General features: G+C 41.4%; 58 protein-coding genes (1 of these 58 running past the window's edge). 37 read left to right on the forward strand and 21 right to left on the reverse strand.

The features are described from left to right. The first annotated feature begins 226 nt into the window (after nucleotides 1-226). The 9 genes from H9626_RS08920 to H9626_RS08960 all read left to right on the forward strand — a co-directional run bounded on the left by H9626_RS08920 (nucleotide 227) and on the right by H9626_RS08960 (nucleotide 11,965). Nucleotides 227-472 carry a hypothetical protein gene (locus H9626_RS08920; protein ID WP_191710258.1) on the forward strand — a complete coding sequence of 82 codons (246 nt, stop codon included), beginning with the start codon at nucleotides 227-229 and terminating at the stop codon, nucleotides 470-472. A gap of 109 nt (nucleotides 473-581) precedes the next feature. Next, nucleotides 582-2,780, forward strand: coding sequence for a peptidase domain-containing ABC transporter (locus H9626_RS08925; protein WP_191710259.1), 2,199 nt, complete (start codon nucleotides 582-584; stop codon nucleotides 2,778-2,780). Nucleotides 2,781-2,786: 6 nt separating this feature from the next. Further along, nucleotides 2,787-3,929, forward strand: coding sequence for an HlyD family secretion protein (locus H9626_RS08930; RefSeq protein WP_191710260.1), 1,143 nt, complete (start codon nucleotides 2,787-2,789; stop codon nucleotides 3,927-3,929). Between the two features lie 7 nt (nucleotides 3,930-3,936). Beyond that, nucleotides 3,937-4,158, forward strand: a complete 222-nt coding sequence (locus tag H9626_RS08935; RefSeq protein WP_191710261.1) for a hypothetical protein — start codon at nucleotides 3,937-3,939, stop codon at nucleotides 4,156-4,158. Further along, nucleotides 4,145-5,635: a radical SAM protein gene (locus H9626_RS08940; protein ID WP_191710262.1), complete on the forward strand. Its 1,491-nt coding sequence runs from the start codon at nucleotides 4,145-4,147 to the stop codon at nucleotides 5,633-5,635. The genes H9626_RS08935 and H9626_RS08940 overlap by 14 nt, the downstream gene beginning before the upstream one ends. Before the next feature lie 96 nt (nucleotides 5,636-5,731). After that, the gene (locus H9626_RS08945; protein WP_191710263.1) at nucleotides 5,732-5,899 is read left to right on the forward strand and encodes a hypothetical protein; all 168 of its coding nucleotides are present in this window, start codon (nucleotides 5,732-5,734) and stop codon (nucleotides 5,897-5,899) included. Nucleotides 5,900-6,074: 175 nt separating this feature from the next. Beyond that, a complete protein-coding gene (locus H9626_RS08950) occupies nucleotides 6,075-7,298 on the forward strand; it encodes a radical SAM/SPASM domain-containing protein (protein WP_225230942.1) in 1,224 nt (407 codons plus the stop codon). 10 nt (nucleotides 7,299-7,308) lie between these two features. Beyond that, entirely contained in the window at nucleotides 7,309-9,618 is a 2,310-nt protein-coding gene (locus tag H9626_RS08955) for an outer membrane beta-barrel protein (protein ID WP_191710265.1), read from the forward strand. Nucleotides 9,619-9,637: 19 nt separating this feature from the next. Further along, nucleotides 9,638-11,965 (forward strand): carboxypeptidase regulatory-like domain-containing protein, encoded by a 2,328-nt coding sequence (locus H9626_RS08960; RefSeq protein WP_191710266.1) that lies wholly within the window; start codon nucleotides 9,638-9,640, stop codon nucleotides 11,963-11,965. A gap of 253 nt (nucleotides 11,966-12,218) precedes the next feature. On the opposite strand, the gene H9626_RS08965 is transcribed toward H9626_RS08960, so the two are convergent. The 5 genes from H9626_RS08965 to H9626_RS08985 all read right to left on the reverse strand — a co-directional run bounded on the left by H9626_RS08965 (nucleotide 12,219) and on the right by H9626_RS08985 (nucleotide 16,893). Further along, nucleotides 12,219-13,520 (reverse strand): radical SAM protein, encoded by a 1,302-nt coding sequence (locus H9626_RS08965; protein ID WP_225230943.1) that lies wholly within the window; start codon nucleotides 13,518-13,520, stop codon nucleotides 12,219-12,221. A 69-nt stretch (nucleotides 13,521-13,589) separates the two neighbouring features. Next, nucleotides 13,590-13,766 (reverse strand): hypothetical protein, encoded by a 177-nt coding sequence (locus H9626_RS08970; protein WP_191710268.1) that lies wholly within the window; start codon nucleotides 13,764-13,766, stop codon nucleotides 13,590-13,592. A gap of 414 nt (nucleotides 13,767-14,180) precedes the next feature. Further along, the gene (locus H9626_RS08975; RefSeq protein ID WP_191710269.1) at nucleotides 14,181-15,155 is read right to left on the reverse strand and encodes a hypothetical protein; all 975 of its coding nucleotides are present in this window, start codon (nucleotides 15,153-15,155) and stop codon (nucleotides 14,181-14,183) included. Between the two features lie 32 nt (nucleotides 15,156-15,187). Further along, complete coding sequence (locus H9626_RS08980; RefSeq protein ID WP_191710270.1) at nucleotides 15,188-16,588, reverse strand: relaxase/mobilization nuclease domain-containing protein; 1,401 nt, start codon at nucleotides 16,586-16,588, stop codon at nucleotides 15,188-15,190. Then, the gene (locus H9626_RS08985; protein ID WP_191710271.1) at nucleotides 16,585-16,893 is read right to left on the reverse strand and encodes a plasmid mobilization protein; all 309 of its coding nucleotides are present in this window, start codon (nucleotides 16,891-16,893) and stop codon (nucleotides 16,585-16,587) included. Before H9626_RS08985 ends, H9626_RS08980 begins: the two co-directional genes overlap by 4 nt. 516 nt (nucleotides 16,894-17,409) lie before the next feature. On the opposite strand from H9626_RS08985, the gene H9626_RS08990 reads away from it, so the two are divergent. The 25 genes from H9626_RS08990 to H9626_RS09110 all read left to right on the forward strand — a co-directional run bounded on the left by H9626_RS08990 (nucleotide 17,410) and on the right by H9626_RS09110 (nucleotide 40,127). Continuing rightward, a complete protein-coding gene (locus H9626_RS08990; protein WP_191710272.1) occupies nucleotides 17,410-18,105 on the forward strand; it encodes a ParA family protein in 696 nt (231 codons plus the stop codon). A gap of 5 nt (nucleotides 18,106-18,110) precedes the next feature. Next, a complete protein-coding gene (locus H9626_RS08995; protein ID WP_191710273.1) occupies nucleotides 18,111-18,548 on the forward strand; it encodes a DUF3408 domain-containing protein in 438 nt (145 codons plus the stop codon). A gap of 672 nt (nucleotides 18,549-19,220) precedes the next feature. Further along, entirely contained in the window at nucleotides 19,221-20,345 is a 1,125-nt protein-coding gene (locus H9626_RS09000) for a hypothetical protein (RefSeq protein WP_191710274.1), read from the forward strand. Nucleotides 20,346-20,573: 228 nt separating this feature from the next. Next, nucleotides 20,574-21,173, forward strand: coding sequence for a Crp/Fnr family transcriptional regulator (locus H9626_RS09005; RefSeq protein WP_191710275.1), 600 nt, complete (start codon nucleotides 20,574-20,576; stop codon nucleotides 21,171-21,173). A 314-nt stretch (nucleotides 21,174-21,487) separates the two neighbouring features. Further along, nucleotides 21,488-22,048, forward strand: coding sequence for a conjugal transfer protein TraO (locus H9626_RS09010; RefSeq protein WP_191710276.1), 561 nt, complete (start codon nucleotides 21,488-21,490; stop codon nucleotides 22,046-22,048). A gap of 15 nt (nucleotides 22,049-22,063) precedes the next feature. Further along, nucleotides 22,064-22,276, forward strand: coding sequence for a hypothetical protein (locus H9626_RS09015; RefSeq protein WP_191710277.1), 213 nt, complete (start codon nucleotides 22,064-22,066; stop codon nucleotides 22,274-22,276). Beyond that, nucleotides 22,261-22,617 carry a hypothetical protein gene (locus H9626_RS09020; RefSeq protein WP_225230944.1) on the forward strand — a complete coding sequence of 119 codons (357 nt, stop codon included), beginning with the start codon at nucleotides 22,261-22,263 and terminating at the stop codon, nucleotides 22,615-22,617. The genes H9626_RS09015 and H9626_RS09020 overlap by 16 nt, the downstream gene beginning before the upstream one ends. A gap of 20 nt (nucleotides 22,618-22,637) precedes the next feature. Further along, nucleotides 22,638-22,982 (forward strand): hypothetical protein, encoded by a 345-nt coding sequence (locus tag H9626_RS09025; protein WP_191710278.1) that lies wholly within the window; start codon nucleotides 22,638-22,640, stop codon nucleotides 22,980-22,982. A 3-nt stretch (nucleotides 22,983-22,985) separates the two neighbouring features. Next, nucleotides 22,986-23,300: a hypothetical protein gene (locus H9626_RS09030; protein ID WP_191710279.1), complete on the forward strand. Its 315-nt coding sequence runs from the start codon at nucleotides 22,986-22,988 to the stop codon at nucleotides 23,298-23,300. After that, nucleotides 23,297-25,903: a TraG family conjugative transposon ATPase gene (locus tag H9626_RS09035; RefSeq protein WP_191710280.1), complete on the forward strand. Its 2,607-nt coding sequence runs from the start codon at nucleotides 23,297-23,299 to the stop codon at nucleotides 25,901-25,903. Before H9626_RS09030 ends, H9626_RS09035 begins: the two co-directional genes overlap by 4 nt. Next, on the forward strand, nucleotides 25,896-26,114 hold the full coding sequence (locus H9626_RS09040) for a hypothetical protein (protein ID WP_191710281.1): 219 nt from the start codon (nucleotides 25,896-25,898) through the stop codon (nucleotides 26,112-26,114). Before H9626_RS09035 ends, H9626_RS09040 begins: the two co-directional genes overlap by 8 nt. A 10-nt stretch (nucleotides 26,115-26,124) precedes the next feature. Then, entirely contained in the window at nucleotides 26,125-26,721 is a 597-nt protein-coding gene (locus tag H9626_RS09045) for a hypothetical protein (protein ID WP_191710282.1), read from the forward strand. Nucleotides 26,722-26,726: 5 nt separating this feature from the next. Beyond that, on the forward strand, nucleotides 26,727-27,776 hold the full coding sequence (locus H9626_RS09050; protein WP_191710283.1) for a TraJ family protein: 1,050 nt from the start codon (nucleotides 26,727-26,729) through the stop codon (nucleotides 27,774-27,776). A gap of 7 nt (nucleotides 27,777-27,783) precedes the next feature. Further along, on the forward strand, nucleotides 27,784-28,467 hold the full coding sequence (locus H9626_RS09055) for a hypothetical protein (protein ID WP_191710284.1): 684 nt from the start codon (nucleotides 27,784-27,786) through the stop codon (nucleotides 28,465-28,467). Between the two features lie 3 nt (nucleotides 28,468-28,470). Continuing rightward, nucleotides 28,471-29,748 carry a conjugative transposon protein TraM gene (gene traM, locus H9626_RS09060; protein WP_191710285.1) on the forward strand — a complete coding sequence of 426 codons (1,278 nt, stop codon included), beginning with the start codon at nucleotides 28,471-28,473 and terminating at the stop codon, nucleotides 29,746-29,748. A 185-nt stretch (nucleotides 29,749-29,933) separates the two neighbouring features. After that, the gene (locus H9626_RS09065; RefSeq protein WP_191710286.1) at nucleotides 29,934-31,049 is read left to right on the forward strand and encodes a DUF4138 domain-containing protein; all 1,116 of its coding nucleotides are present in this window, start codon (nucleotides 29,934-29,936) and stop codon (nucleotides 31,047-31,049) included. Then, nucleotides 31,046-32,509: a DUF3945 domain-containing protein gene (locus H9626_RS09070; protein ID WP_191710287.1), complete on the forward strand. Its 1,464-nt coding sequence runs from the start codon at nucleotides 31,046-31,048 to the stop codon at nucleotides 32,507-32,509. The genes H9626_RS09065 and H9626_RS09070 overlap by 4 nt, the downstream gene beginning before the upstream one ends. A gap of 12 nt (nucleotides 32,510-32,521) precedes the next feature. Next, the gene (locus tag H9626_RS09075) at nucleotides 32,522-32,722 is read left to right on the forward strand and encodes a hypothetical protein (protein ID WP_191710288.1); all 201 of its coding nucleotides are present in this window, start codon (nucleotides 32,522-32,524) and stop codon (nucleotides 32,720-32,722) included. Beyond that, on the forward strand, nucleotides 32,682-33,899 hold the full coding sequence (locus tag H9626_RS09080; protein WP_225230945.1) for an ArdC family protein: 1,218 nt from the start codon (nucleotides 32,682-32,684) through the stop codon (nucleotides 33,897-33,899). The genes H9626_RS09075 and H9626_RS09080 overlap by 41 nt, the downstream gene beginning before the upstream one ends. Nucleotides 33,900-33,927: 28 nt before the next feature. After that, nucleotides 33,928-34,257, forward strand: coding sequence for a single-stranded DNA-binding protein (locus tag H9626_RS09085; RefSeq protein WP_191710289.1), 330 nt, complete (start codon nucleotides 33,928-33,930; stop codon nucleotides 34,255-34,257). 10 nt (nucleotides 34,258-34,267) lie between these two features. Beyond that, nucleotides 34,268-36,193 carry a type IV secretory system conjugative DNA transfer family protein gene (locus tag H9626_RS09090; RefSeq protein ID WP_191710290.1) on the forward strand — a complete coding sequence of 642 codons (1,926 nt, stop codon included), beginning with the start codon at nucleotides 34,268-34,270 and terminating at the stop codon, nucleotides 36,191-36,193. 35 nt (nucleotides 36,194-36,228) lie between these two features. Next, nucleotides 36,229-36,660 (forward strand): beta-barrel fold lipoprotein, encoded by a 432-nt coding sequence (locus tag H9626_RS09095; protein WP_191710291.1) that lies wholly within the window; start codon nucleotides 36,229-36,231, stop codon nucleotides 36,658-36,660. A gap of 181 nt (nucleotides 36,661-36,841) precedes the next feature. Beyond that, nucleotides 36,842-38,230 (forward strand): ATP-binding protein, encoded by a 1,389-nt coding sequence (locus H9626_RS09100; RefSeq protein ID WP_191710292.1) that lies wholly within the window; start codon nucleotides 36,842-36,844, stop codon nucleotides 38,228-38,230. A gap of 18 nt (nucleotides 38,231-38,248) precedes the next feature. Further along, a complete protein-coding gene (locus tag H9626_RS09105; RefSeq protein ID WP_191710293.1) occupies nucleotides 38,249-39,265 on the forward strand; it encodes a toprim domain-containing protein in 1,017 nt (338 codons plus the stop codon). A gap of 31 nt (nucleotides 39,266-39,296) precedes the next feature. Continuing rightward, entirely contained in the window at nucleotides 39,297-40,127 is an 831-nt protein-coding gene (locus tag H9626_RS09110; protein ID WP_191710294.1) for a hypothetical protein, read from the forward strand. Between the two features lie 231 nt (nucleotides 40,128-40,358). Here H9626_RS09110 and H9626_RS09115 read toward each other — a convergent pair whose 3' ends face one another. Together H9626_RS09115 and H9626_RS09120 are read right to left on the reverse strand one after the other, a co-directional pair. Continuing rightward, nucleotides 40,359-41,468, reverse strand: a complete 1,110-nt coding sequence (locus H9626_RS09115; RefSeq protein ID WP_191710295.1) for a M12 family metallopeptidase — start codon at nucleotides 41,466-41,468, stop codon at nucleotides 40,359-40,361. Between the two features lie 24 nt (nucleotides 41,469-41,492). Next, on the reverse strand, nucleotides 41,493-41,858 hold the full coding sequence (locus H9626_RS09120; RefSeq protein WP_191710296.1) for a DUF4377 domain-containing protein: 366 nt from the start codon (nucleotides 41,856-41,858) through the stop codon (nucleotides 41,493-41,495). A gap of 129 nt (nucleotides 41,859-41,987) precedes the next feature. Here H9626_RS09120 and H9626_RS09125 point away from each other — a divergent pair, with 129 nt between their 5' ends. After that, nucleotides 41,988-43,229: an aminotransferase class I/II-fold pyridoxal phosphate-dependent enzyme gene (locus H9626_RS09125; RefSeq protein WP_191710297.1), complete on the forward strand. Its 1,242-nt coding sequence runs from the start codon at nucleotides 41,988-41,990 to the stop codon at nucleotides 43,227-43,229. Nucleotides 43,230-43,737: 508 nt separating this feature from the next. On the opposite strand, the gene H9626_RS09130 is transcribed toward H9626_RS09125, so the two are convergent. The 4 genes from H9626_RS09130 to H9626_RS09145 form a co-directional block, all read right to left on the reverse strand. Then, nucleotides 43,738-44,190 (reverse strand): 4-hydroxy-3-methylbut-2-enyl diphosphate reductase, encoded by a 453-nt coding sequence (locus H9626_RS09130; RefSeq protein WP_191710298.1) that lies wholly within the window; start codon nucleotides 44,188-44,190, stop codon nucleotides 43,738-43,740. A gap of 68 nt (nucleotides 44,191-44,258) precedes the next feature. Continuing rightward, nucleotides 44,259-45,008, reverse strand: coding sequence for a hypothetical protein (locus tag H9626_RS09135; protein WP_191710299.1), 750 nt, complete (start codon nucleotides 45,006-45,008; stop codon nucleotides 44,259-44,261). A gap of 215 nt (nucleotides 45,009-45,223) precedes the next feature. Further along, nucleotides 45,224-46,660: a DUF3943 domain-containing protein gene (locus H9626_RS09140; RefSeq protein ID WP_191710300.1), complete on the reverse strand. Its 1,437-nt coding sequence runs from the start codon at nucleotides 46,658-46,660 to the stop codon at nucleotides 45,224-45,226. A gap of 316 nt (nucleotides 46,661-46,976) precedes the next feature. Further along, nucleotides 46,977-47,765 carry a hypothetical protein gene (locus H9626_RS09145; protein WP_191710301.1) on the reverse strand — a complete coding sequence of 263 codons (789 nt, stop codon included), beginning with the start codon at nucleotides 47,763-47,765 and terminating at the stop codon, nucleotides 46,977-46,979. Nucleotides 47,766-48,577: 812 nt separating this feature from the next. On the opposite strand from H9626_RS09145, the gene H9626_RS09150 reads away from it, so the two are divergent. Further along, nucleotides 48,578-49,297, forward strand: coding sequence for a TetR/AcrR family transcriptional regulator (locus H9626_RS09150; RefSeq protein WP_191710302.1), 720 nt, complete (start codon nucleotides 48,578-48,580; stop codon nucleotides 49,295-49,297). 81 nt (nucleotides 49,298-49,378) lie between these two features. Here H9626_RS09150 and H9626_RS09155 read toward each other — a convergent pair whose 3' ends face one another. The 8 genes from H9626_RS09155 to H9626_RS09190 all read right to left on the reverse strand — a co-directional run bounded on the left by H9626_RS09155 (nucleotide 49,379) and on the right by H9626_RS09190 (nucleotide 54,731). Then, nucleotides 49,379-49,687 (reverse strand): hypothetical protein, encoded by a 309-nt coding sequence (locus H9626_RS09155; RefSeq protein WP_191710303.1) that lies wholly within the window; start codon nucleotides 49,685-49,687, stop codon nucleotides 49,379-49,381. Between the two features lie 27 nt (nucleotides 49,688-49,714). Continuing rightward, complete coding sequence (locus H9626_RS09160; protein WP_191710304.1) at nucleotides 49,715-49,948, reverse strand: hypothetical protein; 234 nt, start codon at nucleotides 49,946-49,948, stop codon at nucleotides 49,715-49,717. Nucleotides 49,949-50,000: 52 nt separating this feature from the next. Continuing rightward, nucleotides 50,001-50,552 (reverse strand): hypothetical protein, encoded by a 552-nt coding sequence (locus tag H9626_RS09165; RefSeq protein WP_191710305.1) that lies wholly within the window; start codon nucleotides 50,550-50,552, stop codon nucleotides 50,001-50,003. A 4-nt stretch (nucleotides 50,553-50,556) separates the two neighbouring features. Then, the gene (locus H9626_RS09170; protein WP_191710306.1) at nucleotides 50,557-50,913 is read right to left on the reverse strand and encodes a DUF2958 domain-containing protein; all 357 of its coding nucleotides are present in this window, start codon (nucleotides 50,911-50,913) and stop codon (nucleotides 50,557-50,559) included. 768 nt (nucleotides 50,914-51,681) lie between these two features. After that, nucleotides 51,682-52,059, reverse strand: a complete 378-nt coding sequence (locus H9626_RS09175) for a single-stranded DNA-binding protein (protein ID WP_191710307.1) — start codon at nucleotides 52,057-52,059, stop codon at nucleotides 51,682-51,684. A gap of 846 nt (nucleotides 52,060-52,905) precedes the next feature. After that, a complete protein-coding gene (locus H9626_RS09180) occupies nucleotides 52,906-53,544 on the reverse strand; it encodes an SLOG family protein (RefSeq protein ID WP_191710308.1) in 639 nt (212 codons plus the stop codon). Then, nucleotides 53,525-54,136: a JAB domain-containing protein gene (locus H9626_RS09185; protein ID WP_191710309.1), complete on the reverse strand. Its 612-nt coding sequence runs from the start codon at nucleotides 54,134-54,136 to the stop codon at nucleotides 53,525-53,527. Before H9626_RS09185 ends, H9626_RS09180 begins: the two co-directional genes overlap by 20 nt. Nucleotides 54,137-54,164: 28 nt before the next feature. Beyond that, nucleotides 54,165-54,731, reverse strand: coding sequence for a phosphoribosyltransferase (locus H9626_RS09190; protein ID WP_191710310.1), 567 nt, complete (start codon nucleotides 54,729-54,731; stop codon nucleotides 54,165-54,167). A 923-nt stretch (nucleotides 54,732-55,654) separates the two neighbouring features. Between H9626_RS09190 and H9626_RS09195 the strand changes: the two genes are divergently transcribed. Then, on the forward strand, nucleotides 55,655-55,873 hold the full coding sequence (locus tag H9626_RS09195; protein WP_191710311.1) for a winged helix-turn-helix domain-containing protein: 219 nt from the start codon (nucleotides 55,655-55,657) through the stop codon (nucleotides 55,871-55,873). Nucleotides 55,874-55,973: 100 nt separating this feature from the next. Here the strand turns inward: H9626_RS09195 and H9626_RS09200 are convergent, their stop codons facing one another. Both H9626_RS09200 and H9626_RS09205 read right to left on the reverse strand, forming a co-directional pair. Beyond that, complete coding sequence (locus tag H9626_RS09200) at nucleotides 55,974-56,675, reverse strand: DUF4276 family protein (RefSeq protein WP_191710312.1); 702 nt, start codon at nucleotides 56,673-56,675, stop codon at nucleotides 55,974-55,976. Beyond that, nucleotides 56,672-57,671, reverse strand: partial view of an AAA family ATPase gene (locus H9626_RS09205; protein ID WP_191710313.1) — the 3' portion only. 122 nt of this gene lie beyond the right edge of the window; 1,000 of the gene's 1,122 nt are visible here — the last part of the coding sequence; its start codon lies beyond the right edge, outside the window; its stop codon occupies nucleotides 56,672-56,674. Before H9626_RS09205 ends, H9626_RS09200 begins: the two co-directional genes overlap by 4 nt.

Raw genomic sequence — 57,671 nt, forward strand, 5'->3', positions numbered from 1 at the left:
TCCGAATCGACTACAAATAACACCGATTCGGAACTAATTCACAAAATTTGCAACGTGGTTTACCGAATGCTTACGATGTATTGATAGCTGGTAATGTCTCAAAAGAAAATTCAGTACAAATTACACTCTCAGTTTCAGATTTGCCCGATAATGGAATTTACACTATAGTATTAACCAGTCCTAATCCTAATGATAGGGTATGGAGCCAATTTGAAAAATGAATGCCATGAGAATAATTTCTTTTGAAAAGCTCTGTGCCATTCATAACCAAATATACAGGCAAGGTACTGGCACACCAGAAAAGTTTGCTAAGAAAGTAGGATTGTCAAAATCACAGTTAGGCAAATATCTGAACTATTTCAGATATGACTTAAAAGTGGATATCTTGTACGATAAATACCGACAAACTTATTATTATGACGGAGAAGACCTGTTCTCGGTATTGGAGACTACATTATTTCATAAGAAATAGTATACAAAAATAGAAAAGCATGATAACTGGACAATTATCATGCTTTTCTATTTTAGAATATCCTGCGAGCGGATTGTAAGAATGGATATTTGCATAAAAAATAAAAAATATGAAATTTCCATTTTACAGACAGCTTGATGCTATGGACTGTGGTCCCACCTGCTTGCGCATGATAGCGAGATATTACGGGAAAAAATATTCCGTACAACAACTTCGCGAGAATTCCTATATCCAGCGCACAGGAGTGAATCTCCTGGGAATAAGTGAGGCAGCAGAAAGTATAGGGCTACGTACAACCGGAATACGTACGACTATAGACAAACTGAAGCAGCAGTCTAAGCTGCCTTGTATCCTACACTGGAATCAGATGCACTTTGTAGTATTATATAAAGTAGAAAGATCGAAAGGGAAAACATATTTCCATATAGCCGATCCGGCCTACGGTCTACTGAAGTATGAGGAAGAAGAACTGAAAAAATGCTGGATAAGTACACGCCAAGGAGGTATAGAAAAAGGCATTGCGATGCTGGTAGAAACAACACCGCAATTCTATGAAACAGAGCCGATAAGGTATGAGAAACTGTCGCTATGGTATCTGTCCCGTTATGTACGACCATACAAGAAAATGATAATGCAACTATTTCTTGGCATACTTGGAGGCAGTATCCTACAGCTTATATTCCCATTCCTAACACAGACAATAGTGGATCAGGGTATCGGACACAGGAACATGAGCTTCATAGAACTAATACTGGTAGCCCAGCTGATGCTTGTATTCAGCAGGACGCTGATAGAAGTAATCCGGCGATGCATACTGTTACATATAAGTACAAGAGTCAACGTAGCTCTCATATCGGATTTTCTAGTCAAACTAATGAAACTACCAATGCGTTTCTTTGACAGTAAACTTGCCGGTGACCTGATAAGGCGTATAGAAGATCACAGAACCATAGAAGTTTTTCTGACACAATCGGTATTGAATATTTTATTCTCTGTTCTGACCATAACCATTTTCGGTATTGTACTGGCCATATATAGTTGGAAAATATTCCTTGTGTTCCTGGCCTTCAGCATATTCTATATAGGATGGGTAAAACTGTTCATGAAGAAACGTGCAGACCTGAACAGAAAAAACTTTGAACAAATGGCACTGAATCAAGATAATCTGATGCAATTGGTGTATGGAATGCAGGATATCAAGCTACTTGGGTGTGAGAGGCAGAAACGATGGGAATGGGAAAATATACAGGCTTCGTTATTTAGAATAAACCTCCGCTCGCTGAATCTTGGGCAATGGCAACAGGTTGGTGCTGTATTGATCAACGAGGTGAAAAACATACTGATAACCGTAATGTCTGCTACGGCAGTATTGAATGGTGATATAACACTTGGTATCATGCTCTCCATACAATACATTATCGGTCAAATGCAGGGGCCTGTTGAACAGTTTGTATATTTCATGCAACAGTCACAGGATGCAACGCTGAGCTTAGAAAGGCTTGGGGAAATACATGGAAAGGAGAATGAAGAGTCTGAATCAATGCAAACGGTAAATCAAGTCTCAGGAAAAGATTCTATCTCATTAAGAGGACTACAGTTCACCTATGGTTCGGAGAAATCCAAGCGTATCATAAAAGGCATTGATCTGGATATCCCAGCAGGAAAAACAACGGCAATTGTAGGACTGAGCGGTAGCGGAAAAACGACACTGATAAAGCTGATGCTCGGATTCTATCCACCTACAGAGGGAAATATAATAGTCGGTGAGACACCCCTACAAAGAATCAGCTTCAAAGAATGGCGTAAACACTGTGGTGTGGTAATGCAGGAAGGATTCATATTCAGCGATACTATAGCTAATAACATAGCACCGGATGCAGATGTTATAGACCGGGAAAGGCTATTGTATGCGGTAAAGATGGCAAATATAAAAGACTTTATAGAATCACTCCCTTTAAGGTATAATACCAGAATTGGAAGTACCGGACAAGGCTTAAGTCAAGGGCAGAAGCAACGTATACTGATCGCCAGAGCAATATACAGAAATCCGGATTACCTGTTCTTTGATGAAGCAACTAATGCCTTGGATACGGACAATGAAAAAACAATACAGGAGAATCTAAATCAGTTCTTTGAGGACAAGACTGTTGTCGTAGTGGCGCACCGCCTTAGTACAGTGAGAAATGCAGACCAGATAGTAGTATTGAAAGACGGAGTAATCACCGAGAAAGGAAATCATGAATCATTGATTTCAAAGCAAGGAGACTACTATAGACTGGTGAAGAATCAGTTGGAACTTAATGCGTAAATCAATATGAAAGAAGAAACTGATGAAAAGAAGCAACCTGCGGGTGAGAACATAGAGCTATATTCGCGAGAGAGTTCGAGTGATATGCTTGGTGACATGCCAAACTGGCTGATTCATACAGGTAGCTATATCGTGTATGGTCTTATAATAGTGTTACTAGCAGGAAGTTATGTATTCAAGTACCCGGATGTAGTTACAACAGATATATCTATTGATGACTTTTCAAAAACAGAGTGGATAATGGCCAATGAAGATGGGATAATCGATGATTTCTTTGTAACAGATGGGGAAAAAGTAAAGAGAAATGACACCTTAGGTATAATACGTAATACGGCATCTCTCGGTGATGTAAAAAAGTTCTGCAAGGTATTGACACGTGTCGAGTGGTTCTATAGGACAGACGATCCTTCGCTTCTTGATGACTATCCGTTTGATCTGATTATGGGAGAAATGTCTTCCTCGTATGAGCAATTCACGGAAGCTGTACGTGCCAATGTCTTTGCCAGTAAATACAATGCGTATGATTATAGAAGGAATTATCTCAAACAAGAAATAAGAATACTGATGAAAGACTCAACTAATAATGAACTTGCAATCCTGAATGCAAGAAGAAACTTGTTTGAAATGGAACTGGAACATAAAATGGAAACAGCCAAAAACAAGAGATTACTTGAACTGGCATACGAAAGAATGGTAAACAGCCTGAAATCGTGGGAGAACAGATATCTAATAAAAAGTACAAACGATGGAAGAGTACTGCTGGGAAAAGGCTGGAGCATAAACAACCGTGTAGCTGTAGGTGATACAATCTGTTCGGTTATATCAGAATATAAAGGGCATCCTAAAGGTCATATTAAACTAAACCAACATCAAGTGGCTGATATAGCCCAAGGAGATAAGGTAAACATTGAATTATCAAAATACCCAACGCACACGTATGGATATCTGATAGGTGAAGTGAGTTCCGTGACCTATGTTCCTTCAAGTAAGAATTATGCTGTTGAAGTGGAACTAACTAATGGAATGTATACAACTTCAAAATATGAAATTGATTATGAAGTAGGATTAGCTGGTCAGGCAGAAATAGTCACTTCAAGCCGTAGTATATTGAGCAGAATCTTTGGTCCGATCTATCAACTTTTAAAATAATAACATTATGGAAAAGAAAAGCAAACGCATGAAAAACAAGGCTATAAACGCCTTAGAAAGAAACAATCACTCAAGTATACATGACGATGAAATGTTAGGACTGGATGAGTTATTCGGTGTTCAGGGTGGTGTTGACCGTGATAAAGAACAGGAGCATGTGGAAGAATCCTGTGGTTTAGGATGTTTTGGCAGAAATATTGTAATAAAAAAGACAAATGACAAACAATGACATATACATATTGAATCCACATTATCACCTTCGGAATGATACGAGACGTATTCTTTTGTTTTCTAAGTTCCATACTAATGGAAAAAGTTCAAACAACTGGTACGGTTTCATTCATCCATTACAAGCCATAATGCTTGGATTTTTTACCTATAAGCGAAACTTGAAAGAGAATATCACGCTTTTAAGTCAATATTTCCATCGTACAGAATCTGAAATAGAACGCTATGTTATCCCGTTTATAAATAATGATAAATTGTTGAGTACACATTGGCATAACACAGAAATAATATTCCCCAAGAATGTGTTGGTAAAAGCATCACAAAACGATACATATTTAGCACTTTCTCCTGACAGTTTTATTTGTCATGATTTAGATCTTATTAGTCGAAGATTATATAACGCACCATTGTCAATAACTTTAATGTTAACGAACAGGTGTGTAACTCACTGTAATTACTGCTATGCTGATACACATACCAGAATTATGAATAGACTATCAACAGAACGTATATGTGAATTAATAGAAGAAGCAGGAAAACTTCAGATGAAAAGCGTCAATCTTATAGGTGGTGAGATTTTTTTACATCCTGATTGGGCATTGATATTAAAGAAAACTGTTGATTATAAAGTAGAAACTGAGTATATATCCACCAAAATGCCTTTAACTTCTAATATAATAGATGCTCTATTATGGACAGGATATAAAGGTATTATACAGATATCCTTAGATTCATTAAATAGTGATGTATTAAAATCATCCTTGAATGTAGGTAATGATTATCTGAAATCTGTTATAAATGGTATAATGCTATTGGATGACAGCGGATTAAAATTTCAAGTATCAACGGTCTTGACAACGTATAATTCAGATATAAAGATAATGACTGAATTATTCAGTTTCCTTTCAAAACTTAAAAATATTACAACATGGAATATCGTTACTGTACATGATTCATTAAATTCTCAATTAAAAGATTTCCATTCATTAAAACCTTCTCATGAGCAACTGAATAAGCTATTTGAGGAACTAAAAGAAACTGTTAAATACTCGAAGATTAATGTCGCAATAGACGAAAACACATTGAACAAGGAATACTATTCTGACCAAGGAGGAAGTAAATATTTTAAAGGGAATAAATGTTCGGCTTTAAGTATGCAGTTTTTCATATTGCCTGATGGAAAGGTAACCATTTGCGAGCAACTTTACTGGCATCCATATTTTATCATAGGAGATGTATGCAATAACAGTTTGAGCAGCGTTTGGAATTCTAAACGAGCAAAATTTTTGGCATATAGAGCCTGGAATGATATCCGTCCAACAAGTAAATGTTACGAATGCACATTGAATAAAGAATGTTTTGAGCACAATAACCGTTGTTGGGTAGATATTATGAAAGCATACGGAAAAGATAATTATGATTACCCTGACCCAAGATGTGAGTTTGCGGATAAAATGAAAAATTATATTGGATATTGATTATGTTTTGGGAGAAACTCTTAGTAGCGGATTGTAAAGGTGTACATTTGTTTTGTGATAGACAAACTATTATAATAATTTTAAAACTGAGGTATTATGGAAAATTTGAATCAAAAAAAGGTTAAAGAAGAAAATGATTTAAAGAAAGAAGAAATTGTTCCTGCAGAAGATGTACTTACAAATGAGATGGAAGAAGAAGTTGAAGGTGGTAAACTTAACATTTGTATTTCTGGAAAGCTTGCTCTTGAAGATGCGAAAAGATAAGAGGAGCCTCGTTAAAAGTTATAGCTAATATGCGAAGGTGCATCAAAAGATGTACCTTCTTTCTTATTAATTATTGATTTATGGGCTTATGAAATGGTCACAATTTAATTTCCTTTTCTATTCAAAGAAAATAGGTTATTATCTTCATAATACAAGAATGTTATCCTTAATAAAATTGGATAAAGAAAGTTATGACAAACTTTTGAAAATTCGTAAAAATCCTGATCGTGCAAAGTTTCTACTGAGTGAAACAGATTATACGTATTTTGTTAATGCAAAAGTTCTTGTATCGGAGCAAGAGGATAGTAATTATATAGAAAAAATGGAATATAAAAAGCGTAAAGATTCCTTTGCATCCACTTCGTTAGGCTTGGTTTTATGTCCAACATTGGCATGTAATTTTGCGTGCCCTTATTGTTATGAAAAAAAATTACCTACTAATGTTATGTCGGAGGTTGTTCAATCTCAATTGGTTAATTTTATCAACAAATATGTAGGTAAGTGTAAGTCTATAACTTTAGATTGGCATGGTGGAGAACCTCTTCTTGCATTTGAGACTATCAAACAAATATATTCTAAATTTGAGAGCGAATCTAAACTACCAATATCATCATCTTCCATGGTTTCAAATGGATACCTTTTAAATGAGGATATTTGTAGTTATCTTGCATCTAAAAAACTAAATTATTTACAAATTACGATTGATGGTAATAAATTTACTCACAATAAAACCCGCGTCTTAAAAAATGGGGGATCTTCTTTTGAGAAGATTGTTGAAAATATTGATATGGCTTTGGAACTAATGCCTAATTGTTGCATTGGTGTTAGGACTAATATTGGATTATTAAATAAAGATGAATATGTAGACCTTTATAATGAACTGTCAGAAAGGTGGAAAGATAAAAACTGTTCTATTTATCATTCTTTTATCGTTGATAATAGCTATTATTCTAACTGCAATAAACAATGTTCACAGGAATTATCAACCAAAGAGAAAAATGATTTTATGGTAAATTTAGCCCAAAATGGTATAGTTAAGAAAAAATTTATCTATCCTCAAAGAGATTGTAGTTTATATACTTGTACAAATAACAATTCATTTGTAATAGATCCTTTGGGATATTTATATAAATGTTGGGCAGATGTTGGTATACACGAACGTTCTGTTGGAAATTTGGTAAATGGAATTACTAATTATGATATTTTTTCCAGATTTATGGTTGGTTCCGATAAGTTTGCTGACGCTAATTGCCGTAAATGTACTTATTTACCTATATGTAATGGTGGATGTAATCTTTCTAGGGTTAGATCGTTGGAACGTAAAGTGCCATATAATAATTGTTCAATAGATAGTGAAGGCTTGACAAAATATCTAGAGACTTTTTTAGAAATGCGTTAAAAATTGAAATATGAGAAAGTTAGTTACATTATTGGTATTATTATTCAATACATTTATAATTAAGGCTCAGAGTATTTCAGGTTCTTTAATTGATGAGAGTGGAAATCCTATAAGTTTTGCCAATGTTGTGTTATTGAATCGTTGTGATTCTTCTTTTGTTCAAGGAACGATAAGTGATGAAAATGGAAACTTTAGTATAGGACCATTTACTGATGAAAATATACTTAGAGTTTCATGTCTTGGTTTTTTACCAATAACAAAAGCTCATACAAATTCTCCGGTAACTATTGTGATGCAAGAAGATATTAATCTATTGAGTGAAGTTGTTGTTAATGGTAATTTACCTGTGACCCGCATGAAAGGTGATGCTATGGTGACAAATGTGGAGAACAGTGTGTTGAGCAAGGCTGGTTCTGCCAATGATGTATTGACCAAAATACCGGGTATTACCAAAAAGCAGGATGCATTTGAGGTTTTCGGGAAAGGAACACCTCTTATATATATAAACGGCAGAAAACTGCATGACTTATCTGAGCTTGAGCAACTTAACTCTGATGAAATCAAGAATGTACAGGTTATCCGTAATCCCGGTTCAAGATATGACGCAACCGTAAAAGCTGTTGTCCGTATTCAAACGGTTAAACGTCAAGGGGATGGTTTCGGATTCAATTTGCGCTCCAGCTATTATCAGTCGAAGAATACGGATTTGATAGAACAGGCAAACTTCAATTACCGGCATGATAATTTGGATATTTTCGGTTCTATATATTATAATCAGATGGAAAGCTGGCAGGATTTCAGTATGAAACTGGAAGAAAGAGGAACAAAAGTTTGGAATCATGATATGAAGAGCAATGGCGAGTTTTATTCAAAGATGCTAAACGGCAATGTCGGATTCAATTATCAGCTGAATGACAATCATGCTTTCGGTATGAAATATAAGGCAGGAAAGACCCTGAATGAAGAAAATCCGCTTTCTAAAGAAACCGATATAAATGTTGACAATGTATTCTACGACAACATAAAGGTAAACAGTTGTGATTACTATCATTACGATCCCGACCATGAACTGAATGCATACTATAACGGACAATTCGGAGATATGAATCTCGATTTCAATGCCGATTATCTTCAGAATGGCAAGCGTAGCAACTCCGTATTTCAGGAAACCAGCCAGACTTCGGAAAGCCGTGATGTTCATTCTGCCAATCGTGTAAAGAACCGGCTTGTGGCAGGAAAGCTGACTTTGTCACTCCCATTGGGTGGAGGTGCTTTTGCCGTGGGCAGTGAAGTAACCTATACCCATAGAAATGACGACTATTTGAACGAAGAAAACTACGTGCCGTCTTCATTCAGTAAGATTGAGGAACTCAATGCTGCCGGATATGCGGAGTATAACCACAGTTTTCCGTGGGGTGACTGGTCGCTTGGATTGAGGTATGAGCATGTCAAGTTTGACTATTATGAAGATGGCAAGCATGTGGACGAACAAAGCCGTACATTTGATAACTTCTTTCCGAATATTTCATTCTCAACTCAATTGGGAAAAGTGCAGACACAGTTGAGCTACACGGCAAAAACCCAACGACCGACTTACAGCGAGTTGAGTAACAATATATTTTATTCAGACCGATTTACCCTTCAAAAAGGCAATCCCACACTTCGTCCTACCATTATACACGACCTGACACTTTCCGGTGTCTGGAGATTCCTACAGATATCATTGTCCTACTCTCAGACAAAGGACTGGATTCTTAATTGGGGAGAACTGGTAAATGAAGATGCCTCACTGACCATGCTGAGTCAACGCAACTGGGATAAGTCTGTTCCTATGTTTGCCGCATTTCTGTCCGCCTCCCCTAAAATCGGGTGCTGGTCTCCTATGCTGGGTATTGGTATGCAAAAGCAGTGGCTTACCATAGATTTTTTTAAGGAATCGAAAACTTTGGATAATCCCCTATTTACCGCTTCATTCAATAATACTTGGGAATTGCCACTTGGCTTTATGTTAGGTCTTGATTCATATATACAGAGTGCAGGTGCTACACAGAATATTTATTTTGAAAAACCGAACGGCTATGTGAACGTGTCGCTCAGAAAGAGTTTCTTGAATGATGCTTTGAGTGTTGAATTAAGAGGCAATGACATTTTCAATACGAATAAGATAAGCTATAGCATGTATAGCGGTGACTATTATCTGTATCAAAAAAGCGTATGGGACAGACAGGAGTTTGCGGTGACAGTCCGTTACAAACTTAATGCAGCAAAGAGCAAGTACAAGGGAACGGGAGCCGGAAACAGCCAAAAGAGCCGTATGTAAATTGATTAAGACTGTAAAAATGAGAACTATCAGAACGTTATTAATATTGGTTTGTACACTTATTTCAGTTAGTGTATCGGCACAAACCATAAGTGGAAAACTGATTGACGAGAACAGCCAGCCGTTGCCCTACGCCAATGTGGTGCTGCTGTCATTGCCGGATTCGGTATTTGTGGATGGGGCTACTTCGGACGACAAAGGAAACTTTATCCTGAAGGATTTATCTTCCCGAAGCTACCTGTTGCAGGTTTCATACATAGGTTACCAGCCGCAGTCCATACTATTAGAAAATCTGGATCGGAAAATAAACTTAGGAGATATCCGGTTGGTGCAGGACGCCGTGGCTTTAAAAGGCGTAACGGTAACAGGCAGTAATGTGGTGGAAAAAATAGACCGGCAGATTGTCATCCCTTCTTCCAGACAGATCAAAGCGGCTACGTCCGGTTATGAGTTGCTGGGTCACATGCAGCTTCCGGGGCTGAAGGTGAACAGTATGGAAAGAAGTATTTCGACCGTAAGCGGAGGACGTGTGCAGTTGAGAATCAACGATATTGAAGCATCTACCGCACAGGTCCAAGCTCTGAGACCAGACGAGGTGCTGAGGGTAGAATACATTGACAATCCGGATATGCGGTATGCCAATACGGATGTGGAAGCCGTCATCAACTTTGTAGTGAAGCGCAGGGAGTCGGGCGTTGCGGGAGGATTCAATCTGACCAATGCCGTTACGACCGGTTTCGGCAATGACAATGTGTATATCAAGGTCAATCATAAGCTGTCGGAGTTCGGTTTCAACTACTATGTGAGCTATCGTGACTATAATGACCGTTTTGTGGATGAGGACCAGTCTTTCAGCCTTCCGGATGGAAACCGCAACCGTTATCTGAAAGGTATAACTACTCCTTTCAATTACGCCGACCATTACCTGGAGTTGAATTATAATCTGACCAAACCGGAAAGATATGTATTCAATGCCTCTTTCACGGACAATATTTTCCGTTCTCCCCATAACGATTACGGTCAGATTATCCGGGAGGAAGGCAAAAACGACATCTATAGTTTTACAAAGAAAATCAATAATTCCAATTCACCTTCCTTGGACCTGTATGGAAAAGTGTCGCTACCCAAGAAGCAGGAATTCCTACTGAATGTGGTAGGGACCTATATCAGTTCCGACTTTGAACGGAACTACAATGAAGCGCTCAGCGAAGGAGGCACTCCATATTCTGAATACATCTACAGTACGGATGGAAAAAGATATTCATTGATTGGTGAAGGTATTTACAAGAAGAACTTCAAGGACGTGGCTTTAAGCGGCGGGTTGAAATACACGCTGGCGTACACCCATAATAAGTACAAGGGTGACGTAAACCAGACGGATGGGATGCACAGTTCGGACTTGTACGGTTATGTGCAGGTGAATGGAAAATGGAAGAAACTAAGCTACCTATTGGGCGTAGGCCTTTCAAGGCAAAGCTATGATGAATCCGGAAAAGGGTATTCGTTCTATATGTTCCGCCCTTCGGTCTCATTATCCTACAAACTGTTTGAAGGAGCGACTCTTAAATATGTGTTTTCCAGCACACCGAATGTGCCGTCGCTGTCATCACTCAGTGACATCCGTCAGCAGCTTACGGATATAGAGGTCAACCGTGGTAATCCCAATCTGAAGCCATACCGTTCTTACAGCAATACGCTTCAGCTTTCATGGGGAAACAAATGGGTGGACTTGCAGCTGAAAGGAGGCTATTATTTCAGCAAGAATCCAATCATGGAAGAGGTAAGCAGGGTGTCACAGCAAGACGGCAGCTATCTGTTCGAGTATGGTGTGGATAACCAAGACCGTTTTTCAAGGTTGAACGGGCAGCTCTATGCCAATGTGGACATTGTTCCTGATATGCTTTCACTCAGTCTCTATGGTGGTGTGAACAGATACGAGTCGAAAGGAAATGCCTATCTGCATACCTTCAACGCATGGTATGGTGGCGGCAATTTGTCATTCACTTATAAAAAGTTCTCGGCTTATGCGGTTGTCTCCAGCCGTTATAACACCTTGTTCGGTGAAACGGTCAGTTACGGTGAGAAAAACTGTATGCTTCAATGTTCATACAAAATCAAGCACTTCAATGTGGGTGCCGGTATGCTTTATCCCTTTAAGCCCAAAGGATGGAGCGGTGGCACGAAATTGCTGAGCAATGAGGTGCGGAAAGAAACTTGGTCTTTCATAAAGGATAACGGAAACATGTTCCTGCTCACTCTGTCATGGGATTTCAGTGTGGGAAAGAAACACCATGCAGGAACCAAGACCACGAACAATGTAGACCGGGAAACTGGTATTGTTATGTAACACTATCTCCAAAAATATATTTTAATACAGAATCCCCTTATTCCCCTAATAGTAAATCAACAAAGGGTAATAGAGGATTCTGTATGGCTTTATACCTTAATTCGCGTTTTTAAGCAAAATCTTATTCTCTCTTAGATTATTTTATCGAAATTCAATTGCTTTTGAATTTGATGAGCCTTGATGATTTATGGTTTGTAGTAATATAGTATCTGAATGATAAACAGCTAAGTATTTAAGATTGATTGAATTTTGATTAAATATTTAAATGACTCCAATAGAGTTTCTCAATAACAATTCTTTTAGCATGTTCCATTTTCTGGGCGTTAGTACCATAAAAACAATAATCAGCATCTACTTCTTTTCTTTTTTGATAACAGCCTCTGTTACATATTGGAAAAATCGAACAAGACAAGCATCCCGTACTATTCTGAATATATTCTTTTTCCAATTCTTTTCTTAGCCATTGGATTGTTCCATTCTCCAAAAGAATTCCCTCATTAGGGGATGTTGAAAAGTTTCTTGCCGTACATTTAAACACACGAGCATCGTAGTTTACTATAAACTGATTTTTCTTATCGGCATAACAAGGATTAAAAATTGTATTTGGACATGAATCTGGAGTTACGCATATATAATTATGTTCTCTAAGTTTAGAAACAATCTCATCAACTTTGGTTAATACCTCCAGCTTGTCTGAATCTTGCCAGACTGCATGAATCGAGAATCTTAGATTTTGAATTTCATTTTTTGCCAAACCACTAAAATCAGATATAATTTCTTGATAAATAATTTCCGTCTTTTGAGATATATTATATCTAACAGAAACCTCAAATCCCTTTTTAAGGCATAACTTGATGTTCTGTAGTATTTGATCGTAAGTATTATGGTTCCCTTTAAGAAATTTCACCTTATTGTGACTCATCCTATTACCATCTAGGGTTATTTGAAATCGTTTTACATGATGCTCTTGACAAAAATCCAAGAACTTTTCTGTAATTAAATAACCGTTTGTTGTAAAGTTCGAAACTACATTTACGTTAGAATTCTTAGTTATTTCTTGCAAGTCAGAAAGGAAAGTATATATAATGTCTTTATACATAAGAGGCTCTCCTCCAAACCAGTCTATTCTAATATTTTTCAATTCACTATTTGTGTCAAATTCTATTTTTATATACTTGATAATACTTTGAATAGTAGCAGCAGATATTTTACTTTTTCTAACATGTGTTTCGTAACAGTACCAACAATTGAAGTTACAATTTAAAGTTGGATTTATGATAATATAAAGTAAAGATTTGTCACCTTTGCTTCGTTTTAATATATCATCGATAATTGAACTTTCATCAATATTTTCATCAATAATAAATTTATTGTCTGACAATAAATTATTGATCTTTTCACTGTATAACGCTGCCATACTCAGGTTTAGGAAAAACTTTTCTTTTAACAATCCATACACTTCAGGTGTCAATGTTAGACAAGTATTGTAAAGTGTATTATAACCAATTATCTTATGGTTATATTCAAAAAAAGTATTATATTTACTATCTTTCATATTCATAGAAAAAAGGGAAGGACATTCTATCCCTCCCATGATTAAATTACATAATAAATTCAGTAAAAATCAACACCCGTGGCAATTGACGATGTTTATATCTGGATTCTGGGTATTTGAAGTTAAATCTTCAGCTTTCACACCTCCTTCCAACTGTTCCTTCTCTTGCTCTGTAAGTTTTTCTTCCTTGAGTGCATCATTTTCTTCTCTCACATCTTTTTTCTGTGTAGATTCTTCTGGTTTCATTTTTTCAAATTTTAAATTAAACAATAATTTCTTTGACATAGCAAATGTACAAACAGAGAATCCGCTAGTAAGAGTTTTGAAGTTTCTTCTGATTACATTTTTATTTATATGAATATCAGGATGTTGCAAAGTTATCAAAGTTCAAAGTATCAAGATACCTTACGCAGTATATAAGTTGATAACAACAGACATATATCATGGACCTGCTTGATTTTATTGGCAGAGGAAAACTTCTTTGTCAAATTTAGAATTTACTAATCAGCAACATAAGAATACTCATTTACTCCTTTATAAAGGAGAAGAACTTGAAAAACTTTATTTTCTATTCAATTTTACATAGAATTTATACAGAACAAGAAACAGGGCTATTGGTTGTCAGTGGTTCCAAAACCTTATTCAATATAATATCTAATATCATAATAAGTAGAAATTCATTGATTTCACAATTCTTACATACAACCTTAAAAACACATCCTGACACATCTTTACATCCGGAAAATAAACAAACGATTTCCGAGCAAAAGAGAGACAAGCAAACGGTCTGATATCACAAGCATCCATATCCGGATAACGCTTCTTTATCTGTTCGGAAACCGTTTTATTCAATGCAGCCACAAGGTTAGCCAAGCGGATAGGATTCCATTGCAACATTTCTAAAATGACCATTCCATCTCTCTTTTCAACGATTACGGCATAATCATCCTGCACATTACGGACATAATAACATATAAAATCAAAGGCTTCAGATACCTCATCCCCTACATGAATGCCGATGATACGCTTTTCTTTCTCCACAGAGGAAAAGCACTTTTCTATCTGCTTCAGCACGTAACCGCATACAACGGGAGAAGAAGAAGCCAACAGGTAAGCCGGTGCATCCGGTTCTCCCCCCTTTTCAATGGAGTGGAACACACAAGGATTCCAACACAAGTGGATGACGCTGCCCTGACAATCCCCATGCAAAGAAGCGGCACAGTTCCTATTGTTAAACAACAGACGAGATTCTTTTTTCTCCAGATCGAACTGGAAAAGGTTTCTAACTTTATCCGCTTTTGCCAAATCATACAGCAGGTACCCCTGCAAACCGGAAGTATGGCGAATTTTCGCACAACCTTGACTTTCCTCCACATCAAACAAATAATCAATGATCTGTTCCTTCGTACAGCTTGCGGAAAAGGAAAACTCATCTTGTTCGTCTTTGGGCTGAAAGGTCAGCAACAAGGCCAACTGCATGGGGCTTATCTCTGAGAAGTTATACAATTCGATGCAGGAGACCACATCCTTTTTCGGAGAGAACAGCACATATCCCCTGCCGTTTATCTTATACCTTAACATAAAATCTCCCTGCTCGATGGGCAGGTAATCATTTAGAATAGTACGGTAATTCATCGTATTTTAAGTTTAATAATTATTTACATCTGTCACAAGGAAAAGCCTTGCTCATTCTTGCATTTCTTCTTTTTCTTGGACGGGATGAAATCATCCTCATCAGGCTTCTTGCTGCCGCCCGTTACTTCCACATCTGGTATATAAGGAATCGAACCATGCTGCATATACATTGATTCCCGTTCCACCCTTTCACGGAACTCCCCTACCCTATCAATATGCGGCGACATCCCTGCTGCCATACCGTCAAAATGCTTTTGTATATTCCGGTAGGTCAGCTTGCGAGAAATGTCAGAGCCCTTGAACATTTGAGGGCTGTCAATGCCGGACATGCCGAACGAGATGCCATATACACCGCTTGCATTCTCATGTTCCTGCACCTGAATGCCTTCCTGCTCCAGCTTTTCCTTAAACTGCCGGTAACTGTCCGAACCGTTCAATGCCATGAACACATGGTCATAGAGATAGTGTTTCTGCTCATCGGAACTCATGCCCTTATCGTCAAAGCGGATATGTCCGAAACGGTATTTCATGGGCAGTGAGGTATCTTTGACATAGAAGGATGTGTCTTTCATGCCATAGACATAATAAGACTTGTCTTTCTTCGTGACCAAACGCATATACAGTCCTTCATGCTCCAGATTCTTTCGGAAATCTGCCGTATTCTCAGAAAAGGCATACACGCGGTCAAGCTGATGAAGCAGTTCGTCTTTAAGCAAAGGCTTGAAGAATCCTCCTTTTTCCAGTATATGGAAAAGATCATCATATAACTCATCACCAAGCAGAACCAGCCATTCTTCATTGGATAACGTAATTTCATTAATCGGTTTTCCGGAAGACTGCAAGGCATCCGCATGACGTAGCAAGGACGAAACCTTATCCCGGTAAGCATAACTGCGCAAAGCCTTTTTCATGGCTGCATCAAAATAATAAATACGATAATGGGATTCCCCTAAAGTGGTTTTGGCAGAATGACCGTTCTCTACCGGTGTCAATCCGTATTTACGTTCCAGTTCACGGGAGATCTTTTCCGAACGGCGGAAGTTATTGCCTGAAGGAACGCTTCTTCCATCTTCGTCTACCGTAGTCAGAAGGACATGCACATGCTGATGAGCTTTATCAGTATTCAATACAACGGCGTAACAGCATTTACCGTATCCCATCCGTTGGACGTATTCATTGGTCAGCGAAAGCCATTTCTTATCTGTAAGCGTTTCTCCGGGAAATAAGCTAAGGATAAACTCGGCATAGGTCAGTTTTACCCGTTCATTCATTCTTGCTATCAACTGCATATATTCCGGTATGGTTTGCAGTCCGTCACCTGTCGAGGTGAACAATACCCGTGCGTCACCTTGCTCTATCTTCGTAAGCTGATAAGCTACTTTACGTACCATTACAGCCGAAGAAGAAAACGAAGGCTGTATCTCTGCTATCATAAAAGATTCTGTTTTATACGGTCAATATCCGAAAGGTATTCATTCATACGAGTTAAGGATTTCCGTATGTTTTCATCTACAGGAAGCATAATCACATACTTCACCAACTGGTTGATATTAGCTCCAATCTTCTTCAGTTCATACACCGTTTGAATGTCTGTTTTAGTAGTTAAATTACCTTGTAAAGACACTTCACGAATGTATGAAGAAACGGATTTACCAACTGAGTTAGCCCGTTTAACCAGTTTATCCTTTTCCTCTTCTGTCATGCGAATGACTATACTTTTCGTCTTGTTTTCTTTCATTGCATACTATCTGTTAATACTGTAACCGCATGGGTGAGCAAAGCGAACGGATTTCGACTGCTCGGCTGTCGCAAGGATTTTGTATATACAAAAACATACCTTGCATTTCACAAAGATAATGATATATTTCAATATGTAAAAACATACGATGATTTGTTGCCGATTTCTTAACCTGCATTAAGAATACACAGTCAATATACAAGCCTGCACAATACAAATGCAACAAAGTAACAATGTTACATCATATCATAGTTTCATCTTATACAAATAGCAAATATTACTTAGTTGCTTATGTAATATAGTTACTTACTTAATTAATTATATAAGTATGTAATATATTAATTAATTAATTACGAATATATATAAGAATGTAATAAATTGATTACTTAATTTTATTCTTATTTACTTTATAAATTACGTAATTAATCAAGATACTAAGAAATAGCTAAATTTCGTTGTTGATAAAGAAATAAATTACTATATTTGCAACGTGCTTAATCAATAAAGGAATTAAAGATGGGACAGACATTGCCAGGCATAACAGTTGCCTTTGAAAACCCCAAAGGCGGGGTAGGGAAGTCTACACTGACCGCCTTGTTCGCCGGTTACATCCAATCCATGAGTGAGGATGGAGAAGGACTGGCCGTTGCAGTTGTGGATATCGATGACATGCAGAATACGATCGGAAGGTTGCGTGAGAATGAGACTTCGGAAGATGGGGATAAAGAAAACGAATATCAGGTTATCAACATCTCATCCTCCGAGTTTATCAATCAACTGGACTTTTTGAAAGACAGCTTTGACATTATCTTAGTTGATTTTCCGGGAAACCTGAAACAGAACGGCGTGATAGAAGCGTTACATTTCATTGATGTCATTGTCATTCCGTTCGAGCCGAACAATACGGATTTGTCGGCCACGCTCTATTTCTATAACAACATTTATAAGGACATACTTTCAGCCCGGCGCAAATTGGGGCAAAAGACAACGGTGCGTGGAGCCATGAATCGTGTCATGCCGAATGTTCTGGAGTTCAAGGAAATCATGGCGAACAAGAGTGCGCTTCCATTCGAGCTGATGGATAACTACATCAAAGATTCGAGGGTGGACTACCAGAGGAACCTGTCGACACTCAGCAATGCGTACCATCATCCGTGTGACGCATTCTGTGAGGAAGTGTTGGAACTGATTAGCAACCACATTAAAAATTAATTCACATGAAAGGAAATACATCCCAGGCAATGAAGGATCTCTTGATGCAAAGCGCAAAGCAGAAGGAGCAGGAGGTAAAGGAAACGACAAGTGTAGCGGCAAATCCGGAAACGGAAACAACGGAAAACAAACCTTCAGAAATGATCGAAAAAACTGTAGAAGCAGAAGAAAAGCAGCCTAAAGATACGGCGGAACCGTCCTCCAACGAGCCGGCAACGAACGCCAACGTGCGGAAAAGGAAATTCTCGGACTACCTGCAAGACCGGAAGATAAAAGGGAACGAAGTCATCCGCATATCCAGCGACACGCACAGGACGCTCAAGCGCATTTCAACGGCAACGGGAGTCAGCATGTACATCCTTGCATCCAACATCCTTGACATCGTATGCGAAGAACACAATAAGGAGATACAGAGTCTCTTAAAAAAATACATGAGCATGTAACGAAGATACTTCCGGAAAAAGCTATCTGCCTTAGAAGCCATATAGGGATGAATCCACCACAGACGGGGTTCATCCTTTTTTTTGTTTAAAAATCGTTACAACCAAGGACACTTTTACACTTCAAACGCCCCATTCATCATCCCTGCAATGTTAAATAATGTAATAGCATAAAACCTTTCCCCTAAAAAATTTTTCCGAAAGTATGTTATGGTCAGTCGAAACATTTGTTTTCCCATATTTTAGGTTTTTAGGCAATTATGAATTTGTGGGACAGTTGTACACATCTAAAATGGGGAAAATTAGTGCTAGCATATTGAATATTAGTGTATTGCGGAACATCTGCTTCAAAACAGACAAGGACAGTTATACACATCTGGGAGAATAGTCTGGACAGTTATACACATCTACATCGGGGAACAAGGACAGTTATACACATCTAAATCAGGGATTAAGGACAGTTATACACATCTAAATCAGGGATCAAGGACAGTTATACACATCTAAATCGGGAAGTAAGGACACCTGTACACATCTAGAGAGGGGAAAAAGGCACAAGTATGGACAGTTATACACAACTGATCGGGAGGGCAAATGCAGGACCGGCAAGTAAAAGCTCCAAAGAAGCGACTGATTGAAAAAAAATCCCTATATTTGTGGTCGTTATAGGAGATTATGGAGATAGTGGAAAAAGAACTGAGCCGCGTGCCACGAAGCCTGAACGAATCTTCCAATACAGAAGTATTGGAAGTGTTATTCGATTCTGCGGGATCCATTATGTCAGACATCATCATCTATGCCGCATCCTCACAGATGAAAGACCTGTTCGGTGAATGTTGGTTTACGATCAATGATTTCTGCAAGGCAATGGGTTATGAACGCACGCGCCTACAACGGAAGTTGCCGCAAGATGTGTTGGAGAAGCTTTTCGGGAACCAGTCTCCCATATACATGACCGAACAGAACGGGCGGAAAATCGAGCACCCCATTGAAAACTCCTTTGAAGCGGCCATCTACCGGTTAGGAACCTCCAACCTTACCGTCGCCTATTCCAAAGACGGGAAATCCAAGTATAAGTTCATCCAGATATTCGACAGCTTTGAAATCAAGGATGACTTCTCAACCAAGAAGAAAACGAAACGGGTCTACAACATCCATCTGAGCAAAGACCTGCTGAATACACTGTTCACGGAATACAACCTGATTGAGCTGAAGGATTACCGGAAACTTCCGAACCGCAAAGGCTACCGCAAGTTCTATCTGAACCTGACCCGGATGATTTATCTTATCAAATATAAGATCGAGCAGGGAAACGAGCCTTGCTTTACGGCTACTGTAGACCAGCTTGCCGACATATTTGAAGTGAACATCACCAATAATGCAGACCGCAAAAAGAAGGTGACCAGCATCTTGAATGCAATCAACAAGAATTTAGAAGTTACGAAATTCAAGTTTCAGTATGTCAAGGGAGAAGGGGACCGATGGGCTTACACCGTGCAATTTCTGTTTGAAGAAGAAACGCTCAACTACTTTGACGAAAAACTGAAAGCCGTCCTTTTATCCAAATACTACGAAAACCTACAAAGCGAGTTCCTTAAAAAGATAGGCATACACATCAGCCAGCACTACCGTTATAAAGAGGAATTCAAAATAGGGTCAGGACAATACTATCAACCATTCATCGAATGGGCTTATTCAGAAGAAGATCGCCCGCTCAAAGAGAACGTCTATCGAGATACCTACATCAAGGTATTAGGTGTCGCCCCTAAGAACTTTGACCTGCCAACTCTAAAAATCTAAAATTAAATTCCTATATTTGCAACGGATTGTCTGAAAAGGCAGTCCGTTTTTTACATACATACGCTTGCTCAACCAAAGAGTGGCATCTAAAAGTTAAACAACAGCAAGCGCGTACCTGTACCGAAAATTCAAATCGGTGCGGGGCGTGCTTCTGTTGTGGGCAAGCCACTGCCCAGGTTGAGAGGTGCGCTTCCGCACCGATATATACCCAATTAACTAAATTAGACAATGAAGAAAGAAATAGCGATAGCCAACCTGATTGACGAAACTATTCTTAAAATGGGCATACATTCCCATGTACGGATGACCGAAGGTGAGAAGGCGTTTATTAACGAGCACTTTGAGCCTATAACCGTCAAGAAAGGAGAGCATGTAGTGAACAAGGGAGAAGAAGTTCTCTACCTGTATTATCTGGAAAAAGGAAATATAAAGTTATGGTTTCCCGACAAGGAGAACCGGGAGATAACCGCCAAATTCGTAGAAGAAAAAGAGTTTATCAACTTTTTCCTGTCACACAATACACATTATGCCTATTACAACGTAAAAGCCTTGTCTCCATGCAAAATATGGCGGATGGAGAAAAGCAAGCTGCACGATTTTTACAACCTTTCATTCAGTTTCAATAAGCTGGCCAGAATCCATCTGGAGCGTTCGATTATCCACAAAATTGAACGGGAAAACGGGTTCCACACACTGAGTGCGGAAGAACGCTATAAACGACTGCTTGAAACTGAACGGTGGCTGCTGCAATATTTTTCACTGAAAGACATCGCCAGTTACCTCGGCATCACCCCACAGGCATTAAGCAATGTCCGGAAAAGGATATAAAACAGAAATACGACATCAACACAAGCCGGTATGGACAGTTATACACAACTGATCCGTTCCGGCTAATTTATTGTAGAATAATTCCCCACTTCCAATCCAACAAAAGGCGGAAATTTTAATGCAGATTAAAGATATGAGGAAGTCATTAAAAATGACTTTCACAAAGTTTGTTTCGTTATATATAATCTATATGTTTGTAAGCGGAAACAAGTAAAACCGAGCACTTGATTCAATTAAATTAGATATTACTTACAAATTGAATATACAGATGAACAATTATATATATCAACTTAACAAACTTATATTGATTACATATGGAATGGATAAGAATTGCTGCGGTAACAGTAGCGGTATTATTGCTGGGAATTAAGGACACTTACGCACAACAGCATTACAAGGGGGTTTCTGCCCTTGAACTGAATTACGGAACCAACATTTTTGGTAACGCTGACAATTTTGTCAATCTTTCCTATTCCCGATACATCAACCGGAAAAGTTATTGGAAAATAGGAGCTAATTACTTTGAAAAGACATACGAGTATTCCATCACGCTTCCAGAAAGTGAAACCACACTCACGCGGGAAACGAAAGCTAAAGACATATATATAGACGGGAACTATCATTACACCCTCGCCAGTAATCTAAAATCCGTATATTGGGGATTAAACATCGGCGCATTTACTGGAGTCGAACACAAAAAACATTCAGATAAAGAATACCAGTTCATTATCGGTCCTAAAGTCGGCACGGAAATGGAGGTATTCATCCTTCCGCGAATGGCCTTGTTAGCCAGCGTACAACAATATTGGAATCCCTTCTCATTCCATGAATGGAATACGGTCTGGAACATAGGAATCAAGGCATTGTTATATTAGTATAATCACTGTATCATGTTGACAAGCATATTGTTATCCGCCACAGATGTGAGCGGACTGATCGCACTGTACCGTGAAATAGGGGCATATTTAGTCGGAGTCGGTTTTGTCTGTGCCGGATTAGCCGTATTGAAGAAGCTGATAACCAATCATGAACGGACAAAAGAAGCTGTCATCACCTATGTCATTGCTCTTGTTGTCTGGCTAACCGTATGGCAGCTGTTATGAGTACGGCAGACCTGATCATCATGGCCGCGATATGCCTCCTATTCCTATTTTACTTTCGGAAAAAACGCCGGAAGAATGAAGAGCCTGAAAAGAAGTCTGAACACAACACGGATGGGAAGGGGAATCAAGGAGACCAGACAGGTGCAATCCCGGTCATCCACGTCATCTTTCAGAAAGAGGTCGAGGAAGAAGAGCTTGCCGCAGAGATAGCAGACATGTACCTGCACGGACGGGCTTTCTATTACACCGGAAAACACGCTACAGATACACGGAAGGAAGATACCGTATATGTACGGCATAAGGACGTACAATGGAACAAACTGAAAAACATTCATGTATAATCATTTAATATTTAAAAGGTATGAACATCATTAAAGCATCGACTGAGAAAGCAAAAAAAGTCATCAACCGTTACGGGAAAGGACTTCTTACCCTGTTTGTATTCTGTACCCTGCTAGGGACAGCCGAAATTTCTTTGGCACAGAGCGGACTGAAAATCAACAGCTTGTCTGAAGTGACTGACACTGCCAAAGAAGGAGCAGACACCATTCTTGATGTAGCCAAATACATCCTTGCAGCCGTGCTTGGTATCGCTTTGGTATTTGTCATCTATTCATTAGCCACCAACAACCCTCACGCAAAGGAGTATCTTTTGGGGTGGATTATCGCAGTAGTAGTCATCATGGTAGCCTTCCTGATTATCTGACCTATGAGAACCATGCGAAAAATCAACAAACCAATCCGCTTTTTCGGGCTTTCTTCGGGTCAGTTCGCCATTTTCATGCTGTTTGTGGCCATCACCATAATCGTGAGCATCTTCAAGCAGTTTCATCCGATACTTATCATCGGCATCATATCTGCAATACTGTTCTTCTCAGCCATGCTGTTTAAAACCCTGAAAAAAGAGCACAAAGCAGGCAATCCAGACTACCTGAGCGGACTGAGCATCCGAAGTGCGACACCCAGACGGATAACGGACAAGAAAAGAATATTCAAATTCATTTTAAACCCCGAAAGCCCATGATTGGAATCATCTTACTATTGACAGCCGTTATCTGCCTGTTGAGCCTGCTGATAGCTTTGATTTATGTCAGGCAGACAGAAATCCGCCTGACGGACAAATCCGTGGATTTGGGAGATGTGCTGCCCATACAGACCATCACAGAGGATGCGATCATCAACGGGAATGGTGACATCACGGTCGGTTACCGCCTGTTCCTTCCCGAAGTGTTCACTCTGTCAGAAAATGACGCGCAATATATCCATGAACGGTTGGAAGCCTTATTTAAGATGCTTCCGGCAGGGACGGTCGTGCACCAGCAGGCATTTTATTATAAAGGGGAATATCACAACACAGAATATTCCACCAATGCCTTGGTTTCGGAAAACAACCGTCACTTTGAGGGGAAAGAAATCCTGAATAGCTATACCAACCTGTACGTTACATTTACAAACGGCAAACGGAACGGCAAGATACGCAAAAACGCATCCGGCACATCGCTCATGCGGAAGCTGCACTACCCGTTTAAACAACCGTTTAAGGACTATAGGGAAAGATTATCCGAAATGGAATCCTTTCTGCTGAACTTTGAGAACGGGCTTGCCTCCATCCAGCAGTTTGAGATACGGAAGATGAACAGCCAGGAGCTCAACAATGCCATATACGATTACATCAACCTCTCCTATGAGACCCCCACTGACGATGCCACGCTGAAAACGGTCAATCCGATGGCAATCAATCAGAACGGGGACATGAAAATCGGGCAACAGTTCGTAGCGATGCTGTCTCTCACAAATGAAGGGGAGCATCTGCATGAACTGGTCGTTCCGCATACCGGCAAGTCGAAATCCTACGGTGGACAGATAGAAGTGCCGGACAGTATCAAAAGCAAATGCTCGATGCTTTATCCGGTAGGTTTGGGCTTGCCGTTCGACCACATTGTGAATGTGGTGATAGAGATCACAGACCCAGATGCCACGGTGACTGCCATCGGTGCTGAAAAAGACGCATTGAATTACATCACCAACTTCTATCCTCCGGCTTCAGAAAAGCAGCGCGAACAGGAAGCCTTCTGCAACGAAATCACCAAATTCGATTATCAGACCGCATATACGGCTTTCAATGTCATCGTGAACGACACGGACAAGACCACCCTCATGCGCAAAATCGCATTGGTACAGCAGGGTTATTCCTTCATGAACCAAAGCAGTTGTTATGTGGAGAATGCGGAACTGTGCAACCTGTTTTTCACGAACATTCCCGGCAATGCGAGAGCCAACTACCGGGGATTCATCAACACCACGAAACAGGCCATCTGCTATTTGCAGAAAGAAGGGATGTATTTGTCTGACAGCAAAGGACACATCTACAATGACCGTTTCGGCACACCCGTCAGAATCAACCTGTGGGATTACCCCACCTTGAACAACAAGAACCGCATCGTTATCGGTCCGTCCGGTTCGGGAAAATCATTCTGGCTGAACAACTATATCCTGCAAAGCTATGAGCTTGGCAGGGATGTCATGATTATCGACATCGGAGGTTCGTACCGTTCGATGATTGCGCTGAACCGGGGCAAGTATTTCGATTCAACGGAACAGAAGAAATTCGCGTTTAACCCATTCCTCTGCGACCGGGACAAAAACGGCAAATACCTGTATATCGACACCTCGGATGCCGAATCTGCGGATGACCTCATCAAGACCATCGTAGCCATCATCAGCTATATCTGGAAAGCCCGTGAGCCGATGCTTCCGGCAGAAAGTGCCATCCTCCGGAAATCCATTATCGGATTCTATGATTATGTGAACAACTCATCGATAGGGGAGAAGCACGAACGGATATTCCCATGCCTGACCGCATACCGGAAATTCCTGCAAGACGTATTCAGCAACCGCATGAGCGAGTTTGAAAAACAGAAATTCGAGATTGAGGAACTGATACTGCTTCTGGAGCCATATACAGAGGGAGAAATGAGTTTCCTGCTCAACGCAAAGGAAAACGTAGACATCGTGCATGACCGTCTCATCGCGTTCGACATGGAAGATGCCAGCAAGAAAGAATACTTCCCATTGGTTGCTATTATCACCCTTCAGATGATTGTCGACAAAATCAAGAAACGGCAGGGCTTCATGAAGGAACTGATTATAGACGAAGCATTGGATTTTCTTCAGGACGAGAAGTTTGGAGACTTTATCGCCTACTTGTACCGCACGTTCCGGAAAAAGGAAGGAAGCATCACCCTTGCCGCACAGAACATCCTTTTCCTGAAGAACATGCCGCCAAGCATCAAAGACTCCATCATCATCAACTGTGCAACCAAGATTATCTTAGACCATTCGGAACACCGGCAAAACTTGCCGGAAGTGCAAGCTGTACTATCCATCACGGACGAAGAACTGTTCATGATAGAATCCCTCCAGCGGACGGAACGTTGGCGTGAATTCTTCATCAAAATGTCGAATGACGCTTTCATTTTCCGCAATGAAGTCTCAGAATTTGCGGCAGTCGCATTTGACTCCCGTCAGGCTACGGTTGTCCGGCTGAAACAGCTGTTTCAGGAAACCGGTTCCACCTATACGGCCATCAACCTGTATTTAGAAGAAAGGAGGCGGCGGTATGGATGACGCGACACAAGGACTGAATGAAATCCTGAATTGGTCAGGCGATTTCAACAGCCAGTCTTACGCATTGGCCGGAAGCATCGCATCCGCCATGCTCGGAGTAGCCCTGATATTCGTAGTCTGGGCATTGGCCACTAAAAAAGACAATGCCAAAAGCTACCTGATAGCTTGGTTTGTCTGTGTGGTATTCACTTTATTATTCATCCTCAAATAAGAAAAGACAAATGAAAAGGACACTTCTTGTATTCGGTCTTATTGTCGTCTTGTTCTGCACGAACATCCGTCAGGCACACGCACAGTTTGTCGTGTCAGACCCCGGTCATACCGCACTGAACGCCACAGAATGGATAACCAACGTCAAGCAATGGATATCCCAAATCAATGAAATGATCGATGCCCAGGAACTACGGTTAGGTCTACAGAAGATAGACCAGTTAAAAGAGCTGCAATCTCTCAAAGAGCTTGCCGACCTGTTGGATGACGTGGCTTGCCTGAGCAGTGAGTACAGTTTCTACCTGAATGTCGGTTCCAACTACCATTGCCTGAAATTCCTGAACTTCCAGCGCGTAACCGTGAATCTCAGTCTGAGCACTGACCTGCTTTTTAAGGTAGCCACGGTGACCAGTTATTTCTCCATGAACTCGGAAGGACGCATGTCGTTTATCGAACAAGTGAAGGAATCTGTCGAGAAGGCTTCGGAACAAATGAGAGAATTCAACGAATCGGTACGATCTACCGTTATCTACAAATCATTGAAAGGGCATAACCGGAAAACCTATTATCAAGGACGGTTGGCCGCTTACACACGTTATACCAATTAGCCGTTATGAATCAAGACAACTTTTTATGGGGCTTGCAGATAACAGACGGGCTGACGATGGAACTCGTTTCCCAAATGACCGTCATTGCCTTCGGAGTGGGTGTCATCTGCTTCATCTGCAACATCGCTTACAACTATCTGGCGCATGGAGCCAGCCAGTTATTGAATCCGAACGAAGACAAGTTTCCGGACATGATGGAAATCGCCCGTTGCCTTGTCCTGTTCTTCTGCCTGACTTTGTATAAGCCCATCGCCCAGACGATTGTCGGGACAATGGAAGTCATCAACGAAGCCACCTCGCTCACTTCGGACAGGGCACAGGAGTTTGCACAATTCATGGCACAGTCGGCTACCGAACAGGGGGAGATGATTGCCGAGTACGACAAACACGCTTTAGAGTCGGAAGTTGCCGCAGGAGAGGACACGACCGGTGCCATGCAACAGGAGTTGGACAAAATGGATGAAGAGGATGAAATGACGGGCGTTCGCTCCAGCGTGGAGAAAATCGCCCAACTGCTCAATCCTGCCAATCTGGTTACACTAGTACTGCACGCGGTAGCTGCCTTGCTCGTCGGCATCATCCAAATCATTATCTTGGGGCTTGGCGTAGTCATCGTCAAGATTCTGGTCATTCTCGGTCCGTTTGTGTTTGCCGCAAGCATGTTGCCCGTTTTCCAGAAGCAACTAAGCATATGGTTCGGAACGCTCTGTTCCGCATGTATGGTATTTACAGTAATCAATATCCTCAACCAGATCATGTGGCAAACCCTAAAAGCCATCTATACGGAAAGTGCAGACACGGTAGATGCAGCCACCCAGCAGCTTCAGTATCTCGGACTTGACTTGGCGATGATTGGTGCCTATTGCAGTTGCTTCTGGTTATCCTCAAAGATTGTAGGACACAGCGATGCCGGAAAAATCATCTCTAAAACCGTCTCCATCGTAACGACAGCTGCCACGATTGCGCTGATGGGTGGAGCCGCTGCCGGAAAGCTCACCAATGTAGGAGCCGCCGCTAGTGCAGGAGAAAGCATCATAGACAATAATAAAAAGTGAAAACATTATGGACTTGACAAAATTCAAAGGAGCAGATGATACTGTCAGACTGACCATCCGGCTTTCCATCGGCTATTGTATCCTATTGACAGCCGCTTTTGTAAGCTGCATCATCTACCTGACCGTAAAGATAGAGAAAGCCTACAGCCAGGCATTGGTCATCGACAAGAACGGGGAAGTATATGAGACAAGCAGCCTACCAGCCGGTTCCATGCGCAAATACGAGTATCTCAACCACGTGAAAACCTTCGTTACCCACTGGTATGCATTCGATGAAAGCACGTATGAAGGCAACATATCCCTTGCGCTGAACCTTATCGGGAACAAGGGAAAAGAACTGTTGAACGAATACAATGACGTGAACATGCTCAATTCGCTTATCCAGAAAAACATCCGGTACGGTGTCACCATCAAGGACGTGGAAATCCATACGAATACCATTCCCGTATCAGGAAAGATACTGTTCACCCAGACCGGCTACCGGGCAAGAGGGAGCGTATCGCGCGACATTGAAGCCGAATTTACCCTTTATGACGTATCGCGAAGCGAAGACAATGCGCACGGGGCAAAGATAGAGGACTGGATTGTCCGTTATTCAGAGCCGGTGGAAAACGGCGATGACCTGCTCCACCAGACAAGCCCCTCCACTGCGGATGAGAATGAACCCAATCCTGAAAACTCAAACAGATAAGCCATGAACATGAAAGATTTATTGAAAGACAAGAACAAGCTGCTGGTGGTCATACCCATCCTGTTAGGCATCCTGTTTATTTATGTGTTCTTCCTGCACGGTTCCGGTCAGGAAACGCAGGAATCATCCGATAACCGCACAGCGGAAACCCTGTTGGAACCCGAATCGCGTGTTGCCGAGAAAGCCGCCAACAAAATGGAAGCCTATAAGCAAGACGAAAGGGAGAAACAGGAACAAGCCCGCCTTCAGGAAGCCTCACGTGTCAGAGGTTCTGACTTCTATTTTGAAATGCAGAACCGGGAAGAAAAATATGACGAAGCGACACTTGAACGTATCCGAAGGATGCATAAAGACCCGTATTCAGAAGTCATGAAAGAATACGGTGGAGGAAAAGACGGACGTTTTTCCCGGCAACTGGAAGCCCAACTAAACGGGTTGGAAGATGAAGAAGCCCTGAACGAGATTATCCGGAAAGCCAAGAAAAACGCGCGCATCCGGAAAGACCTTGCAGAATCAAGTGCATACCGTGAAAAGATGTATGAGCGAATTTCCGGGTATGACAAAGAAGAACAAGCACCGGCAAGCCAACCCGTCTCTTCAGACACCATGAACAACCGGGTACAACACGCTCCCATTTATTTGGCTGGAAATGGGAAGCGGATGCGCAGACAACGCTCCGCACTTCCCAAAAGCAGCAACCTTATCAAAGCCTGCATTCACGGAGACCAGACCATTGTCACGGGCAGCACAGTACGGATGCGCCTGTTGGAAGACGTGCATGTATCAGGAATGAAGATACCTGCTAACACGCTGTTCTACGGCACCGCCACATTAGGAGCCAGCCGATTAGATATTGTCATCAACAACCTGAAAGTCGGAAACAGCATCAACCCAGTCTCCTTCCTTGTTTTCGACAATGATGCGATGGAAGGGCTGAACCTGCCGAACAACATGAAGGCGACAGCGGCCAAACGCATGGAGCAGGGGCTTGTGCAGAACATTGACATGCCGCTCTCCAGTATCGGAACAATGACCAGTGAGGTCACAAGTGCCATCAACGCCACGACACAGATAGCTAAGCAAATCTTGAACATGAGCCTGTCGCAGACCAAAGTACATCTGAAAAGCAACTATATCATGTACATACAGGAAGAAAGCGAGGAATCAAAGCTCAAACGGGAAGCCGTCCAGCAAGAACTGCAAAAGCTATACAGCCAACTGGAGCAGGAGAAAGAGAAAAAGAAGTCTCACCCTTTAAAAACACTCATAGACAAGTTATGACCGACATACTCAACTATCTGTTGGCGCTATCCGCAATTTTCTTCGGCTACCGCATCTATATATCACGAAGGAAGGGGAAAAGTTTCCGAGAAATCCGTCCGCTGACCCTCTCGTTCGTTATCTGTGTTCTCCTTTTATGGGGAATCACCGTATTCACCGCATTTTTCAATTAAAATCACAGAGACATGAAAAAGATAAAAATCGCATACATGCTGTTCGGATTGCTCTGTTGTCTGTCCGCATCCGCACAAGAGACTGAGACACCCCGGAAAGAGGCAATCACCCAAAAGGACATCCGCATCTCTTTCGACTATGTGAAGCACCTTGTCTTTCCCGTACAGGTGTCGGACATTGCCATCGGAAAAGAAAACCTGATACTGGCTGAACGGGTGGAGGAAGCCCCACATATCGTCCGGTTGTCCGCACAGGCCGAGGATTTTGAAGAAGAAACGAACCTTACCGTTGTCTGCATTGACGGAAGCGTCTACACCTATCACGTCACTTACCAGTCCGGCGATAAGACGGACACCTGTCCGGTCATTTATGAAGACAACGGCAAATGGCAGCACCATGACTACCGGGCGGAAGTAAGCGACCTGCATGTCACCGAGTTCTTTTTCCCGGAAGATGTCGTTTACGGTACCCCAGGCAACGAAATGTCATTCAGCCTTTCCACCTACAACAACCAGTTGAAAGTAATTACAGCACCCGATGCCGTAGCGTATTCCAACCTGTTTGTCATCGACAAGGATATGAACACCTACCATATCACAATCCGGAGAAACGAAACAGCATCCTACACCTATAACTTCGACAACGCGCGCCAATATACGGCTCATGTAGACGTAAATAGCCAAGAAATGGAGAAGTGCATCCGTGAGCTAAGGACAAAAGAACGGAACATTTTCAGTCTGGGTGTCATCAAGAACAAGTTTGAGCTTTCAATGGCCAATCTCTATGTACACAATGATTTCATGTTCTTTGTCTTTGACGTAAGAAACAATTCCCACATTGATTACGACATCGAGTTTGTGAAATGCTTCCAACGTGACCTGAAGAAAAGCAAGAACGCCATCCAGCAGGAAACGGCCATAGACCCCGTTTACCTGAAGGACTTTGAGACCAAAATCAAGGGGAAGAGCCGGAACCGCCTGATACTCGGATTCCAGAAATTCACCATCCCGGATGACAAAGTTTTTGAAATCGAGATGTATGAGAGAAACGGCGGACGCCACATGAAGCTCGCTGTATTCAATGAATATATCCTATCCGCAGAACCCTTATATAAAGAACGCCCATGACCCTAAAAGAAGCACTGGATTCCTATCAGTTTGACAACGTAGGACAATTCAACGGTATTGCCCGTTCGCTCGGCTACCAGACTGAATATAAAGATAGATATTTCCGTTTCCACAAAGACGGGGAAGAAACTATCCTGCACATCGATCAGATACGGGCAATAGCCGGAAGCAAGCCCGATAACTCCTTACGGGAGCAATCTAAGGAACGTGTTTCCGGGATTTTCGACAAAGACCGGGCCAACGACCCCGCATACGCTGCTGAACTGGAACAGAAGGGTATCAGCATCATCCGGTGGGAAAATCTGAAAGGGCAGGACAAGGACGGATTTACCGTTATCGACCACCGTCACAAGGTATGCTATACCGGTCAATCCTTATACGAGTACGCCCATAAAAACGGGAACATTCTTGACGGTAAAGGAACGAGACTGGAGAAAGGCATCCTGTCAGATATGATGGAGATTAACGGCAAACAGGGCAAGCTGCGGTTCAGTGAAAACGGCATATCCGTGTTCTACCGTAAAGAGACGCTGACCATTCCCGATAAGATATTAGGGAAAAAGCTCAGCAAGAAAGACAAGGAGCTTCTGCTTGCAGGAGAGATTGTCCCCCTTACGGTCAAGAAAAAAGACCTGATGCTGCAAGTGGATAAAGACCTGAATTCCGTCATCGTCCGTTCCAATCAAGAGATACGGATTCCTGAAGCCATCGGACAAACATCCGAATATCAAGGATATAAACTGACCAAAGCGGACAAATACCTGCTTGCCAACGGACATACGCTTGAAAACATACTGATGCACAGCAAAGAAGGGTATTTCATTGCAGATGTCCGGCTGACCGATGACAAAAAAGGCATCCAGTTCACCAACATACAGAGCCTTACACCGTCAAAAGCACAGGAACTGATAAAAGAAATGACACCCAAACTAGGCTCATCCACCCAACGGGATATCCCTAATGAAGAACGCTCGACACGTGACATGGAAGCCGAATTAAGGGAAGCCATCGAAAAAAAAGACTTCGAGAAGCTACAAAGCCTGAAAGAAGAAGGCTACCGCCCCAGTGAAGAATACATCCGTGGAATCGCCAAGGAAAAAGGACTGGATGAACGTCAGACCGCGTCCGTCTATCAGGTATTCGGCATTGCTACCGAAATGAAAAACGAACAGGAAAGCATAGCCCAAAAGCTTTATGAAGCCGCATTGAAAAACGATTTCGTGACGATACAGGAAATACAATCCGGCGGTTACCGGCTGCGCAATGACGATCTCACCCACATGCGTGAATCCGGCGTACAGTCCAACACCCTCATCGCCATACAGAAAATATTCGGGCTAAAAGCCCAAGAAAAGAACATGGGAGACGTGCGACTTGCCAACAGTGCAAAACCGGAAAATGCCAAAGACATGGTACGCCCCATAGCCAGCACCATCAACCGTGCATTCAATGACCTTTAAAAAAGCAATACAATGGATTACGAAGAACTGGTACAGAAAAATCAGGCAGGAGAAATCAGCGATTTAGAGTTCCTGCTGGCGCAAGAAGAACTTGCGCAAGCCTACAAGGAGGCAATGAAAGAAAGCCTTCAGGAGATAAATGACGAGACAGCCAGAAAATGGCTGCTCCAGTATGAAAACGATAAATTATACGGACATGGAGACAGCTGGTGACAAAGCATTGAAACTGTTCGCAGACTTAATGGTAGAGAAAATCCACCAAGTCGAGGACAACTGGCACAAGCCTTGGCTATCCACCCAAGGCGGAGGATTGCCACAGAACATAGAAGGGCGTGCATACAATGGTGTAAATTCCTTCATGCTGTTTCTACTTTCGGAAAAAATGAATTATTCCCTTCCGGTATATATGACCTTCATGCAAGCGAAGGAGAGCGGAGTGAATGTCCTGAAAGGAGAAAAATCATTTCCGGTCATCTATTGGAACTTCTCCATTAAAGACAAGGAAGGGCGGAAAATCACGCTTGACCAATACAGGGCACTGAGCAAGGAAGAGCAAGAACGGTACAAAGTTACCCCTTTCATGAAAACTTACAACGTATTCAACGTGCATCAGACCAACCTGCAAGAAATACACCCGGAGAAATGGGAATCCCTGAAAGAGAAGTTTCAGGCACCGGCCTTAAAGGATGAACAGGGAATGTTTACCATGCCTCTGTTGGACGCTCTGATGCGCGAACAGAAATGGATTTGCCCGATTCAACAACAGGTAGGTGACAAAGCCTATCATGTCCGGGGAGAAAACGGGTACATCGTCATACCGAAAAAAGGTCAGTTCAACAGCGGCGAGAATTTCTATTCGACCCTGCTGCACGAAATGGCACATTCCACCGGGGAACCTGCATACTTGAACCGTGAAAAAGGCAGGATTTTCGGTGACGAAAAATATGCAAGGGAAGAACTGGTAGCCGAACTCACTGCGGCAACTACCGGTCAGGCGATGGGCATATCCACCCATATCCGCGAAGAGAACGCCATGTATCTAAAGAACTGGCTTGCCGCACTGAAGGAAGATCCGAAATTCATCTATTCCCTTTTGTCTGACGTAGGCAAAGCCAGCGGCATGATTCAGGAAGTAAGCCAATCCATGCACCCCTACCTAAGCCCAGAGGAACGCTTTCTGACAGCCGTACTCAAACATGACGGAAAGGAGCTTGAAGAAATGAAGAAAGACGGTTTCATACCTTCGGAAAAAAACATCGAAAGGGCAAGGACAAACGGCATTACGGAAACCGGAAGCGAATTGCTTGCAAACATCTATGAAATTGCCGTTCCTCCAACGATTGAAACGGCAACCGTCCATAAAGGTTATGAGCCACAACTCGGATTATAGATTATAAACAACTTAAAAAACAATCATTATGTTTACAGGAGAAATCATCGGTTATGTCGGTGCGGATGCACGCACCAACAAGAACGGGAAAGGATTCAATTTCCACGTATCACACAAATTCAGAAACGCGGACAGTGAAGAACAGACCTTATGGGTATGCTGCTTCGTGAACTTTGAAAGCAAAGTAATGGAATACCTGAAGAAAGGCACGCAAGTCTATGTATGCGGAGATGTCTACGCCGATGTGTTCCATAAAGAGGACGGCAGTCATGTCCCTTCCGTCAGCCTGAATATCTCGCGCATCGAGCTCTTGGGCAAAGCGGATAAGAAAGAAGAATCAACGGTATCCCAATCTTAACAAGCAGACGATGGAAAGAGAAAAGAAAGACCTGTCATTTATCCTGATTCTGCTCTCCACCCTGATAGGCATCGCCGTACTTTTCCAATGGGCAATAGTGAACGGTCTGTATATGCCGCACGGCAATCCGTCACTGTGGGAAAAGCTGATGGAGAAAGGCATGATGTTCCGGTTCCTGTACGTCATCCTCATCAGCGGGCTTGCCTTTCTCTTTCCGGTCGGTATGCCAAAAGACGAAAGCCGGAAATGGTTTTATGCCAGCATGACGCTGCTGACCGCTTCGATGTTGGTCATCGGATTCAGCCGTCTTTCCCATTGGTACAACCTGTTCGTTTTCCCATGCCTGTTTGCCGCCTATACCTTGTTGGTCATCAAAACCCTTCCATACTTCATCCGCAAGCACGTCAAATCTGAGGAAAGCATCTTCGGTCTGAGCAATGAGGAATCACCGTTCTACTTCCGGTTTGAGACAGCGAATGGTCCGCTGACCATCCACAAACCCCAACAGAACATCTATATCGATGGCGGTCCGGGGTCTGGGAAGTCTGAAAGTTGGATAAAAGGCATGATTTACCAGTGTGCTGAACGCAATTATGCCGGATTCATCTATGACTGGGAAGGAGACCCTACCAAAGCCAACTCGCCCATTCTCTCACGCATAGCCTACGGGAGCATCGAGCACTTCAAGAAACAAGGCAGGGAAGTACCCGGCTTCGCCTACATCAACTTCGTGGATATGTCCCGTACAGTCCGGGTGAATGTTCTTTCGCCACGCTACATGTACAAAGGCAACGAATCCCTGTTTATCCGGAACATCATCACGACATTGATGAAGAACCTCGAAGCCAGTTGGAAGGAAAAGACCGACTTTTGGGCTAACAACGCTATCAATTATGTCTATTCAATCGCTTACAAGTGCTTCAAGGAACGTGAGCAAGGCATCTGCACGCTTCCTCATGTCATTGCTTTTGCTCTTTCTGACAGCGATCTTGTGTTTCACTGGCTTTCAGAAGACCCGGAAATCGCACTGAACATGTCATCGATGCTGACCGCATGGAAACTTGGCGCCCAACAGCAGACTGCCGGTGCCGTTTCATCCGCACAGACTCCGCTTGTCCTGCTGAACAACAAGTACATTTTCTGGGTATTATCTCCCTTGCCTGAAGAAGAGTTCTCATTAGACATCACCAACAAGGAACATCCTACGCTGCTCTGCGTTGGCAATGCACCCACCATCAAGGAAGCCGTATCTCCGGCAATCTCCTGCATCGGAAGCGTGCTCATGTCGCAGATGAACAATCCGGGCAAGGCGACCAGCGTGTTCATGGTGGACGAGTTCCCCACCATCCTCCTGCAAGGAATAGACACCTTCATCGGAACAGCCCGAAAGCACAACGTATCGACCATCCTTGCCGTGCAGGATTTCAACCAAGCGATCCGTGATTACGGCGAGAAAAGCGCGAATATCCTGAAAGCCTCCTGCGGGACACAAGCCTACGGCATGACCGGAAACGAAAAGACCGCCAAGGACATTGAAAGCCTCTTAGGAGAACAGAAGGAAGCACAACAGTCTTATTCACATCAGGAAAGCGGAAGCAACAGCATGACCGAAAGCCTGCAAAAAGAAAAGGTGCTGAAAGCCCGTGAAGTGGCCGGTCAGTCTGCCGGTCATTTCACCGGGAAAATTGCCGGTGGGAAACCGCCCTATTTCAGCGTCCAATTCCAAATGTGCCGGTTTGAGGAACAAGAAATACCCCGTTTCTCTTTTCCGGTCAAGCTTGGAAAGGGAAAGGAGAAACTGGAACTGGAGATACTGGAAGAAATCGTACAGCAGAACTACATCAGAATCATCAGCGATGTGAATGCCATCCTTAACAACGTGGCAGACCGGTTGAAGAACCAAACCGCAAACACAACCAACCAACGGAAACAATAATGAAAATACAAACGAACCATTTAAATTTTTGAAATATGAAAAAGCATTATCAAGCATTCTTAGCGATTTTATGCACAACCTTGTGCATCATGACCTCGTGCAACAGCGAAAACGATCCATCCGTAACAGACAGCGGAAGCATATACCGGGTAGTCGTGGAAGTCAACGGAAACAGCCCTAAAGGGAACCTGCATCTGTATAACCTTGACGGAGTAGCGTTCAGGAACGAGCAGACCGGAGAACGGACGGAGCAAGTCAATGAGAGTTTCACCAGCCGGACGTCTTACGTCACAGACGGAAAAGTCTGCAAAATCACAGCACAAGGCATCCTGTATTCAAAAGAAGATGCGAGGCTTACCATGAACGTGTATAAAGACGGAGAGACGGTATTCAGTCAATCCAAACAGCTGACTGCTGTTCCGGGTACAGACACCACCATTGACCTAGTGTACAGTACCGTAAAATGAAAATTCCTCTGTCCGATACCTGCCTATATCGGGCAGAGGCACAACTGCCCGCCGCATGGGGTGATACCCTAAGAAAAGCCTTACCATAGCAAAAAAACATGCGCTTTTTTTCTCTGCTTGAAAGAAAATTATTATCTTTGTGAAAGATAATTTTTGTTATTTATAATTCCAGAAGAAACCGATGAGATTTGACAGATTCATAGACAGACAGGATTTGTTGGAACGGATTAAGGGAGCGTTCCAACGGCAGCATCCACAATTCGTTGTCATTTATGGCAGGCGACGCATCGGGAAATCCACGCTCATTAAGGAAATCCTGATGGAAAATGATGTGTATTTCCTCAGTGACCAGACCAATGAAGCCAACCAGCGGATACTGTTCGCCAAATCCGTTTCCGACATCATCCCCCGTTTCGACAAGGTGGTTTACCCTGATTGGGAAACGTTGCTGTTGGAACTGAATGGACGGATAACCCGGCGTATTGTGGTCTGTCTGGATGAATTTCCGTATATGGTCAAAAGCTGTGCTGCACTTCCCTCTGTCATCCAGAAGCTGCTGAACGGAAGGACGCTCAGGTTCGACCTGATTGTCTGCGGCTCTTCGCAACAACTGATGCAAGGTTATGTATTGGACAGGAAAGAACCGCTATATGGTCTGGCTGACGAGATTATCAGATTGGAACCTATACCTGTTCCGTATATCTGCCAGGCATTGGGCGTGGATGAGACGACTGCGGTGGAAGAATACGCCGTTTGGGGCGGGATTCCCAGATATTGGGAGCTGAGAGCTGATTATCCGGACCTGTACACCGCCATAAGAAGATTGGTTTTAGACACTAAAGGAATATTGGCGGAGGAGCCCCAAAGACTTCTCCGGGATGACCTTCGCGACACGGTGCAGACCTCCACTATCCTTTCCATCATTGGCAACGGCGTGAACAGGATTACCGAGATTGCGGCACGTGCCGGAAAAGAAGCCACCCAAATATCCGAACCGTTAAGCAAGCTCCGTGAGTTGGGGTATGTCAGACGGGAAGTCCCTTTCGGCGAGAGCGAGAAAAAAAGCAAGAAAGGCATCTACCGCATCAACGACAACATGCTGCAATTCTATTACCGGTTTGTCGCGCCTCACCGTTCCATCCTTGAATTGGGGCGTGTTGATCGGGTCATGAGCCTCGTTGAATCGCAATTCAACCAATATGTCGGCGACTGTTGGGAACATCTCTGCCGCCAGTTCGTGAGCGGCAATGAGATTGACGGAATCGCATACGGCATGGCTTCCAGATGGTGGGGGAAAATATTCCCGGATGACGGCAAGGCAGGGAAGATGGCTGAACTGGATGTCGTGGCTGAATCCTTTGACAAAAGACACATCCTTATCGGAGAGTGCAAATGGACGGGTGGGGAGGATGCCCAAAGGCTGCTCCACGACTTATCCGAAAAAGCCCGGTGCCTCCCGTTCGTCAAGGACAATCAGGAAGTGCATTTCGTCCTGTTTCTGAAACGGGAACCTGTACACAAAGAAGCCGTCCGCTATTTCCTGCCGGAAGATATTCTAAAGAGTCTCTAACCCTACAACACCAACAAGATGAAAGTAGACTTCAATCAGATAAAGACCGCCATTTCCTTACCGGATTTCCTGTTGCAGTTGGGATGGAAGTTCGTCAGCGGATCGTCAAATGCCTGCCCGAAGATGAGCAACGGCACACACACGATCGTCATCAAGCGCAACGCACAGAATCAGTACACCTATTGGGATGTACACAGTGACAGCATTCGTGGAAGAAGCATCCTTGACTTCATGCAGGAACACCTGCTTGAAACGACCGGAAAAAGACCGTCATTGCGAGAGGTAGGGGAGATACTACAGAAATACATAAACACCAACCGGATTGTCACGCCCGAACAAAGCAGGTATGATGTAGGAAACACTTCCATGAACATGAATGAACTGCAATTCTATCTGAACCAACTGAAGCCTTACAGCGGCAATTACCTTCAGAAAAGAGGCATCAAGAAAGAAAGCATCGAGAGCAAAGTGTTTCAGAACACCTTCTTCATCCGCGAAGTGCGGAACAAAGGAAGCGTCTACCGGAATGTCTGCGTAAAAATGTACAGCGAAAGGGGAGTGGAAGCCATCTCCCAGCGGAACGAAAACTTCAAGGGCATCATCGGCGGAAAGTTCGACTGTCTTGCCACAAGCTCACACGACAAAAGCCGTCCGATTGACATCCTGTATGTAGGTGAATCCATCATTGACTGCATTTCGCATTACCAGTTAAAACAAGAAAATACACCGATGAACCTCGTATATGTATCTACCGAAGGCACACTGACCGAAGGGCAGATGCGTCTGCTCCGCATCATCCTTGACAAAAATGAAGTGAAGGCGATGCGCACGATATTCGACAACGACAAGCAAGGGTATAAGTACACCCTATGGATGCAGCGTTACTTCTATGGGAAAGACATCGACACGGAAAGCATGAGTACAGCGGAACTGGCGGCAGAGGTGGCGATGTTGGAAAGTGCGGAACTGCCGGAACACAAGGACTGGAATGATGACTTGAAAATCGTCTATAACATAACAGAGGAATCACATTAATACAAACGAGCTATAAAAATCCTAATATTTTATGACCTATAATGACAATCAAATACTAAGATACTTGTATGGTCTTGATGAAAACCGGGATTATCCCCAAAGTATAAAACGGTTCTTAAACAGTATAGGCAGCATAATTGATGAAGACCGTGAAGCTGCCATTGATGAATTATACAGAATAAAAAACAACTGTAAGAAGTTAGCTGTCTTATCTAAAAGTTTCGTGACAGCTATGGATAAATCATATATGAAATTTACACAATTCCATATAGATATATTAGCTGAATGTGACGGAGAGAATGGCGTTGTGAAAAGCCCATATTTCATTGAGGGATGCTTTGTCATATACTCAATAAAGAATGGCTCCCTATCGCTATGGGTATTCCAGAACCTTCCGAACGCCAACAATAACTTAATGGCTATACCTACATTTTACATTGTAGCAAGTCCCAAAGACAGAATACAAGGTGCCGGTCATCAATTGGACTGCATGATAATTCCAATAATAGACAACTTGTATGAAACGAATTTAAGGGATTACATTGATATGGTTTTGGACTACCTTTGCCTTAGACAATGGGCGGAAATTGAAATATCAGAAATACAAACAAAACAAAAGAAAAATGTAAAGGGCAAGAAAATAAGCCTTATCCAAAACGGCATATCATACTTTGTCTTTGACAGCAAATGGTTTACTGAAATATGTAATAACAAAGAGTTTATTGTTAGCGGACATTTCAGGCTACAACCATATGGCGATGGCACCAAGAAACTTATTTGGATTAATGAATTTAAAAAGCACGGCTACCATAGAAAGGCTTTAATAGAAAAGGCTAATGAAGGAGAAGATTTTCTTTCTTAAATGCAAGCATACAAGTGGAAGTACCAATCCATCTGTAGATGAGAACAATATAATAACAAAACTAAAGAAAACTCTTGGATTACTTAATACAAACTATCTGATACACATGATCATGAAAGATGAAAAAAATAACAAAGCCCTAAATTGCGAAAGTCGGGGCTTAGTGAATAAAAAAAGAAGGTGCGCTTTTTTGACACACCTTCTATAACTATATATAAATTACTTCTTTTATCAAAATTCATTGGGAATACGCCCCCCAGCAGGAGGATTAGGATTCCCATTATTTAACTGAGCTTGTAATTGCAATCTTTCCTGCTCTGTTAATTTATTATTATATTGATCATAAACAACATCATCCAACTCACGATATACATCGGAACGTGCCGTATATGGTAAATAAAAAGTATTAGGAAATCTTCTATCCAAATCACTCAAACCACTTCTTTGTCCTTCAAAAGTAGAACCATCTTTTTTAGTCATAACAGGAATAGAAGGATCTTCTGCAAAATCGTCTGAAGAATAAAGCATTATTGAACCAAAATCAAAACCTCCGATGCAATAATAATTTTGATTGTTAATCTGGAAATTATGTTCCTTTCCTGCTTGTATATTATTCCAGTTGATATTAATATAATTATCTCTATCATATCGACATTGTTCATGGTTCAATCCTATCGCATGACCAATTTCATGAGCGGCAATCCCCATATTACAACCAAGATATGCCAAACGAACTCGTTGCATACCTCCAACACGTCCTACACTTGAAGAATTTCCTTCTCCATTGCAAAAATAAATATAAGGATATTCTATTCCATATACCGGATCTGTTGTTGGCTGACCTGTAGCATTATAAAAACGCACATTTGTTTTTTCTTCCCAATGTCTCAAAGCCTGTTGAATAATATACTTTGTTTCGGGAGCCAACTGATTATCAATTCCATATCCACTTGGAGCATATACAAATCTGACCATAGCCCAAAGATTATATGCAGTAGGATAAATACCATTATTCCTTGTAAGACTTTCAGGGACAAAAGAATACCCAGACATAGGGCTTATTGGTATTAAATTAGCCGAATCAATTTCTACAGGAGCATCCACAATACTTCCTGTCTTATCTAACAACTCTAATTGAGCTTTTGACAAAACTATATCCTCTTGCCAAAAGTATTCTCCATTTTTCAACTCAACAGTAGCACCAGAGTTTAACTTGATCAGCTTAGAGCTTTCACTAGTTGGACTTAATTCACCTCCCGTTTCAATTAAATCATCTGATTGACATGAAACAAATAGAGAAATGAACATCAATGCGACGAATTTAAAATTTAACTTTCTCATAACAAAATAAATTTGAGGTTACTATTATTTTTTCCAAAGAATCTCTACTAATCTATAGTTTATATTAGATACATCCATCGGAGGATTAAATAAATGGATTTTCTCAACTCTTAAACAATATTCAAAACCTTCTTCGTAAACAAATCCATCTATCACAGATAAAGGACCAATAACATAAAAAACATCCTCTCCTTCTTCCCTTACTCTCAATCCTTTAACTGGCTTAACATCCTCAGATACCCCCCAAGGCACATATTCACCAACTTCACTTGCTACATACATTGTAACAATCTCAGACCAATCTTCATTTGTTTTATCATCACAGGCAAAACACAACAGCATACACAATGCTATAAAAATATTAACAATAGTTCTTTTTAATGACTCCATAATTATATTATTTTTTCGCAAATATACTATATACATTGTATATAACAAATATTTTTGATTTTTATTACCAGAAATATGTTTTTTAATATATATATTATATATTTGCAATACAATATAAACTTTATAACAATGGAGAAGAACTATTATTCACTTAAAGATTTTGAGTTGTCACTCAAAGAAAATGCCATTGAAAGGGCAAATGACTTTCAAAAGTATATCAATCAACTAAACGGTTTTGGTTGTAAAAGTTATTGGATTGCCTCACACACAGGAATTGGGGCAACCATGAACATTGAAGGATATGATAAACCTGTTATCAGCTTTATAGCGAATGACTATTTAGGCATGTCGCAAAGGGAAGAAACCATTTATGCCGGAATCGAAGCCTTAAAGAAATACGGAACAGGGGCATGTGCAGCGCAAGTAATAGGAGGCTATTTAGACATACACAAACAGCTGGAAGAAGAAATTGCTTCGTTTGTCGGACAAGAAGATGCCATCTTGTTTTCTTCCGGATTCGGAGCCAATGCCGGCATACTCAGAGCGTTATTAGGGAAAAACGACATTGCGCTTACCGACCCGTTTATCCATACCAGCACGTTAGCCGGACTGCATGGAACTAACATAAAACGTATAGGGCATAATGATTTGGAGTATCTGGAAATGGTATTAAAGGAGGTAAAAGACCAATACGAAACAAAACTTGTCATTATCGATGGAGTATATTCGCAAGACGGCGACCTGTCCGCACTCCCGGGAATTATCGCCCTTTGCAAGAAATACGATGCGATGTTGATGGTGGACGATGCGCACGGCATCGGCGTGATGGGCGCGAACGGCAGGGGAACCGCAGAACATTTTGACTGTTTGGGGCAAATAGATATTATAACAGGAACATTCAGCAAATCGTTCGGCTGTGTGGGAGGCTTTGCAGCGGCTTCAAAGAAACTCATCCAATACCTCCGTTTCTATGCCGACAGCAATGTATTTTCGGCTGCGCCGACACCCCAAGTTACGGCATCCGTATTAAAAGCACTTGAACTAATCAAAACCCGACCGGAAATTCGCCAAAAACTATGGGACAATACCAACTACCTGCGGAAAGAACTGATGGAAAGAGGATTCGACATAGGAAAATCCGTATCCCCCATCTTCCCTATTATGGTAAGAGATAATAAAAAAGTCTATCAGATAGCCAAAATGTTGCAGGAAAGAGGTATCTTTACCATTGCTATTGTATATCCGGCGGTCCGGACTAAGGAAGCAAGATTACGCGTCAGCATCCTGTCTACCCACGAGAAAGAACATCTTGATTGCTTGGTCAGTGCACTGGAGGAAATCAACCAAACTATACCAATAAAAAAACAATAATGAAACAGACAACTATATGGTCTATATTCATTAAGAAAAGCAATTAAACTTGTAAACAAGGTAATATTTTTATTGATAAATATATCTCATGCACTATAAGTCAGAGACATACAGAATAATGACAAGTCATTAATTATCAATATTCAATATAATCCCTATTACAAAGAAATCACTTGAAACACAAATTTTAGGGGAGTCATATTTACAATAAACAACTCCTTTAAAATTTGTGCCACAAGTGACAATATCTATTCACGCCTGCGGTTCTATATTTTACCCAATACATAGAGGATATAACAAACATATCTTTATCAAAATACATTGGATATTTATGTTGGAGCAATACAATATAAAAACAGAGTTTATATGAACAATAATAAGATATTCAGTAACAATGACAATTAATGTAAAAAGAAAGAACCTTATTCATATTATAGAAAGTTATTATTACGACAAACGTATATTTCTCTTGATAATCAATCCAACACATTTTGCAATGTTTATACTACTAATTTGTCATATTGCAAGTATATTCCTGATAATTTTTATAGTGTTGATTAGGATATTCCAAAGGATCGTCCCAGGTTTCATATATACATAACTGAGAAGAAGTTAACTCAACTATCTCCCAAAAACAGTCTAAATCCAAATATATATACTTAAAATTAGGAGTTGTGAAAGTCCAATGAAAATACGAGATTCGATCTTCCTGTTTTCCATCAACATAGATTGCTTTCTCCTTATAAATTCCCTGCCCATTCTTTTTAAAAACATAACTTGCATATATATCAATCTCTGTTCCATCACTAAGTACAGAGTGATATTGTCTATTCCATTCTTTTTCCGTTAAGTTAGTTATTATAGCATTCCCACTTTCGCCATAATATCCGTTTTTCTCTATGCAGCCTAAAAAAATGACAAAAAAAGAGACTGCTACAACAATATTAATCGACCTTTTCATATCCTCAAAATTAACGAATAGAGGATGACATATATAGCACATCCCCTATTCATTTATAACCACCACTGTCAATCCGTAAAATTAATCTGCACTGAAGCACCAGAGCTCAAAGTCCTCCCAGTCGCAGTAAAATCCCAAAAAGTAGAAGCAGAACCACTAGTCCACGTATAAGCTACATACCCTGTTGAGCTTGTCCCTGATAAGACTAATCCAGACGAATGATTATTCGTACACTCAGCGCCAGAAGTATTACATTTCAACTCAACCAAATAATAACCAAAAGATATTATTTGTATATTTGTATGGATTGTAGACCCAGCCGTGAAAGAAGCGAAACCGGATTTTACAAAACTTGATAAAGAAATCGATTGATAAGTAGCTCTAGACAATGGCATGTCATATTTGGCTTTTTCAATTTCAGTAGGGCAATCATGATTCAATTCCTTAACATAAGTTTCTCCACCATAAGTAGAATAAACAATCTTACTTATCTCAGGATCCTTAGCATAAGCTTGAAGTTGATCATTCAACTCTTGCAAACCCTTTTCAAACCGCTGATAATTGGCAGGACTTACTTTTTTAAGTTCCAACCAATCATTATCAGTCAAATAAGACATAACAGACGTTCGTTTGTTTTCATTAATGTAATATTCATCAGTAGAACGATTAATGTCTACAAACTTTGAAAGAATCTGAGCATCAGTTTGATAATCCCTCATGACAGGAGATTCTGCTACGATTTCTTCATCTTGCGAACAAGATGTGAAAGCCATACCGCTTAATAACAGTAAAGCAAACGGAAAGAACATTTTTCTCATAATAGAACTATTTTTAAATTTGCAATACAAATATACAATTTATATTGTATATAATAAGAGAAAACATTTGTTTTATTGAAAAAATATATTATATTTCATATAATTTATCACTACTTAAATATTACATAACAATAACATTTTTCTACCCTTCAAAAACGACACCAAATAATATCTAAACCAAAAGATTTGAATTAAAAACAAGATTTCTGTACCCGTTATAGACTGTATGTCAGCAGCAACTGAAAACTGAGCTGTTTGCTGTCTATAAAGAAACCGTAAGCAGAGAGCGATGAGGATATTCCCACGCTCCTGTTATAAAGGGTGCTTCTGCGGAACCAGTCACACCGGGCGGTAAGAGACAGATTGTTCCACACCTTGTAATCGATTTGTCCCTCAAGGTGATAGAAAGTGCCTCGCGAACTGTCGCCCTCTACATCAACAGGAGGGTCGGCCGGATTGGGAGAATAACCCTTGTCTGAATACCAGTCATTCCGTGAATGCAGCCTGTAGAACTGATTGTTCAGGGAAAATGAGATTTTATCGTCACACACAGAACCTTTTAATTTCAATTTAGCCGAAAATCCCGAACCCCAATTATAATTGCGATGGTAAAACCGATAAAAATCGCTGAGAACGCCACCCAGCAGAATGCCGTTTACATGCCCCGCCACGTGAAGCGTAAAACGAGGCAGTTGATAACCAAACATAATGCCTCCGCCTGCCGATGCCGGAGTGCCGAGCTTGTAAGGGACGACACAAGGCTCCAAGACACCCGGCGTATAATCGGTACGTATGGTATCTGAGTCGAAAAAATCGAAATGCTGGTACAGCCCCAGCGTGAGGTTGCATCTTTTAGTGTCGATAACTTCTTTAGTGAATAAGCTGCCTATGATTTCCACCCGGCTGAACACGGGTTGCGTTTTCATTACATTCAGTTCCATCAAAAGTGAAAAATAGTCGTATGGCTTTCTGGAGGAGGAATAACGGTCGCCATACTCCAAATCAATGCGAGCGCTTGCCCCTGCTTTTAGAAGGCAGTCGTTGTCATGGGATGTCAAAAGGCGCGTTCCCAGCGAAACGTCAAGTTTGTAAGGAGGATTTCCAAATTCTTTTCCGGCAATCGATTTCCTCTCCCAAGCCTCTCCAGTAAGGATACGGGTCAGCCCTCTCATGGGTGAAAGCAGGAAAGACAAGGCTTCCCGCCCGAAGCGTTCACTTCCTGAAGTACGGTTGTCTAACATAAGGTCGGAAGTGCGGTAAAACACTTCTCCCAAGGCTGCACCACCTATAGGGGTAGCTATAATATCGTTCTTCGATGGGTATTCACTTTCCATAAACAACTCCCACATGGCACTTCCTCCTAAAGCAAAGAGTTCCGATTGCCAAAAATTAAATCCATTTGCCCGTCCAGCGTTGAAATACAAAGAGCCATGATAGGGATGGGCAAACATGTTTGTACTTAGATGGTCGTTGTCCCAGTCAAACCCATGCTTGAAGTTTGCCTTTATGGTTTTCAGCGAAATATACGAATAATGCCCCTTCAATACGTATCTGTCGAATGCCCAAAGCCCTACGTTTAGCCCGAATGTTTCACCGACCGCCCTCCAGAAATGCTTCTTCTTACAATTAGTAGTATCACAGAAATGAGACATTTTTCCATTGCCTATTTTGTATAGAAACAAACTGTCAATAGACTGGGATTGCACATTAAAAACAGCCCCAATTAATACCGCTAAAAGCAAGAATATTCGAATCATAACCTAGATGGATTTACAGTATTTTTCACGATAAAATTTACGTCATGACGCTATAAATATGAATCATCTTATTAAAAACCTCATGATACAATTACTCCCAAAGTGCCATTATGAGATCTTTTCAGTTCTCATAATGACACCCGGGAGAGTAAATTGAATCAATTGCATATTCTTATAAACAAAGCAATAGATTCAGGGAAATTACAAGATATCAAAAAGAAGGTTGATATTGCCCTTTTTGCGCAAAAAAGAATTTAAAGGAACTCATTTTGTCATTAAATCCGGGTAAGCTACTATACCTTTTCACTTCAGCGGCTGCTGCAATACAAGTGATAGTCCTATCAGAGAAACCATGATCATCATATCCTATAAATACAGCATCAATATTGGTGCATGGATATTCAAACGAGCCTAACTTAAGTGTTTGATTAGGATCATTAGGTAAATTATTTGTCAAGACAAGAGATGAACATTTATCATTAAATCCATTTACGTCTTTTAAATTGGTAACTTCTACTGACTTTTCAGATTCAGTTAAAGCAAATGTCAGATTCCTATCTTTAAAATCACGATCATCATATAATACAACAGTTGCAAGATCATCATATCCTGCACGCGTCATATCCCCATTGGATTCTATTCTGGTAGTGGGAATCTCTTTAATAAGCGTAATTCCTTCTGAATCGAAAGCTGTTTGTAAGTTTTCATAGAGTATAATACTACTTGAATCCTTTACAAATATCGATAATTCAGTATTATCTTTAAGTTCCTGACTGTATATCTGTGAGAACTCTTCATCCAAGAATATGAAATCACCATTTTCATCATAAGCAATAGGAACATTCTGAAAAACATTGCCTTTATAAGTAATGTTCAGAAATTCTTGCGGTTCAGGTTTTACTTCCCCTTCCTGCGGAACAACTTCTTCATTGCTACATGCAGTAAAACACAATAGCGTAACCACTAAAATACTTTGAAACAAAAAAATGAACTTCTTCATAAACAATAAATTTAATAGATTAAACAATAGAATCAAGCGATACAAATATGCAATATATATTTTATATTGTAATGAATTTATACATTTTTAAATTATACTGATTACTTTAAATTATGCAACCACATAACAATCAGTATAAAAACTGGAAGGTCAATCACCCAATTACCCAATTTATGGTGAATGACTATGCACGACACAAAGCATAAAGATCATGACACAAATCCATACTATATACAGCCTAGAAATCGAGTATATCACAAAATGATAAATAGTAGACATTATATCGAATAAGGTTTTAGTGTGCTGATAATCATAAGTCCTATTCCCATTCTGTATAAACTCTTAGATAAAACAAGAATTAGAGGGAGAAAAATCTTTTTTGGTCGTAAAAAGCACCATCTATTTTTCCTTTAACAAAAGGATAACACAAGAATATAGTCAAAAGCAGCATAATGTCCAACTCTACAAAATCACCCTATAACTATCTTGAAATTAGCTAAGTTTTAAACTAAGTAAAACACGTAAGAAATTACAAAAGAATTGTAGATTACCTGAAGAACTAAGCACATGAAAAAGTTGTCTAATAGACAAGCCCATCCTATCAATTTTATAAATCATGACAGAAAATAATAAAAAGTCAATTAAATCGCAAAGAAATTGCAGAAAAAAACATATATTTACAATCGAAATTGTATAATCAGCAACTCGTACCAAAAAAGCAAGATTACACATCTGCACCTTAAAAACGTCTTGATCGTTTGGTCAATGTGCTGAAGAAAAATCAAACAAATAATACCAATTTTAAAAGTGACATGGAACACATCAGAAGAAAAAGAAGAAGTAATAAAGAAATTGAAGACACTATTATAGAAGTAGCAACCCAATCTATTATAGAGAAAGGCTTTAATGGAATTACAGCTACGGGCATCATGCAAAAAGCCTCGATAGAACCCGTACAGTTCTATCGGAGATACAATGATCTGAACGGATTCATTGATGAATATGTAAAAAGATTCGATTATTGGTTTAGCGATGTTGCAAAATCATACAGCAACATAAACGATGATAAAGAACAATACAAGAAAATCATCTGTGGATTGCTTGACTCATTGCTTGACAACAAAATCATGCAACAACTACTTGTATGGGAATTGACTGAACATAATCCAACAAGTAGACGAACAGCCCAATTAAGGGAGTTGCATACCCTTCCTTTATGTTCAAAATACTCTAAGATATTTGAGGAGTCAGACATTGATATAGTGGCTATTTCTGCATTTTTGATAGGAGGCATTTATTACCTTGTACTACACAAAGATTTATCCACTTTTAGTGGAATTGATCTGAATAAAAAAGGAGATAAAGAAAGACTATATAAAGCCATCAATCAATTATCAGAAATTCTTTTCTCATCCATATATCCATCAAAGGAAACTGTTGAGATTGCAAAAAAAATGAAAGCAGACAATATTTCAACCGATAAGATTATGGAATATACCAATTTGTCGGAAGAACTTATAAATTCCCTATAAAATATCTACTTGAATATATTATCTTATTAAGAGCCATATATACTCTATCTTTGAGTAATAATATGGCTCATTCAATAAAATTTACTGAAGATAAATAGGCTCAGTGCCCTTATTGTACATATACATCGGGTCATTACGGAATCCCTCAAAGCACACATTAAAATCATCAAAATCCCGCTCTGTAGCCCAACGAACTTTATCGTCAAAGGAGACATACCGTCTCATATTGATAGCATCCAACAAAGAAACACAATCCCCCGGTTCAACCGCCAATGCAACCACAAAAGATGTCTTGTCCGGGTAGATATATCCCAGCATCCTTTCATTAAGTACCACTAGGCGGATAACATATTCACCCAACTTCGGTATATTGTTCAGTCTAACTTCCATAATCCATTACTCTATTTTAATGATTCATCACTTCCGGAAAAAATACTCTATCGCCGAATGCACCAAGATATAGTGGGTGTCCGTCTGTCTGCACCGGTCGGCATAAGGATTGGGGAACTGCAATGCCAAAGAATCATAGACATGCGGAAGCTCCTTTTTGATGCGATTGACAAGAAGCCTGTAAGAGCAGCGTCTTGAACGGCGCATAAGGCACAGCCATTCCTGCATGGTCAGCAGCGTACAATTCGTTTCGTAAGTCATAGGATAACAGTTTTTAGCAGGGTAGGGAATAACCCTACCCATGAATTATCAGTTACACAATCTCAATCTCATGCACCTGCAAGAACGAATGCGTGTTCCATTCGGCAAGCATCGGTTCCACATCTTCAAATTGCCTGACCTCAACACCTGTCATCTCCCTGATTACAGAAGCTACTTCTTCAAAATCTTCAAAGTACCCACACCCTCTGCCCTCGCTGTACATCATGTATCTGGCAGAGAAGAATAGACCTTCCGCATCATTCGTTTGGAAGATTTCCATACCCGGTTCTTCCGTATAATAATACGTATGCAACCCGTATTTGTCGGCAATCCTTTGCATCAGTTCCTCACAAGCGCACCAAGCGGTTACCGTTGAGAGCCGGACTCCCACAAGCCCATTACTGACCTCATGAAGTTCATCGTCAAGATAAGAAACCTCACCTCTGCATGGAATATCCATATCGCATGATTCAGGCAACAAGGCTTTCCTCACAGAAACCAGCCAACAATCGACGCTTACAGCCTGTTCCAAATCAACCAATAACCTGCGTGCATTCTCTGTTGCACCCACAAACAAATAATCCGTTGAACACCAATTTGGCATAACATTACATTTTAAATTTAACAACTATGGATTCATCTCTCACAAAAAGGGATTTCAGGCAATCATCTACAGTCTGACCCTCCGGCAATTCACAATCCACCTCAGCCGTAATCCCGTGAAATTCCAGTTCCGCAATTTCCGAAAGGGTAAAATACCCCCATTCCCATTCAAGGATATGGCAATACCCAAAGAAAATCCAATCCTCGTCTTTTTGTTTCTCTGCTTCGGTAACAAGCCACACGGCAGAAGTGAACGGCATGAAAAACTTGGCAATTACAGTAGCCTCAAACCCCTTTCCCTCTTTGGAATACAAAGAAGCGGAAGCAAATGCACCCAGCATCGAATCTGTTATCTGTATCATACGCAAAGAATTAAAAAATTAAACTTGATTTATGCTTCAGCCAGATTTAAAGACCTTTTTCTGAAAAACTTCCGTCCCGTCCTTTTCCTCTCAGCCGACTTTTTTTTGAAGCGATTCATGCCCCATCCGAGTTTATGAGCCTTTTCCTACGGCAAAACAAACGGATGGAAAAGGGGAAATACGAAAAATTTTGAGAGGGAAAAATGTTGGAAAGGCGAGGACTTCATCGTTATTTTTCCTGAAGCAAAGGCTCTGACGGAATTTTTCATTTTCCCCTCACATCAGAAATTTGCCGACGGGAAAAGGCTTTCACGGATGGGGTGGACTGCCAAAAAAACGGGAGTGCAGGAGAGACAAGGAAAAAGACGGGACGGAATGGGGAAAGAAATGACTGAAACGGAATCCGATGCTGGGAAAGAAACCCATGAAACACTAAATTATATGGAAAGCTGACAGACAGCTTTCAAGGGGTCAGACAACGGGCTGCCGGAACAGACATCAGGAATGGCCGTGTACGGAAAGGGCATCAGAAGTTGTTAAGGCTATAGCCTTAGCTCTGAAGAGGAACATCCGGACACCGTCTTTCGTCTGTTCCTCCCGGATGGCATATACAGTTCCGTGAGCCAGTGAGCGGATCTGTACATGTCATTCACACGGGACAGCCATTCCGCTACAGGGTGGGTGGGACATCGATGCGTACACGCAAACAGTTTCCGTCCGCCGTGCAAAAAGAAAAGCGGCTTGAAGCCGCTTCGTAAGGCTGAAGGATCATTTCTTCCTTCTGGATGCCCGTTTTTTGGGGGCGGGTACTTCTTCCTCCTCTTTTTCAGGAGTAGGATAGAATTTGACACCTGCAAAAACAATGCGGTTCCGCTTTCTCTTCGTTTCCTGATCAAACCATTCTTCGGGTTTGAAGAATCCCTCTACAGTAATCAGCGTGCCCTTCTTCAACACCTCAAAGGTATCGATGGCTTCATTATTACGCCAGGCTTCCACATTGACGAATGAAGAAACATATTTCCCGTCTCTCTCCGGTCTGCTGATAGCTACAGCGAATCTGGCTACGCTTGCCTTCTCAAAATTCATGATTTCTGCATCCTTACCGATGAAACCTGATACTGCGAATGAATTTTCCAACTTTTTCATAACTGTAATTTTTTAAAGTTAATAAATCATTTTTACAGTGCAAACACCGGATGACGGCTTTAGGGTACACCAAGAAACCCGTTTGAAATACGCTTTTTTATCCTTAAAAAAGGAAGATTTTGAATGGAATTATTGGTTAAGATGGCAGCAAATAATTTGCGCTTAAATACGCTTTCCTAAGAGGGAAGGAAGATTTCAGCCAAATAGAAGAACGGTATTTGCGAATCGTCCCTAACCCCTGAAGGGTTAGCGTCATACGAAATTTGCACAAGGAAAAATGATTTGACTTCCAGAAATAACAGGGAAAGGGGGAAAATCCAGTATCAGGTTCGGCAAGGATGCTATTCAGCAGTCAAGGCAAGCGGAGTTCCACTTTTGCATATCCTTAATTAAAAGGAGAGGGACGGGGAATATTCCATTACAGCACATAAAAGTCTGGCGCAACAATGAAGTTCCACCTGAAACATGTCAGGAAAGGCACGCCGATTACCGTAGAGATACACAAGCCACATAACGGTTTGGAAACGAAAAGAAAGCACTGCCGGACAATGCAGGTGCCTACCATAAGGCACACCGAAAAAGAAGAGGAAGAGCCGCCCCTACCCAGCTAAAGAAATCCTTCAGCCCTACGAAGCCTTACCGAAATCAAAAGGCACGGCGGACACTACCGCTCTCCCTTACATGTAAGGGGGTTGACGGGTCATCCTCCGGCAGTATGCAGCCCTACCGATAATGGGGTGGGTGGGGACTATTGGATTAAGTAAAAATACTTCCCGAAAGCCTTTTTTGCTACTTTTTGGGGTGACTGCCAAAAAGTAGAGCAACCGCCCGCAACCCTTCAGGACATCAGAACAGGTTACGGACAACCACCCGTTTGCCATTCAATGCCTTTCGGACAGTGTATGCAGTTCCTCCACAGGAAAAGCCGTCCCAATAGGCTATCAGGACACTTGAATGCAGCAGCATAAAATCATTGCGTTTGAGATAGCATTCAGGGCTATAACTTTCGGAAAGAATGACTGCCGCATCCGCTTCCTCCAGAATCCACTTGTACCGCAGCTTGGCTGACTGGCTGAAAAGTGCATCCTGCCCGTTGAACGGCACGGCAACCACCAGCACCATGTCCGGGCAATTCCGTTTTTCCGACAATACGGCTTCGGCTGCCAGCGTATCGAATCCGACTGCCCCACCCGTATAAAACAAGCGGTAGCCCGAAGCGTAACACGCACGGATTTCCGACAACAGGCAGGGCAATACCCGATTGGGATTACCCTGCAACTTCCGATGACCGCTGAAAGCCACAGAACGCTTTCTCAGCCATTCGGCGCAATGCTTCCGGCATTCTTCCAATGAAGCCGCCTCCGTTTCATAGACAATACATCCCACCATGAACCTGTAACGGCATACGGATACGTCACCGAACAAGCCGTTACTTATTTCGGTGACAGTTTCTGTTCCTATATTCTCAAAAAAGTTTTCCCTCATCCTGATAACTGTAATAGGTATCGTTTGCCACAATGATATGGTCAAGCAAGCGGATGTTCAACGCTTCTCCTGCCTTGCGCATACATTCGGTCAGTTTATCATCCTCCGCACTCGGTCTGTTGTTTCCGCTTGGGTGGTTATGGCAAAGCACCATTGCCGTAGCCTTAGCCAACAACGCTTCTCTCAGCACGATGCGGACATCCACCTGCGTAGAAGCATATCCACCGCAAGAGATACGTTTCTTGCCTATCACTTTTGCCGACTGGTTCAGAAGAAGCACCCAACATTCCTCCGTCACGATGTCGCCGACAATCGGCTGCATAATTTCAAAAGCATCCCTACTGCATCGAATCTGAAAGCCGTTGAGCGATTTCGGCGCACACCGCTTGTAAAGTTCGATTGCCGCCATTGCCACCTGCCTGCGTGCAGGGGTCATGGAATCAAGCACCGCATTGAGGTCAAACCTCTCGTCAGTCCGCATTTCCTTTTCCCTTACCTTACCTGCCATCCGCTCGCTATTGGTCAGGATATACACAAGTTCCGTATTCTCCATAACCCGATATTCACCGTTAATTTCAAAATTTCCTTTCATGATTTACGATTTAAAGATTACTATTCCGTTAGTTGCAATGAAAAATGGTTTTACCCAAGAAGAAACCTCCCAAGATTTCAGCACCGAATTTCTCCAGTTGAAGCGCAAACCTCGCATACGAAAACCCTTTAGTCAAAACGTCGTCAAACACCAGCACTTTCTTCCCGTTGAAAAACTCCTTGTCAAAGTCAACCACCTGCACATTCCGTATGTTTTTTTCGTCAAACCGCTCATGCACCCCCAAGCGGTTTCCCTCGATACGGATATGGTCGTATGCGTTGATGGCTCCTGACAGACCGCACACCTTTTCCGCGAATTTTCTATATCTTTTCTCGTTCTTCGCTGCCGAAGAAGCGGGTACACATGCAAAAACGATATTCCTTGTCTCCTTACCGAAAAACCTCACCAGTGCGGATGCCGTGATTTCCGCCACGCTTTCATAGGCTCTCCCGTCTTTGAAGTCCCAAACGAGATGCCTTATCTGCCAATCCCGTGCGCTTGCATTCTTATACTGCATGGGCAAATAGTCATAAAAAGCGTACATCAGCTTCCGCCATTGCCGTTCCAAACTTGGGTATTTTCCTTTCTGTGCCATAGTCTGCGATTCTTAGGGTTGAACTTCCTGATTTATGCTTCGGCAAGATTCAAAGACCTTTTTTCAGATTTCCCTTTCCGTCCTTTTCCTTCTGCCGACTTTTTTTTAAAAGCGGGTTCTGCCCCGACTGAGTTCATGAGCCTTTTTTCACGGCAAATACGAACTAATGAAAGGTGGAATACGAAAAATTTTGATAGGGAAAAATGTTGGGAATCCAAGCCTTCATCGTTATTTTTCCCGAAGCAAAGGCATCGCCGGAATTTGTTCATTTCCACCACTCATCATACCTTTGCCGAAGAAAAAAGGCTTCCCGGTCGGGACAGGACTTCATACAAGAAAGGGGAGGCAGAAAGGGGGAAAAGGACGGAAAGGAATAGGCAACATATACCGCTTTACGCATAAGGGATAGCAGAGTAAAGCCCACAGCCACAGCGAGGACTTGCAACGGATAGCCCGGCGGCTTGCCGATATGCCCCATATAAATTTTTCCGAAAGTAAAACCTGCCACACCCATAGCTCGGAATCAAAAGAAACAAAAGGCTACCTCCACAAAGAAAACATCATAAAACCTGCACAATTAAAAATAATTCCCTATATTTGCACTTGCATTCAGCTATGAATCCCTCTGGGTTCTTTCATTTATTACAATCCCACCGTATTTATTCCACTATCAATTGGGGATGACATCCGTCCCTTTATAAAATCCTCATGCTCCGCCGGGCTACAGAGGCACACCTACAATGCATTCGTTTATTATCAAGTAACAGTTGTTTTCAGGTAACATTTTGCATTATGAGAAAGACAGAAACGTATTTCAGGTATTTAAGTCACGAAACCGGGCAAGCCTATAAACGCTGCCCTCTCCCTATGAGAATCAACGTACAACACATTTTATTCACATAAACCATATAAACATAGAAACAATGGAAAGTAATCTAATCGGAAAGAATGCAGGCACTATCTGGAATATCCTGCATGAGAGCAATGAAAAAGTGGAAGTAGCCAGACTGAAAAAGGAATCACATCTGACAGATGATGAGTTCTGGGCAGCAATCGGATGGCTTTCACGCGAAAGCAAACTGGTCTATGCGACCGAAAAGAAAGGACGCAAGAATATCGGGTATTATGCATTGACCGAGTAATCCCCTGCCAGTATGAAAAAAGGCTTGTCCGCCAATGAAACGGACAAGCCTTTTTCTTTCTATAGATCCTGATTATTTATCCTAAGGATTATACGAGAAATCAACTGTTTATCAATTTCTCTATCCACTCGTTAAAGTGTCTACATTCGGCACGGAGCGTTTCAACCCCAATCTGTTTGGTCACATTTTTACCCGTAACAGGCTTGTTATAATTGTAGTGTGTCTTTTTATCTCCCTCTATTGCCTTGATAATACGCTTACTTGGAGCTGTGGAAGGGCCATTGTTAATAAGTTCCGGATTGCCACCTGCATCAAGCAAGGCCTTTTCGAGTTGCTTGCAACGCTTGTCACAACCGGGATAATATCTTGCTATATGCGCGATTCCGCAAAATAAAAGGGATTCAAACTCATGCAACTGAATATAAGGGATGAAACGTTCGTCATTTATGTCTTTCGCAAAATCTGTTTCCAAAGAATTTACGCGAGCGTAAGGATTGCCAATCCTTTGAGCAACCGCATAACCGGGAAAATCATTTGGAAGAGCATAAAGGTCAAACATCGTTGTAAAGATATGCCTTGCATACTCATCGTCTTTTTTCGTTTGACGCAAAAGACCAATATCTGTCACTGCGTGGTTGTAACTTAACATTCCCCCATGTGCATTCTTTTTCTTATTGGTTGTAATTAAGATTCCTTTTACACTTTTCACCCCCTGTTCCTTAAGATATGGCCGCAAGACTTCTTCAACAAATCCCTGTTCGGTTTGTCCTTCACAAAGGACATGGATGATTTTATCTTTCATACAGGACGCCCTCCTATGATATTTTTATCCCACAATTCACCAACTGTATATTTCTGAAGCCAAAGATGATAATCCTCATCACTAAGATGGGTTACAGAAGTAGATTGCGTGTCCTTATTCATTTCTATAATTGATATGTCATCAATATCAAAATGATCAACCAAATCTTTGCTCTGTGTCGCGATGATTATTTGCGCGTGTATGGATGCGTCCTTTATCATCTCGGCCAGTTGAGTAATGGCATATGGATGCAGCCCAAGTTCAGGCTCGTCCAATATAATGACTTTCGGCATTGTCTGAACCGGCTGCAAAAGCAATGCCGCCAATGCAATGAATCTGATGGAACCGTCTGAAAACTGGTAAGCGTTAAAACGGTAATCCGAAGCGGAATTATCCATCCAACGCAAAGATACAAATCCACCGGCCGGTTCCAAATAGAAATCCTGAAACTGTGGAATCACATCATGCACGTATTCAACAATCCTGTTGTAGGAATTTTTATAGTTTTCCCGTAAAAACAGTAAAAAAGAAGGCAGGTTATTTCCATGTGACTGAAGATAATTGCTCGTTTCAACAGGACAAACTTGTCGTAAAGGCCCCTCAGCAGATGAATCATGAAACTGGTAAACCTTACAAGAAGATAGCATCTGACATATGGTCTTGGCTACTAGATCCCCACTTTCCACTAGAGCGGACTCTTTAAAATTAGGCTCTAAAGCAACCTCATAAGGCTTTTCTTCCCTCTCACGATGCCACACGATACGTTCTTCCGTGATAATCAATCTGTCTGGTCGCGCATTGGTTAAATCGAAGCTATAAGTATCTACGGATTTTTTATCTGCAAATTTCAATTCTCCCGACATTACCGGTGTCCTCTTCGGACCATAATACAACAATGCGCTTGATGTCCCTGAAATTTCCACATATTTTCCAAACGCTTTGCTCATCATATAGCTTAACATTTGGAAAAAACTGATGATATTACTTTTTCCTGCA

The sequence above is a fragment of the Phocaeicola faecium genome (assembly GCF_014837055.1).
In the GTDB taxonomy this organism is placed as follows: Bacteria; Bacteroidota; Bacteroidia; order Bacteroidales; family Bacteroidaceae; genus Phocaeicola; species Phocaeicola gallinarum.

Excerpts from the sequence above, each read along its gene's own strand:
- H9626_RS09185 (WP_191710309.1), bottom strand. The coding sequence starts at position 54,136 with ATGAAAGGAAATTTTGAAATTAACGGTGAATATCGGGTTATGGAGAAT.
- H9626_RS08955 (WP_191710265.1), top strand. The coding sequence starts at position 7,309 with ATGAGAAAGTTAGTTACATTATTGGTATTATTATTCAATACATTTATA.
- H9626_RS09135 (WP_191710299.1), bottom strand. The coding sequence starts at position 45,008 with ATGAGAAAAATGTTCTTTCCGTTTGCTTTACTGTTATTAAGCGGTATG.
- H9626_RS09140 (WP_191710300.1), bottom strand. The coding sequence starts at position 46,660 with ATGTCTCATTTCTGTGATACTACTAATTGTAAGAAGAAGCATTTCTGG.
- H9626_RS09080 (WP_225230945.1), top strand. The coding sequence starts at position 32,682 with ATGAAAACGATAAATTATACGGACATGGAGACAGCTGGTGACAAAGCA.
- traM (WP_191710285.1), top strand. The coding sequence starts at position 28,471 with ATGAACATGAAAGATTTATTGAAAGACAAGAACAAGCTGCTGGTGGTC.
- H9626_RS09025 (WP_191710278.1), top strand. The coding sequence starts at position 22,638 with ATGAACATCATTAAAGCATCGACTGAGAAAGCAAAAAAAGTCATCAAC.
- H9626_RS09150 (WP_191710302.1), top strand. The coding sequence starts at position 48,578 with ATGGAACACATCAGAAGAAAAAGAAGAAGTAATAAAGAAATTGAAGAC.
- H9626_RS08970 (WP_191710268.1), bottom strand. The coding sequence starts at position 13,766 with ATGAAACCAGAAGAATCTACACAGAAAAAAGATGTGAGAGAAGAAAAT.
- H9626_RS08990 (WP_191710272.1), top strand. The coding sequence starts at position 17,410 with ATGGGACAGACATTGCCAGGCATAACAGTTGCCTTTGAAAACCCCAAA.
- H9626_RS09030 (WP_191710279.1), top strand. The coding sequence starts at position 22,986 with ATGAGAACCATGCGAAAAATCAACAAACCAATCCGCTTTTTCGGGCTT.
- H9626_RS08965 (WP_225230943.1), bottom strand. The coding sequence starts at position 13,520 with ATGAAAGATAGTAAATATAATACTTTTTTTGAATATAACCATAAGATA.
- H9626_RS09050 (WP_191710283.1), top strand. The coding sequence starts at position 26,727 with ATGAATCAAGACAACTTTTTATGGGGCTTGCAGATAACAGACGGGCTG.
- H9626_RS09115 (WP_191710295.1), bottom strand. The coding sequence starts at position 41,468 with ATGAGAAAGTTAAATTTTAAATTCGTCGCATTGATGTTCATTTCTCTA.
- H9626_RS09055 (WP_191710284.1), top strand. The coding sequence starts at position 27,784 with ATGGACTTGACAAAATTCAAAGGAGCAGATGATACTGTCAGACTGACC.
- H9626_RS09085 (WP_191710289.1), top strand. The coding sequence starts at position 33,928 with ATGTTTACAGGAGAAATCATCGGTTATGTCGGTGCGGATGCACGCACC.
- H9626_RS09190 (WP_191710310.1), bottom strand. The coding sequence starts at position 54,731 with ATGGCACAGAAAGGAAAATACCCAAGTTTGGAACGGCAATGGCGGAAG.
- H9626_RS09180 (WP_191710308.1), bottom strand. The coding sequence starts at position 53,544 with ATGAGGGAAAACTTTTTTGAGAATATAGGAACAGAAACTGTCACCGAA.
- H9626_RS09170 (WP_191710306.1), bottom strand. The coding sequence starts at position 50,913 with ATGATACAGATAACAGATTCGATGCTGGGTGCATTTGCTTCCGCTTCT.
- H9626_RS09145 (WP_191710301.1), bottom strand. The coding sequence starts at position 47,765 with ATGAAGAAGTTCATTTTTTTGTTTCAAAGTATTTTAGTGGTTACGCTA.
- H9626_RS09165 (WP_191710305.1), bottom strand. The coding sequence starts at position 50,552 with ATGCCAAATTGGTGTTCAACGGATTATTTGTTTGTGGGTGCAACAGAG.
- H9626_RS09040 (WP_191710281.1), top strand. The coding sequence starts at position 25,896 with ATGGATGACGCGACACAAGGACTGAATGAAATCCTGAATTGGTCAGGC.
- H9626_RS08925 (WP_191710259.1), top strand. The coding sequence starts at position 582 with ATGAAATTTCCATTTTACAGACAGCTTGATGCTATGGACTGTGGTCCC.
- H9626_RS09020 (WP_225230944.1), top strand. The coding sequence starts at position 22,261 with ATGGCAGCTGTTATGAGTACGGCAGACCTGATCATCATGGCCGCGATA.
- H9626_RS09045 (WP_191710282.1), top strand. The coding sequence starts at position 26,125 with ATGAAAAGGACACTTCTTGTATTCGGTCTTATTGTCGTCTTGTTCTGC.
- H9626_RS09200 (WP_191710312.1), bottom strand. The coding sequence starts at position 56,675 with ATGAAAGATAAAATCATCCATGTCCTTTGTGAAGGACAAACCGAACAG.
- H9626_RS09155 (WP_191710303.1), bottom strand. The coding sequence starts at position 49,687 with ATGGAAGTTAGACTGAACAATATACCGAAGTTGGGTGAATATGTTATC.
- H9626_RS09070 (WP_191710287.1), top strand. The coding sequence starts at position 31,046 with ATGACCCTAAAAGAAGCACTGGATTCCTATCAGTTTGACAACGTAGGA.
- H9626_RS08960 (WP_191710266.1), top strand. The coding sequence starts at position 9,638 with ATGAGAACTATCAGAACGTTATTAATATTGGTTTGTACACTTATTTCA.
- H9626_RS09110 (WP_191710294.1), top strand. The coding sequence starts at position 39,297 with ATGACCTATAATGACAATCAAATACTAAGATACTTGTATGGTCTTGAT.
- H9626_RS09075 (WP_191710288.1), top strand. The coding sequence starts at position 32,522 with ATGGATTACGAAGAACTGGTACAGAAAAATCAGGCAGGAGAAATCAGC.
- H9626_RS09130 (WP_191710298.1), bottom strand. The coding sequence starts at position 44,190 with ATGAAAAGGTCGATTAATATTGTTGTAGCAGTCTCTTTTTTTGTCATT.
- H9626_RS09000 (WP_191710274.1), top strand. The coding sequence starts at position 19,221 with ATGGAGATAGTGGAAAAAGAACTGAGCCGCGTGCCACGAAGCCTGAAC.
- H9626_RS08940 (WP_191710262.1), top strand. The coding sequence starts at position 4,145 with ATGACAAACAATGACATATACATATTGAATCCACATTATCACCTTCGG.
- H9626_RS09100 (WP_191710292.1), top strand. The coding sequence starts at position 36,842 with ATGAGATTTGACAGATTCATAGACAGACAGGATTTGTTGGAACGGATT.
- H9626_RS08920 (WP_191710258.1), top strand. The coding sequence starts at position 227 with ATGAGAATAATTTCTTTTGAAAAGCTCTGTGCCATTCATAACCAAATA.
- H9626_RS09065 (WP_191710286.1), top strand. The coding sequence starts at position 29,934 with ATGAAAAAGATAAAAATCGCATACATGCTGTTCGGATTGCTCTGTTGT.
- H9626_RS08930 (WP_191710260.1), top strand. The coding sequence starts at position 2,787 with ATGAAAGAAGAAACTGATGAAAAGAAGCAACCTGCGGGTGAGAACATA.
- H9626_RS09160 (WP_191710304.1), bottom strand. The coding sequence starts at position 49,948 with ATGACTTACGAAACGAATTGTACGCTGCTGACCATGCAGGAATGGCTG.
- H9626_RS09005 (WP_191710275.1), top strand. The coding sequence starts at position 20,574 with ATGAAGAAAGAAATAGCGATAGCCAACCTGATTGACGAAACTATTCTT.
- H9626_RS09010 (WP_191710276.1), top strand. The coding sequence starts at position 21,488 with ATGGAATGGATAAGAATTGCTGCGGTAACAGTAGCGGTATTATTGCTG.
- H9626_RS09125 (WP_191710297.1), top strand. The coding sequence starts at position 41,988 with ATGGAGAAGAACTATTATTCACTTAAAGATTTTGAGTTGTCACTCAAA.
- H9626_RS09120 (WP_191710296.1), bottom strand. The coding sequence starts at position 41,858 with ATGGAGTCATTAAAAAGAACTATTGTTAATATTTTTATAGCATTGTGT.
- H9626_RS08935 (WP_191710261.1), top strand. The coding sequence starts at position 3,937 with ATGGAAAAGAAAAGCAAACGCATGAAAAACAAGGCTATAAACGCCTTA.
- H9626_RS08980 (WP_191710270.1), bottom strand. The coding sequence starts at position 16,588 with ATGATAGCAGAGATACAGCCTTCGTTTTCTTCTTCGGCTGTAATGGTA.
- H9626_RS09105 (WP_191710293.1), top strand. The coding sequence starts at position 38,249 with ATGAAAGTAGACTTCAATCAGATAAAGACCGCCATTTCCTTACCGGAT.
- H9626_RS09095 (WP_191710291.1), top strand. The coding sequence starts at position 36,229 with ATGAAAAAGCATTATCAAGCATTCTTAGCGATTTTATGCACAACCTTG.
- H9626_RS09175 (WP_191710307.1), bottom strand. The coding sequence starts at position 52,059 with ATGAAAAAGTTGGAAAATTCATTCGCAGTATCAGGTTTCATCGGTAAG.
- H9626_RS08995 (WP_191710273.1), top strand. The coding sequence starts at position 18,111 with ATGAAAGGAAATACATCCCAGGCAATGAAGGATCTCTTGATGCAAAGC.
- H9626_RS08945 (WP_191710263.1), top strand. The coding sequence starts at position 5,732 with ATGGAAAATTTGAATCAAAAAAAGGTTAAAGAAGAAAATGATTTAAAG.
- H9626_RS08985 (WP_191710271.1), bottom strand. The coding sequence starts at position 16,893 with ATGAAAGAAAACAAGACGAAAAGTATAGTCATTCGCATGACAGAAGAG.
- H9626_RS09015 (WP_191710277.1), top strand. The coding sequence starts at position 22,064 with ATGTTGACAAGCATATTGTTATCCGCCACAGATGTGAGCGGACTGATC.
- H9626_RS08975 (WP_191710269.1), bottom strand. The coding sequence starts at position 15,155 with ATGAATTACCGTACTATTCTAAATGATTACCTGCCCATCGAGCAGGGA.
- H9626_RS09195 (WP_191710311.1), top strand. The coding sequence starts at position 55,655 with ATGGAAAGTAATCTAATCGGAAAGAATGCAGGCACTATCTGGAATATC.
- H9626_RS09090 (WP_191710290.1), top strand. The coding sequence starts at position 34,268 with ATGGAAAGAGAAAAGAAAGACCTGTCATTTATCCTGATTCTGCTCTCC.
- H9626_RS09035 (WP_191710280.1), top strand. The coding sequence starts at position 23,297 with ATGATTGGAATCATCTTACTATTGACAGCCGTTATCTGCCTGTTGAGC.